Source organism: Agrobacterium tumefaciens str. B6 (assembly GCF_001541315.1).
GTDB classification, from domain to species: domain Bacteria; phylum Pseudomonadota; class Alphaproteobacteria; order Rhizobiales; family Rhizobiaceae; genus Agrobacterium; species Agrobacterium radiobacter.
Window position 1 is genome coordinate 112,383 of record NZ_LMVK01000045.1, and the last position, 57,671, is coordinate 170,053.

Here is a 57,671-nt window from a genome sequence, read left to right on the forward strand (position 1 = left end):
ACATGGCCGCATCAGATCGTTCGTATCCTGATTGCCGAGCAGCTCTATCGGGCTGTCACGATCCTCTCCGGCCATCCCTATCACCGCGCCTGAACGGGTTTCCTTTCGGGGAATTGTCTCAATTTCAACATGAAGCTCCGCGACACCGCTGACTGCGGACGACTTTGGCGGCGGCCTTTCTCAGGCCTCTTGGAAGATCGCGGCAAAATCCCTAATATCGGCGCTCCTGCTTCGGCATCAAAGAAAGCTCAAATGGACACCACGCCTCAACGAAAACGGCACGCTGCCCTTGCGGGCGCGGTTATTGCTGCTTTCGTCATGGGGGGCGGTCCGACCCATTCGCGTGACGATGCGGGCGCTGCCCCGGCGGCAAGCGATGCTTCCTCGCCGGATGCGCTGCAGACGCTGGAGAAGCGCCGCGACCAGAACCGGCAGGATCTGGAGGAGCTGGTCGACAGCATCGGCCTTTCGGAAGACAAGACAAGGACGCTCGAAGAAAGCATCGCCTCCCTCAATCAGGACAGCGCGCGCATTCGCGAGGAACTGATCGCATCGGCTGCCCGACGCAAGGCGCTGGAAGCCAAGATCAGCGACGGCGAGGATCGCCTGGCCAAGCTTTCGGTCCGTGAGGATGGCGTCAAGGCATCATTGCGGGAAAGACGCGGCGTGCTGGCGGAGGTTCTGGCCGCATTGCAGCGCATGGGCAGAAACCCGCCACCGGCTCTCCTCGTTTCACCTGAAGATGCACTGGCTTCCGTGCGCAGTGCCATTCTTCTCGGCGCCGTCGTGCCCGGCATTCGTGGTGAAACCGACAAGCTCGTCGCCGCTCTCAAAGAATTGACCGACGTCAGACAGGCAATCGCTCGCGAAAAGGGTGATCTTACGGGTATGATGACGGCAAGTCTGGAAGAGGAAAAACGCCTCGACCTCCTGATTGCCGAAAATGACCGCAAGAATTCCCAGACGGCGGCCGAACTGGAGGCGGAACGCAAGCGATCTGAAGAGCTTGCGAGCAAGGCGACGAGCCTTGAGGGGCTGGTCAGTTCGCTCGAAGGCGAGATTACCTCGGTGCGTGAGGCGATGGAAAAGGCGCGGGCGGAAGAGCAGCGTCTGGCCCGTCTTTCGGAGGCGGAACGCGAGAAGGAACGCGCTGCGGCCGAGGCTGGAATGCCCGATAAAAACCGCATTGCGCCCGCATATCCCTTCGCGAGTTTGAAGGGAAAGCTGGAGCTGCCGGTGACCGGCGAGGTGCTGCGGCGCTTCGGCGACGCGGACGGAACGGGCCACTTTTCCAAGGGAATTGTTGTCGCGAGCGGACCGGAAGCCATCGTGACGGCACCTGCAGACGGCTTCGTGGTGTTTGCCGGAGATTTTCGCAGTTACGGCCGGATGATCATCCTCAATACGGGTAACGGATATCATGTGGTGATGACGGGCATGGACAATGTGAGGACGCGGCAGGGCATGTTCGTGTTCTCCGGAGAGCCCATCGCCTCCATGGGTGCAAAAAGAGTAGCGAGTGCAGCAGCATTGGCGCTGGAAACCGACAGGCCAACGCTCTACATTGAGTTCAGGAAAGATGGTGTACCGGTTGATTCCCAACCGTGGTGGACCGCAAAAAATACCGGAAGGGCGCACAATGATTCGTAAGGTTTCGCTTCTCCTTATCGGTGGGCTTATGGGCGCCACGGCGATGAGTGTGATTTATTCGGCGAGCATGCCGGCACAGGCGGCCGGGCCTTCGACCTATAAGGAACTGTCGATCTTTGGCGACGTGTTCGAGCGCGTGCGCGCACAATATGTGACGCCGCCGGATGACGAGAAGCTGGTGGAAAATGCCATTAACGGCATGCTCAGCTCGCTCGATCCGCATTCGAGCTTCATGAATGCCAAGGATGCCAACGACATGCGCACCCAGACCAAGGGTGAATTCGGCGGTCTCGGCATCGAAGTGACCATGGAGAACGAGCTGGTCAAGGTCATCACGCCGATCGACGACACGCCGGCTTCCCGTGCAGGCATTCTCGCCGGCGACTTCATTTCAGAAATTGACGGTACGCCGGTTCGTGGCCTGAAGCTGGAGCAGGCGGTTGAAAAGATGCGCGGCGCGGTCAAGACGCCGATCAAGCTGACGATCATCCGCCAGGGCGCAGACAAGCCGCTCGAATTCACCGTCATGCGCGACGTCATTGCCGTGCGGGCCGTCAAGTCCCGCGTCGAGGGTGACAATGTCGGTTATCTGCGCGTCATCTCCTTTACCGAGAAGACCTATGATGATCTCGAAAAGGCGATCAAGAAGATCAAGGCTGATGTGCCTGCCGACAAGCTGAAGGGTTATGTGCTCGATCTGCGCCTCAACCCGGGTGGTCTGCTTGATCAGGCGATCAATGTTTCCGACGCCTTCCTCGAGCGCGGTGAGGTCGTTTCGACCCGTGGCCGCAATCCCGACGAGACCCGCCGCTTCAACGCGACGGCCGGTGATCTGACCGATGGCAAGCCGGTAATCGTGCTCGTCAACGGCGGTTCGGCTTCGGCTTCGGAAATCGTTGCCGGTGCCCTGCAGGATCTGCGTCGTGCGACCGTCGTCGGCACGCGCTCCTTCGGCAAGGGCTCGGTCCAGACGATCATTCCGCTCGGCGAGGCCGGTGCGTTGCGTCTGACCACGGCGCTTTATTACACGCCGTCGGGCAAATCGATCCAGGGCACGGGCATTACGCCTGACATCAAAGTTGAACAGCCTTTGCCGCCGGAATTGCAGGGTCGCGTCACGACCGAAGGCGAATCCAGTCTGACCGGCCATATCAAGGGCCAGAGTGAAACGGACGAAGGTTCTGGTTCCTCCGCCTACGTGCCGCCGGAAGCAAAGGACGACATCCAGCTCACCTACGCGCGGGACCTGTTGCGCGGCGCCAAGACGGATCCGTCTTTCCCGCCGAACCCGGACAAGGCTGTGGTCAACAAGCAATAAGATAGTGCGCCGGTCAGCCGGCGCATTGTCTCTATTGCCCAACCGTTGGACGGATCGTTCATTGCCTTCGGACCTGCGAAAACCGCTTCTAGGTCGTCAGAAAAAAAGCGCCGGTATTAACCGGCGCTTTTCCGTCATTATGGCTCTGTCGGTGCTTGCGGTTTTTTCGATTGGCGGCCTCTCCGTCTATACGGCGCTTTCGCCCGGCAACTTGCAGAAGACGGCGAGCGGGCCGGATGCACAGCCTCAGCTTGCCGACAAGACACCTGAAACCGCACTGGCCGAGGTAACGGCTCCCGGTGATGCTGCCGTTCTGCAGCCGCAAAGCGGGCGCTCCGGCGCCAATATCAATCGCGAGACAATGCCTGATGGCAATGTCGTATCGGTGTACTCCCCCCGCCCGCGCGAGGGTGACGGGCCGGTGCTGATGAGCGGCCAGACCTATGGTCAGGATCCGCGCATGGCGACGCGGCCCAATGAGGAGCTGCTGGAAGAAACCGCATTCGGCAGATTGCCGGTCGTTGGCGCGGACGGTTTGCGGCCGATGGAGCAATATGCACGGCCCTGGTCGGGCGCACGGGGCACACGGGTGGCGATCGTGGTCGGCGGGCTGGGTCTCAGCCAGACGGGGTCGCAAAAAGCGATCCGAGACCTGCCGCCGGAGGTCACGCTTGGTTTTGCCGCCAGCGGCAACAGCCTGCAACGCTGGATGCAGGAAGCGCGCCGGCAAGGACATGAAATTCTTCTTCAGATACCGCTGGAGCCCTTCGGTTATCCGGGTACTAATCCCGGTCCGGACACGCTGCTGGCGGGTGACCCTGCCAAGGTCAATATCGACCGGCTGCATCGCTCCATGACAAAAATCACCAATTACACCGGCATCATGAATTATCTCGGCGGGCGCTTTCTTGCCGAGCAGGCGGCCTTGGAGCCTGTCATGCGCGACATCGGCAAGCGTGGCCTGCTGTTTCTGGATGATGGCTCCTCGGCGCAGTCGTTGAGCGGGGGCATCGCGAAGGCTATTTCCGCGCCGCAGGGCTTTGCCGATATTTTGCTCGACGGTGACGTCACCGAAGCTTCCATTCTGCGCAAGCTGGACGAGCTGGAGCGGATTGCGCGGCGTAATGGCCAGGCGATCGGCGTTGCGTCGGCCTTCGATGAAAGCGTTGCGGCGATCTCGAAATGGTCGCGTGAGGCCGGCGGGCGCGGTATTGAGATCGTCGGTGTTTCCGCGCTTGTTTCCGGGCAGGCGGGGCAGTAAACCTTGCCTGCGACCATTTCCGGCGTTGAGACAGTGCGGGTTTCCCATGACAATCAAAGCAGAAGATTTGCCTTACCGTCCCTGTGCGGGAATAATGGTTCTGAACGCTCGAGGCCTCGTCTGGGCCGGTCGGCGTATCAAGGAAGGCAATTCCGAATATGACGGTTCACCGCAATTGTGGCAGATGCCGCAGGGCGGCATCGATGACGGCGAAAGGCCTTTGACGGCCGCCATTCGCGAACTCTACGAAGAGACGGGCATGAAAACGGTGAGCCTGCTTGCGGAAGCGAGCGACTGGATTCACTATGATCTGCCGCCCGAACTGATCGGTATCGGCCTCAGGGGCAAATATCGCGGGCAGGCGCAGCGCTGGTTTGCGTTCCGCTTCGAGGGCGATGAAAGCGAAATCCAGATCGATCCGCCGCCAACCGGGCACACGGCCGAATTCGACGCATGGGACTGGAAGCCGATGGAAATCCTGCCGGAGCTCATCGTGCCTTTCAAGCGGGCGGTATACGAAAAGGTTGTGGCGGAGTTCCAGCACCTTTCCGGCAAATAAAAAAGGCGGCCTGGGCCGCCTTTTCTGTCCTGTCGCCAGTGCTTATTCCGCTTCGTTGGCGGAATCGGCATTGAGCTGGCCGTATTTCTCTTCGCCGATCTTGCCGAGCAGTTCGAGCTGGGTTTCGAGAAAGTCGATATGGCCTTCCTCGTCGATCAGCAGTTCTTCGAAAAGCTTCATGGAGACATAGTCTCCGGCCTCATAACAGATATCGCGCGATTTCTTGTAGGAGGTGCGGGCGTCATATTCGCCGGCAAGGTCAGCTTCCAGAACTTCCTTGACGTTCTGGCCGATGCGCAGGGGCGAAACCGTCTGAAGGTTGGGATGGCCTTCAAGGAAGATGATGCGTGCGACCAGCTTGTCGGCGTGCTGCATTTCCTCGATGGATTCAGCACGTTCCTTTTTGGCGAGCTTCGTGTAGCCCCAGTCTTCCAGCAAACGATAGTGAAGCCAGTACTGGTTTACCGCACCGAGTTCGAGAAAAAGGGCCTCGTTAAGCCGCTCGATGACTTTTTTGTCGCCTTTCAATGTCCGCTCTCCTGTTCTCTTCATGGAATTGCTTCAGGCGGGACATAAAATCAAAAACATCGGCCTCAGTCGAGTGGCGACGGGCATGATATTCTTCAGTCGTTTTGATGATCAGGTCGACAACGGTCGGGAAACAGCCGCAGCAGCGGCCGCGTTTTTCCATGGCGTGATACACTTTTGCAGGGACGATGAGCTGCCAACAGTCCTCGTCGAGGAGCTCGTTAATGACGTCCCGGATATCGTGATCAGTGATGTAATTGCAGCTGCAAACCAGCATGATGGACTGCCTGTATGACGCAACACGTTGTTTTCATTCTTAAACCAAAACAGGACAGCCAATGTCAAGAAAAACCTATTAATGAGTCGCCAAGGGTTTTCTAGACTCATTCTAAACTATACAAAAACTATCGTATTTTCATTGGTTTAGGCGGCCTTTCTTTCCTGTCTTTCATCTTCAAGTTTTTGTGCGGCGCAAATTTATCGAAGCCGAGATCACGGAAAGTTTACTGAGTTCAGGCGGCCGGCAGGGCGGCGATGGATGGCCTCAGGCGAAATATTGTCCGCCATTGGCCGTCATGGTCGAGCCGGTGATGAAGCCGGCCTCGTCGGAAACCAGAAACAGAACGCAGCGCGCGATTTCTTCTGGTTCACCCAACCGTCCTACGGGAATTTGCGGCACGATCCGTTCGGCCAGAACCTTTTCCGGGATCGCTCTTACCATCTCCGTGCCGATATAGCCGGGGCAGATGGCGTTGACAGTGATGTTGCGGCTGGCGCCCTCCTGGGCGAGCGCCTTGGTGAAGCCGATATCGCCTGCCTTCGAGGCGGAGTAGTTGGCCTGCCCTGCCTGTCCCTTCTGGCCATTGATGGAGGAAATATTGACGATGCGACCGAAGCCGCGGTCGCGCATGCCCGGCCAGACGGGGTGCGTCATGTTGAACACGCCGGTGAGGTTGGTGTCGATTACCTCGCGCCATTGCTGCGGTGTCATCTTGTGGAACATCGCATCGCGGGTGATGCCGGCATTGTTGACGAGGACTTCGACAGGCCCCAAAGTCTCTTCCACCTTCGCAATGCCACTGACGCAGGCGTCATAGTCGCGCACATCCCACTGGAATGCAGGGATGCCGGTTTCTTTCTGGAATGCTTCCGCCCTGTCCGTCGTGAAAGCGTAATTGACGGCCACGCGGTAGCCGGCCGCCTGCAGGGCGCGGGCGATTGCGGCGCCTATGCCGCTCGTCCCGCCGGAAATCAAAGCAACCCGGCTCATATCGGCCTCCATGACCTGTCATTGAAGCGCCTGCATATGCGAGGATGCTTCCATATCTTGCAGAAGTTTTTCGTCGCGCTCACCGGCCACAGAAATGCGGCCAATGGGAGGCCGCTTCTAACCTATTGCACGCCGAACCGGAATTGCTTTTTGACAAGTCAGGCGGTGGTTTCAGAGTGCTTCGATGCACATGGCGACACCCATGCCGCCGCCGATGCAGAGCGTTGCGAGGCCCTTCGACACGTTGCGGCGGCGCATTTCGAAAATCAGGGTGTTAAGGACGCGTGCACCGGAGGCACCGATCGGATGGCCGATGGCAATCGCTCCGCCATTGACGTTGACGATATCAGGATCAAGGCCAAGTTCGCGCACCACCGCGCATGACTGGGCTGCGAAGGCTTCGTTGGCTTCCACAAGGCCAATATCGCTGATCGACCAGCCGGCCTTGGCCAGCGCCTTGCGAGAGGCGGGAATGGGGCCGGTGCCCATGATCTGCGGATCGACACCTGCCGTCGCCCAGGACGCGATACGGGCCAGCGGCTTGATACCGCGTTTTCCCGCCTCCTGTTCCGACATCAAAAGCGTGGCGGCGGCACCATCATTCAGACCGGAGGCGTTGCCCGCCGTCACGGTGCCTTCCTTGTCAAAGGCGGGGCGCAGCTTGGCCATCGTTTCCAGTGAAGCGCCAGCGCGGATATGTTCATCCGCATCGATGACGATATCGGCCTTGCGGCCTTTGACCGTGAAGGCAACGATCTCGTCAGTGAAACGACCGGCATTCTGCGCGGCTTCGGCCTTATTTTGCGATGCGACCGCAAATTGGTCCTGTTCATCGCGGGAAAGCTGCCATTGGCGTGCGATGTTTTCAGCAGTGATGCCCATGTGATAGCCGTAAAAGGCGTCAGTCAGGCCGTCTTTCAGCATGGTGTCGATCATCTTGAAATCGCCCATCTTCACGCCGCCGCGCAAATGGGCGCAGTGGGGCGCCATGGACATGGATTCCTGGCCGCCGGCAATAACGATGGCCGCATCGCCGGTAACGATCTGCTGCATGCCAAGGGCCACGGCGCGCAGGCCGGAACCACAGAGCTGATTGAGACCGAAGGCGGTTGCTTCCTGGGGAATTCCGGCCTTCATCGCCGCCTGCCGCGCCGGGTTCTGCCCTTCGCCCGCCGTCAGGACCTGACCGAGAATGACTTCATCGATTTCGCCAGCCGCGACGCCGGCGCGTTCCAGCACGGCGCTGATGACAGTCGCCCCCAGTTCATGGGCTGGCGTATTGGCAAAGTGGCCATTGAAAGAGCCGACTGCGGTGCGCGCGGCGCTGGCAATTACGATTGAAGGCAGGGTCATTAGTTTTCTCCTCACTTGCGGGCGGAGACTGGCAAAGCTTTCAATACAAGTCAAATGGCGAAAGTTGCTTTAAAAGATGTTGCTAAATCACGCTGGAATCTTGCGGAAAATTGCTGCGCAAAAAACAAACTGTTGCGATGCACAAAACATTTGTCAGAGGGCTTGTTTTGCGCATACACTTTGCGGTGGGAAGAGCAATAACACCAAAAAACAAGAAAATACCATCATCGCGAGGAGGCGGGCATGGCGAAACACGACGGCGAAACAATCATTAAAAAATACGCCAACAGGCGGCTCTATAATACCGGCACCAGTACCTATGTGACGCTTGATGATCTGGCGCAGATGGTCAAACGCGGCGAGGACTTCAAGGTTCAGGATGCCAAATCATCAGAGGATATTACCCACGCGGTCCTGACGCAGATCATCGTCGAACAGGAGGCCAAAACCGGCAATACGCTGCTACCGACGGCGTTTCTGCGGCAATTGATCTCCTATTACGGCGACCAGATGCAGATGGTGGTGCCGACATTTCTCGAACATTCGATGAAGACCTTCTCCGATCAGCAGAGCCAGATGCAGGAGCACATGGCCAAGGCCTTCGGCGACGGTTCGCTGGCGCGCAATTTCCAGGCGCCGCTGCAGATGATGGAAGAGCAGATCCGCCGTAACACCGAACTCTTCCGCCAGGCGATGCAGGGCTTCACGCCTTTTGCGATGCCGCAGGCGCCGAAAGAAACCCGCAAACCGAATGCATCCGAAATCGATGAGCTGAAGGCGCAGTTGCGCGCATTGCAGCAAAAACTCGACCAGCTGTGATTCTACCGCATTCTGGCCGATGCTGGATTTGATCACCGCATCGGCTGCTGCTTGGGACTTTCAGCCCGCCGCTCTTTCCGGAACGCGCAACAGCAGCAGGAAACCTGCCCCCAGAAATACGATGAGCGTCGCCATGCCGATATGGGCGGAGCCGCTTATATAGGTGGCTATGGAAAATGATAGCGTCGCCATGAAACTCGTGGCGCGCCCGGAAAGCGCATAGATGCCGAAATAGCGGCCCGCCTCGGCCACGGTGATGTTGCGTGCGAGATAAGAGCGCGACGAGGCCTGAACCGGGCCAAAGGCAAGGCCGATCAAAACGCCGTAAAAGAGATACGCCTTTTCCGCACCGGTGGCGAAGATGCCGCCATTGTCAGCGGTTGATAATTGTATCCAGCCGAACAGGGTAGAGCCCTTTTCCGTGGAGACGATGCCCAGCGTGGCCAGCAGCAAAAGCACCAGGCTGATGAGGATGGTGACGCGTGACCCCAGTCTCTGGTCGACGCGCCCGGCGGCAAAGCAGCCCGCGATGGCGACGACATTGAGCAGAATGCCAAAAAGGCCGATTTCCATCGTCGCCCAGCCGAACATGCCGGCAGCGAAAGCCCCGCCCAGAATGAGAACACCATTGACGCCATCCTGATAGAGCATGCGTGCGATCAGAAACCGTAACAGCGTGGGGCGGTAGCGAAGCTCACGGAGCGTGATCTTCAGTTCCCCTAATCCCGAGCGGATCGCGGCTGCGAAGGGCAGCCCCTTTTCAGCATCAGGAGTGAGAAGAAACATCGGCAGAATGAAGATGAGATACCAGAGCGCGGCGAGCGGACCGGTTATTCTGGCATCTTCGCCGGTTGCAGGATCGAGGCCGAAAAGCGGCTTGATACCGGCAATGGTCACCCCGGTCTGTGGGTTGGCGGCCAGGAGTGTCACCACGGCAATCAATACCACCATGCCGCCGAGATAACCGAGCCCCCAGGCGAGATTGGAAATGCGCCCGACATTTTGCGGATTGGTCAGCCGCGGCATCATGGAATCGTTAAAAACGATGGAAAATTCCGCCGCGATGGAGGCGAGGATCATGCAGACGATGGGCAGGATGAGCGGCGAACCCGGAGCGGCAAACCAGAGGAAAAAGAGGCTGGTAATCTTGATGACGGCGAAAAAGGCTATCCAGGGTTTGCGTGCGCCCGACTGGTCGGCGATGGAACCGAGAATGGGTGAGAAGAGAGCGATGATGATCGACGACACCGTCGCCATGTTGCTCCATGTCGCCTGCGCCGAAATCGGATCATCGGTGAGCCGGGCGACGAAATAAGGCCCGAAAACGAAGGTTGTGACAACAGTGAAAAACGGCTGTGCCGCCCAGTCGAACATCACCCAGCCCCAGATGCCGCGTTTGGCAACCACTGTTTCCGCATTGGGGGAAGGGACAGTCATTCATCGTCCTATCGGAAAATCGGGAAATAAAAGGCGCGATGCCGGTGCATCCGTCTTGCCTGCGCCATCCGGGCCGGTGACCCGGATGGCGTTTTTTAAGGTTGCCGCTCAGCGTGCCTGAACGATATCGCCAAGCAGCCCCGCCGCGACCGTCAGACGGGCAAGGTTGGTATCGCCGCTGTCGCTGAGTGCGCCGAGTTCAGAGACGATGCGGTTGACCCGCACGCGGTCTGCCGCATACCAAGCCTGAACCGGGTCCTTTTCCTTGGCATATTCCGTCAGCGCGGAGATGACGATCCGTCGTCTCGACGAGGAAATCTGGTCCTGGCTGCGCAGGAGAGCCAGACTCTCGTAATGATCCGCCGGTGTGATGCGCTGGCTGGCATCCAGCAGACGCGCGACACGGAAGGTCGAGGAGACGGTGGCGTAGCTTTCGGCGGCGCGGGCGAGCGTCGTGCCGGCACTTTCGGCGATGCGCATGATTTCAGGCACATAAACCAGCAGCGAAAGCGTATCCAGTTCCTCCAGAAGAGCTGAGGGAACGCCGTCGATTTCCGTGACGCCAAGCTCTCGGCGATATTTCGCCGCCGCTGGCGACAGCGTCTTGATCGCGGTTTTCAGACGCTCGATCTCGGTCGCCATGTCGCCCGTCGCCGCGCCCGCGCTCCCGGTTTGCAGGTAGAGCCGGCTCGCATCCGAGAAGATGCGGGTGATGGTGGCATAAAGCCCGTTCTGGACTTCACCACCCACCTTGCCGTCCAGCGCGTCGACCTCTCCCCAAAGATGTTTGAGACCGAAACCATCCTCGACGATCACCGCCGCCTTGACGACATCGGCCGCAAGCAGACCGCTTGCGTCAGCAAGTTTCTGCACGAAACCAGGGCCGCCGCGATTGACCACCGCATTGGCGAGTGCGGTCGCGACGATTTCGCGGTGCAGACGATGCGCCTTGATATCGTTGGCATAGTTCTTCTGCATCTTGGCCGGGAAATAATCGACCAGCAGATGCTGGAGATAGGGTTCGTCCGGAAGCGGGCTTGCCACCAATGCGTCGAACAGGGTTAGCTTGGCATAAGACAGAAGCACGCCGATTTCCGGGCGGGTGAGCGGTTTGCCCGAGGCATATCTTTCGCTGAGTTCGGCATTGTTCGGCAGGGTTTCCACCTTGCGGTTCAGCTGTCCGGTTGCCTCCAATGCGCTCATCAGGCGGCCGAGCTCTTCCCGGTTGGCGAGCCCCAGCCGCTCCGTCAACGAGATCGCCAGGGATTGCAGGTAGTTGTTGCGCAGCACGAGCTGCGCCACTTCCGGCGTCATGGAAGCGAGAAGCTGGTTGCGTTTCGGCATCGTCAGGCGACCACTATTAACGGCGGAGGCCAGTGCGATCTTGATGTTGACCTCGACGTCGGAGGAATTCACGCCCGCCGAATTGTCGATCGCGTCGGAATTGCAACGCCCGCCCGCGAGCGAATAGGCGATGCGGCCCTTCTGGGTGATGCCCAGATTGGCGCCTTCGCCGATGACTTTCGCGCGCAGCTCTGTTGCATTGACGCGGATGGGGTCATTCGCCCTGTCGCCCACTTCGGCATTGGTTTCCACCGCCGCCTTGATGTAGGTGCCGATGCCACCGAACCAGAGAAGATCGGTTGGCGCTTTCAGGATGGCGGTCATGATCTCGAAAGGCGTGGCGACCGATTTGTCGATGCCGATGGCAGCCACGGCTTCCGGCGTCAGCGTCACCGATTTTTCGGAGCGCGAAATGATCATCGCGCCGCCGGAGAGGGCCGAACGATCATAATCCTGCCAGCTGGAACGCGGCAGTTCGAAAAGCCGCTTGCGCTCGGCAAAGGACTTGTCGGTATCCGGATCCGGGTCGATGAAGATGTCGCGGTGATCGAAGGCCGCAATCAGCCTGATCTTTTCCGACAGCAGCATGCCGTTGCCGAAAACGTCGCCGGACATATCACCCACGCCCGCCACGGTGAATGGCGTGGTCTGGATGTCGGTGCCCATTTCACGGAAATGTCGTTTTACAGTTTCCCATGCGCCGCGCGCGGTGATGCCCATCTTCTTGTGGTCGTAACCGGCCGAGCCACCCGATGCGAAGGCATCGTCCAGCCAGAAGCCGGCGTCGTGGGCAAGACCGTTCGCCGTATCGGAGAAGGTTGCTGTTCCCTTGTCGGCGGCGACAACGAAATAGGGGTCGTCGCCATCGAGCCGCAGCGTATCGGCCGGTGGCACAATGGCATCATCAACGATATTGTCGGTGATGGACAGCAGGGTGCGGATATAGGTCTTGTAGGCCTCGCGGCCGGCATTAAAGACCTCGTCGCGGGAGCCGCCGGCGGGCAGGCTCTTCGGGAAGAAGCCGCCCTTGGCGCCAACAGGAACGATCACCGCATTCTTGACCTGCTGCGCCTTGACGAGACCGAGCACTTCCGTGCGGTAATCCTGGCCGCGATCCGACCAGCGCAGACCACCACGTGCGACCTTGCCGAAGCGCAGATGCACACCTTCGACCTCGGTTCCATAAACGAAGATTTCGCGGAAGGGGCGCGGGTCGGGCAGGCCATCAAGATGTTTGGGATCGAACTTGAACGCCAGAATGTCACGCGGCGTGCCATCGGCGTTTTTCTGGAAGTAGTTGGTGCGCAGCGTCGCGTCGATGGCGTTGACGTAACGTCGGAGGGTGCGGTCCTCATCGAGATTGGGAACGCCGCTCAGTGCCGCTTCGATTGCCTTGTGTATCTCGGCGAGTTTCTTCACCCGCTTCTTTTCCTCAACAGACGGATCGAAGCCGGCCTTGAACAGCGCGAAAATATTCCGCGAAATATCAGGATATTTATAGAGCGTTTCGGAAATATGCTCCTGTGAATAAACGATGCCGGTCTGGCGCAGATAACGGGCATAGGCGCGCAGGACGGAAACTTCGCGAACTGTCAAACCGCTGGTGAGGATCAGGCGGTTGAAGTTGTCGTTATCGACCTTGCCGGAGAAGGCGGCAAGGAAGGCTTCTTCGAGCTTCGGTCCGTAATGCGGCAGATCGAGCGTCGTGCCGGCTGCGACGGAGAGTTCCATATCGTGCAGAACGATATCGCGCTTCTCGCCATCTGAAACCACGCCGATGTCGAAGGTGCGCTCACTGATGACGTTGAAGCCGAGATTCTCGAGCAGCGGTACGCGGCGCGAAAGCGGCAGGTGACCGTCGCGGTGGAAGATTTTCAAGGACAGCGTGTCGGCCGACTGGCCTTCCTGCTGGTAAAATTCGATGCGGACCGGCTCACCCTTCGCGGCACCCAGAATATCGGGCATGTCGCCGATCGCCTCTTCCGGCGTGAAGGCCTCCTGATAGGCCTGATCCACCTCCAGCACCGGCGCACCGGGCTCCGACAGGGCAATGAAGTGGTCTATCCAGCGCGCTGCAATATCGCTGACGGCGTCTTCGAGCTTGTCCTGGGCAATGCGTGGGGTTTTACCTTCCGTGCGGCCGACGATGAAGTGCACGCGGGCGACGGCGCCTTCGGGGAAGGCGGGGTAATAGGCGGAAATATGCCCGTCATAGACCCTGCTCAGATAATCGCCGATCTTCTCACGCACATAGGAATTATATTCCTCACGCGGAACGAAGATGATGGCCGAAACGAAGCGGTCGAAACGGTCGATACGCGCAAGCACGCGCACGCGCGGCCGGTCGCTCAGTTCCATGATCTGCTCAACGAAGCGGATCAGAAGATCCGTTTCGATCTGGAAGAGATCGTCGCGCGGGTAGGCTTCCAGCGTGTTCTGCAGGATGCGGCCGGAGTGGCTGTTCGGATCAAAGCCGAAATGCCGTTCGACTTCCGCGACCTTGGCGCGCAGCAAGGGTATCTGCTTGACCGAGCGCGTGTAGGCGGTGGCGGGGAAGAGGCCGACGATGCGCAATTCGCCGATGACATTGCCGTCCTCGTCGAAGCGTTTGATGCCGATATAATCCATATAGGCGCGGCGGTGCACGATGGATTTCACGTTGGCCTTGGTGACGATGAGGAAATCCGGGCCGTCGAGGAAGGCAAGGATTTCCGGGGTCGTCGTCACGGCATTCTTGCCGAGACGCAGCACGCGCACATCCGGATCGCTGAGACTGCCGAGGCCAACGCCGTCGCCGCGTTCGATCTTCGCGTTCTTTCCCTTGCCGGAATAGGTATAGTCACGCATGCCGAGGAAGGTGAAATTGTCATTGCGAAGCCAGTTGAGGAATTCAACCGCTTCTGTCCGTTCCGTTTTGCGCCGCGACGAGCCGCGCTTGGACAATTCGTCCAGCGCCTCGTCGAGTTTCGCCAGCATGGGCCGCCAGTCGCGATAGGCTGACTGGACCTGCGTCAGTACGAAGCGCAGCTTCTCTTCCAGCGCTGCGGCGGCCTGCTGCGTGAGCGGCGCGATATGCAGCTGGATGAGGCTGATATTTTCAGCGGGATCATCCTCCGGTTCCGCAAGACGATAGCCTGCCTGCGCGCTTTCGTCGCGCACCAGTATCGGGTGCACGGCGAGATAAAGGCCGCGATAGCTGCTGGTGACCTCGCCCATGACGGAATCATAAAGGAAAGGCATATTGCGGCCGATAATGGTCAGAACCGTTACCGGAATGTCCCGCGGTGAAACGCCCTCCACCTGGGAGATGCCGATGTACGGAACCTCTCCCGTCCAGTGCGAAAGTGCCTGGAAACTGTGGGCCGCGCTCGCCGCCAGCATCTCTGCGGAATAATATTCTATATCGTCCGCACTTGCCCTTCCATAAAGAATACCTGGATCAAGAAATTGGACATTTTCGGCAATTGCCTGCTGGCGCGCTTTTTCGATCTGTTTTTCGCGTTTTGGATTGTTTCTATAGCCCATTTGACGTGGATTCCTCCAAAAATCACACTTTAATATAAAAAAGCATCGCCAATTTGCGGATTTTGCCTTTTCAGTCGAATCGGATATTGGCGTGGAATTACGAAGAGTTTAAGAGGCTTTCGTGTTTCTGCAGTTTGGAAACGAAATTTTTTTGCTCCTTTTGCCATGAGGCCTGTCACGAAGCATTTTGACAGTATTTCTGCGGCTAATTTTTAGGCGGTTCTTTGGCCGCCATGTGATGTTGCGGCCACGGTCGAAGCAAATTATTGATTTGCGCCTATTTTTGTGGTACACCAACGACACTGATCCACAGCGTGGCATTTGTGTGCCCAAAAACACCACGAAAGCAACACCTCTTTTGCACGCGGTTTCCGTGACATATCGAGCGTTTACGTTATCGAACCCCGCAAGACGGGAAGGTGTGTTTTTGCGTGCACGGCTGGACCAGTGCGGAGTCACCTGACGGTTCCCCCGTCTCATCAGGGCCTGACCGACCCAACCCCGGCATCCCCGGGTATGTAACAGGGAGTTTTTAGAACGAATGACGACCCAGCAGAAGAAATCTCCAGCACATCACGGTTTCAAGACCGGTGAAGCGATTGTGTATCCCGCTCATGGTGTCGGTACCATTTCTGCAATCGAGGAACAAGAAGTTGCCGGCATGAAGCTTGAGCTTTTTGTCATCGATTTCGAGAAAGACAAGATGCGTCTTAAAGTTCCCGTCGCAAAAGCCGTCAGCATCGGCATGCGCAAGCTTTCCGAAGGCGATTTTGTCGAGCGGGCGCTGAAAGTGGTGCAGGGCAAGGCGCGTGTGAAGCGTACCATGTGGTCGCGCCGCGCGCAGGAATATGATGCGAAGATCAATTCCGGCGATCTCATCGCAATTGCGGAAGTTGTGCGCGATCTCTACCGTGCGGAAAACCAGCCGGAGCAGTCCTATTCCGAGCGTCAGCTTTATGAGGCTGCGCTCGATCGCATGGCGCGCGAAATCGCCGCCGTCAACAAGATGTCGGAAACCGAGGCTGTTCGCCTGGTGGAAGTCAACCTTGCCAAGGGCCCCAAGCGTGGCAAGACCGTTGAAGAGGACGATTCTCAGGACGAAGCCGCTTAATATCAGGCTTTTTCCTTCTAAAAAAACCCGCCTTAATGGCGGGTTTTTTGTTGGCTGCTTGCAGGCTCAACGTCACAGGATGCGGATCTTTGTGTCCTTGCGCAGATACGGTAGAATGCGGCGCATGTCTCGGGGGTGCAGGGCGACGCAGCCTGCGGTCGGCTCATATCCCGGTCGGATCAGATGCATGAAGATAGCCGAGCCGCGGTTGCGGCTTCTCGCGGTGATGTTCCAGTCAAGCACCAGGCAGACGTCGTAGAGGCCGTCCTTGCGCATCATTTCTTCATGGCTCAGGGCGAAGGGCGCCTTGACCAGCCTGTTATAATTGGCGTTGCGTGGCTCGTCGCACCATAACATGGACTTCCGTGTTCGCTGCATCGGCAACGCCGTGGCGATGCCGGGAAGGCGGTCGCCGCGATAGAACCCGTGCAGGAGGCGCGTGGTGGAAATGGGGGATTTTCCGTCTCCCTCGCGTTTCAGTGCGGTGCGGCCATTACGACCGATCGCGGCTGGAAAAGTGAGGTGTCCGAGCTGGACGATGGCGCGGCTGATTTTCGAAGGGGCTGGCCGAACCATGAGCGTCGATGCGCGTTTACGTTGTCTTGCGGGCTGTATGCTCATGTTTTTCACGAGATTTTGCTTTGCAGGTTATTTAACGTGAAGTCATAGCACTTCGTTATATCAAGGCAATGGGTTGACCTTTTATCGGCAAACCGCTGAATTGGCTGATAATTGGAGCGCCAGGCGTCTTTTCGGACGCCCCAGGGACGCTCTAACTCTTTTAAACTACGCATCGTGCTTCTCGAAAATCGAACCTGATTTTTGGGCTGGTGCGCTAAAGTAAGAAAGGCTGAGAATCCGAATGACGGCTCGCACTATCCTTCTGGTGGACGATGACGACGATCTTCGGGAGACGCTGACCGAGCAATTGTCTCCCTATGAGGAATTCTCGCTTTTGAGCGGCGCAAACGCCGCACAGGCGATGCAGACCGCCAAGACCGCTCAGGTCGATCTTTTGATCATGGATGTCGGCCTTCCGGACATGGACGGCCGTGAGGCGGTGAAGCTGTTGCGCAAGGGCGGCTTCAAGGCGCCGATCATCATGCTGACTGGGCACGACACTGATTCCGATACTATCCTTGGGTTGGAAGCTGGTGCCAACGACTATGTGACGAAACCTTTCCGTTTCGCCGTGCTTCTGGCGCGTATCCGGGCGCAGCTGCGCCAATACGAGCAGAGTGAAGATGCGGTTTTCACTGTCGGCCCCTATCAGTTCAAACCCAGCCAGAAGCTGTTGACGACGGAGGATGGCAAGAAAATCCGGCTGACGGAAAAGGAAGCGGCGATCATCCGTTATCTCTACCGCGCCGGCAGCACCGTCGTGACACGCGACGTCCTGCTGGAGGAGGTCTGGGGTTACAATTCCGGGGTGACGACACACACGCTCGAAACGCATGTCTATCGTCTGCGCCAGAAGATTGAACGCGACCCGTCCAACGCTGAAATTCTGGTCACCGAGAACGGCGGATACAAGATCGTTCCCTGAGCAGGGACCTTGTTGCGCCTTTCATATGTCGTCGTTGAAGCTCACGCCGCGCGTCCGAAAAGGCGCGCGGCGTTCTAACACCTTGTATTTTGAGGACCGATATTGGAAAACCGCTATAGTGATGCAGGCGTTTTCCGGAGTAACGATCGACATGGCCTTGACGGACGATATCATGCTGCTGGGGCAAGTGCCGTTGTTTGCAGGGTTCAGCGATGACCAGCTGCGGCTCATCGCCTTCGGTGCGGAACGCCGCCGTGTATCTGCCGGGCAGACATTGTTCCGGGAGCACTCACCGGCCGAATGCGCCTTTGCGGTGACATCGGGCCATTTCGAGCTTTTCACGGCCGGGAGGGATGGCAAGCCCGTACTGCAGGCGACGCCCGGCAAAGGGGCGCTGCTTTCGGAGCTGGCGCTTTTCACGCTTTGCGAAAGAAAGTTCACTGCCGTCGCGGCTGAGGACTCCGAAGTCATCCGCATAACGCGCATCCTCTTTCACCGGCTGGTGGAGGAGTTTCCGGAAGTGGCCGATATCGTATCGGCGCGTATTCGCGACAATATCGCGTCTTTGGCGGCGGGTGCGGCCAGGTTGCAGAACCGCTTCGTCTGACGCCAAGTCAAACGCGCCGGCTCAAAACCGGAACTGGGCGGTGACCGGAACGTGGTCCGATGGCCGGTTCCAGCCACGGGCCTCGCGCAATATGTCGATTTTTTCAAGCGAGGGGCCGAGATCCTGCGAAGACCAGATATGGTCAAGACGGCGGCCGCGATCAGCCGCCTCCCAATCCTTGGCGCGGTAGCTCCACCAGGTGTAGATCTTTTCAGTCTCAGGCACGTTCAGACGCATCAGATCAAGCCAGTTGCCCTGCTTCATGATGTCAAGCATCCCCTCGGTTTCGACAGGCGTGTGGCTGATGATCTTCAGAAGCTGCTTGTGGGACCAGACGTCATTTTCGAGCGGTGCGATGTTGAGATCGCCGACGAGAATGGACGAGGTGCCGGGCACGCCATCGGCACGCAGCGCCTTCATTTCCTCGATGAAATCGAGCTTGTGGCCGAATTTCGGATTGATTGAGCGATCCGGCTCGTCACCGCCCGCCGGCACATAAAAATTATGCAGCCGCACACGGCGCGATCCAACCTGGAAAATCGCGGAAATGTGCCGCGCGTCACCGATTCCGCAATAGTCCTGTCGATGATCTTCGGTCAGCGGAATCTTCGAGGCGATGGCGACGCCGTGATAGCCCTTCTGGCCATGGATGATGACGTGCTCATAACCCAGCGCCTTCAGCGGTTTCATCGGAAACTCGCCATTCGGGCATTTCGTTTCCTGCAGGCAGAGAATGTCGGGCTTGTAACGCACCAGAAACTGCTCAACGATCGGCATTCTGAGCCTGACCGAGTTGATGTTCCAGGTGGTTATCGAAAACGACATGCATGTGCTCCGCTTTTATTGCCGCGAACCGCATGGCCCGTGACATGTTTCCGGGGCGCAGGCTTATAACATCGCGATGAAAACGGGAATTTATTTTAGCGCTAAAATGAAAAAGGCGACCGCTGGGCCGCCTTTCGAAAAGTTTCCGTGGGCCTGATGCCTCAGCCGCCTTTACGGACTTCCTCATAATTGATGCTGAAGACGCGTTCATCAAGGTTTACGCCGGTCTGGACGTTGAAGATCATGACCGTCGTGTCCTTGTTCTGGGCGTCGGTCGTCGTCCATTGCCTCAGGTCGAAGGTCTTCGGATCGAACATCAGGGTAATGGTGGAATCGCCGAAGACGCTCTTGTCGCCCAACACGATTGTGGTCAGGTCCGATTCTTCCTTCACGTTCCGGACCTTCTGGTTGCCGAGATCGATCTTGTCGGACAGAAGCAGGCTGAGCGGCGTCTTGGAGAGCGGATAAAGATCCCATGTCTTCAGCTTCATATTGCCGATGACGACGTTCCTGCCGTCGGCAATGACGCGCATGGGCGAAGGGTCCTCATAATTGAAACGAAGCTTGCCGGGCCGTTCGATGTAAAACTTGCCGCCGGTCTGCTCACCACGCGGGCCGAACTGGACGAATTCCCCCATCATGGTTTTGACCGACGAGAAGTGATTGGCGATTTTCTGTGCGGTCGCGCTATTGCCGGCCGCCTGGGCAAAGGCGTCAAGCGGCGACAGGCCGGCGATCACCGCGGCCATGGAAAATGCCGTCAGCACGCCACGTCGCGTCACGCCGTTTTGCGTTGCGTTTGCGTTGGCCGTTTCGCCGGTGGTGAGGTCGTTCATTCTATTCTCCTTCATCGCAGCGATTGTCCGCATAAAAGGCGGCGGCTTCATGACGTTGAAAGCGTGGAATAACGCTTCTCCGCCCCGCTTGGTTGCGGACGTTACCGCTCGATGATGTCTGCTTCCGTTGGCACGAGGATTTCGCGTTTTCCGGCGTGATTGGCGGGACCGATGATGCCTTCCTGCTCCATGCGTTCGATCAGCGAGGCGGCGCGGTTGTAACCGATGCCGAGACGCCGTTGCACATAGGAGGTGGAGGCTTTGCCATCGCGAAGCACGACGGCCACGGCCTGATCGTAGGGGTCTTCGGAATCGGAGAAGTTGCCTGCGCCGGCCGGGCCGCCGGCATTGCCTTCCTCGTCGTCTTCCTCGGTAATCGCTTCCAGATATTCCGGCGACCCTTGTGTCTTCAGATAGGCGACGATTTCTTCGACTTCATTGTCGGAAACGAAGGGGCCGTGTACGCGCTGGATGCGCCCGCCGCCCGCCATATAGAGCATGTCACCCATGCCGAGCAGCTGTTCGGCGCCCTGTTCGCCAAGGATGGTACGGCTGTCGATCTTCGAGGTCACCTGGAAGGAGATGCGGGTTGGGAAGTTTGCCTTGATCGTGCCGGTGATGACATCGACGGACGGACGCTGGGTGGCCATGATTACGTGGATGCCGGCGGCACGCGCCATCTGCGCCAGGCGCTGCACCGCGCCTTCGATGTCCTTGCCGGCAACCATCATCAGGTCTGCCATCTCGTCGATGATGACGACGATATAAGGTAGTGGCTTCAGGTCGAATTCTTCCGTTTCGTAGATCGCCTCACCAGTCTGGCGGTCGAAGCCTGTCTGGACCGTGCGGGTGAGGATTTCACCCTTGTCGAGCGCCTGCTGCACGCGGCTGTTGAAGCCGTCAATGTTGCGCACGCCGATCTTCGACATTTTCTTGTAGCGCTCTTCCATCTCGCGCACCGTCCACTTCAAAGCCACCACGGCCTTTTTGGGATCGGTAACGACCGGAGAAAGCAGATGCGGAATGCCGTCATAGATCGACAGTTCGAGCATTTTCGGATCGATCATGATCAGGCGGCACTGCTCCGGTGACATGCGGTAGAGCAGTGACAGGATCATGGTGTTGATGGCAACCGACTTGCCCGAGCCGGTGGTGCCGGCGACCAGCAGATGAGGCATCTTGGCAAGATCGGCGATGACGGGTTCACCGCCGATGGTCTTGCCGAGCGCCATGGCGAGCTTCGCCTTGCTGTTTTCGAAATCGCGGCTGCCGATCAGTTCGCGCAGGAACACGGTTTCGCGCGTCTGGTTCGGCAGTTCTATGCCGATGGCGTTGCGACCGGGAACGACGGCGACACGGGCGGCAATCGCGCTCATGGAGCGGGCGATGTCATCAGCAAGACCGATGACGCGCGAGGATTTGATGCCGGGCGCCGGTTCCAGTTCGTAAAGCGTGACGACCGGGCCGGGGCGGACATGGATGATTTCGCCCTTGACCCCGAAATCCTCGAGAACGCCTTCCAGAAGGCGGGCGTTCTGTTCCAGCACTTCCTCGCTCAGCATATTGTCGCGAACGACATTCTTCGGTTCTGCCAGAAGATGGACGGTTGGCAGCTGGAAACCGTCTGCGGCGATGAAGGAGGCCTGCGCCTCCCTTGCCACGCGCTCGCTGGGCTTCGGTCGTGCGGAAGGTGCTGTTATTCTGGGCTGTCCGCGTCCCGGCACCTGTCTGGCGGTGAATTTCTGGTCGGCCTCGTCGTCGGAGAGAATGCCGTCCGGCAGCCGGCGTTCGTCCGCGTCGAAGGGCGGTTCGTTATCCATGTCCTCGTCATGACCGAGCGCGATGGATGGAGGTGACATCTGGCGACGCGATGCGGCGCGTTCTTCGAAAGACGGCTCTGCGCGCTGGTCGAGGCGGTTGATTGCGGTCTTGAGGCGAGAAGGTTCGTTCAGCGTGCCGAATTCATATTCGTTGAAGTCATAGGGATGTTCGAACTCATCGTGCAGGGACTTCGACTTCAGGCCGAACAGGCGGCGCAAGCGCGCCTGGGTGATGTACCAATAATGCGTAAGCGCGCCGAAGGCGAGCATATTGGTGAAGAAGCCTTCGCCGTCGTCTTCGTCATCCTCTTCGACTTCACGGGCTGCGCGGGCCTTGCTGGTGGTGACCGGAGCGGCTTCTTCCCGCTCCAGTTCATCGTCCAGGCCGCCCACAATACCGGCGGCAAACAGCATCAGCCAGGCAGCCGGTGCCGCGAATATGACACCCAGTACCGTGGCGATCGTGCCGGTGGGGTAAGCGCCGATAAAAAGGGCGGGAAAACGCAGGATCATGTCACCGATGACACCGCCGATGCCGTTCGGAAGCGGCCATGTGACGGGGGCAGGAAAACAGCCGAGCGAGGCGGCGCAGACAATGGCGCCAGCGATCCAGGCCACGAGGCGGACGGGTATGCGGTGGAATTTACGATTGGCGATCAGCGCGATCGCCCAGGCGATGACCGGGAGAAGCGAGATGATTGCGGAAAGCCCGAGGAACTGCATCACGATATCGGCGAAAATCGCACCACCGTAACCCAGAAGATTGGTAGGCTGGTTTCCTGTCGCATAGGAGAGGCTCGGATCCGCCACATTCCATGTGGCGAGTGCGGCAATGCCCAGCGCGATCGTGGCCAGCATAGCGAAACCGGCCAGAGCCATGATCTGACGCACGAAAAACGCCGTCAGCACGAAGCGTGTGTGACGACCATCGAATGTCGGAGAATGCATTCTGCCCATGTCCCTGAACCCGTCGCTTTTCTTGGTTTCGGCAAGATTCGGCTGGTGACCAAATCCCGGATTGACAGGGAAAACTAACCGCTTGCTGGTTAATGTCGTATTAACCATGCGGTTTTTTGAGCGTTCACGGGTTTGCGTCAAAGAAAAAGGCCCGCCGAAGCGGGCCTTCTTTTGGGAGAGGGGATGGAGAACCCCTCTTCCGTGATATCAGGAGTGGTAGGCGGCTTCGCCGTGGGTCGCGAGGTCGAGACCTTCGCGTTCGGCTTCGACCGGAACCCTAAGACCAACGATCACGTCGACGATCTTGTAGAGGATCGCCGAGACGATGGCGCACCAGACGATGGTGATGGCGACGGCGACGAACTGCGTCCAGACCTGCGAGGCGATGGAGAAATCGGCCTTGCCCGTGCCGCCAAGCAGCGGAGACGTGAAGATGCCGGTGCCGAGGGCGCCGATGATGCCGCCGATGCCGTGGACACCGAAGACGTCAGCTGTGTCGTCGTAGCCGAACTTGTTCTTCACAACCGAGACGAAGAAGTAGCAGATCGGCGAGACGATGAGGCCGAGAACGATAGCGCCCATGGGTCCGACGGAACCGGCCGCAGGCGTTACGGCGACGAGGCCGGCGATCATGCCCGAAGCTGCGCCCAGCATGGAAGCCTTGCCGCGGGTGAAGCTTTCAACCAGCGACCAGGAAACGATGGCTGCTGCAGTGGCGAGGAAGGTGTTCATGGTTGCAAGAACCGCACCGCCAGATGCTTCGAGGTTGGAGCCGGCGTTGAAGCCGAACCAGCCGAACCACAGCATGGCTGCGCCAACCAGCGTCAGCGTCATGGAGTGCGGGGCCATCATGTCCTTGCCGAAGCCGGTACGCTTGCCAACCATGATCGCGCCGATCAGGCCCGCTACACCGGCATTGATGTGAACGACCGTGCCGCCGGCGAAGTCGAGAGCGCCCATGCCGAAGATCAGGCCGTTCGCATCCCAGACCATGTGAGCGATCGGGAAGTAAACGAAGGTGGCCCACAGGATGGTGAAGAGAATGACGGCGGAGAACTTCACGCGTTCTGCGAAGGCACCGATGATCAGCGCCGGGGTGATGGCCGCAAAGGTCATCTGGAAGGCGATGAAGGTGTATTCGTAGATCACGACGCCCTGGGAGAAGGTTGCCGAGGTGCTGTCAAGCGAAACGCCCGACAGGAACAGCTTGCCGAAACCGCCGAAATAGGGGCCGGTGCCGCCGCCAAAGGCAAAAGAATAGCCGTAGATGACCCAGATGAGCATCATGACCGCGGTGATGACGGTGCACTGCATGAGAACGGAGAGCATGTTCTTCGTGCGGACGAGGCCGCCGTAAAACAGCGCCAGACCCGGAAGGATCATGAACAGCACGAGGATCGTCGCGACATACATGAATGCGGTGTCGGCTTTTTCAGGAACGGGCGCTGCGGCTGCTGCCGGCGCGGCATCCTGGGCAAAGGCGATGGCCGGCGCCATCAGGGCCGCCGCTGCGGCGCCCAGCTTGCCGAGCGTGGAAAATTTGTTGAGTTGCATAGTTAGAAAACTCCCCTGTCAGCCGTGCTTCAAAGCGCTTCTGTGTTGGTTTCGCCGGTACGGATGCGCACGGCCTGTTCGATAGAGTAGACGAAGATCTTGCCGTCACCGATCTGCCCGGTCTTTGCCGCAGACGCGATCGCCTCGACGGCCTTGTCGACGACGTCGGATGGAACTGCGATCTCGATCTTCAGCTTGGGAAGGAAGCTCACCGCATATTCCGTGCCGCGATAAATCTCGGTATGCCCCTTCTGGCGTCCGTAACCCTTTACCTCGGTCACGGTCAGGCCCTGGATGCCGACGCCGGTGAGCGCTTCGCGCACTTCATCCAGCTTGAACGGCTTGATAATGGCCATCACAATTTTCATCTGGTTTCCCATCCTTTGTTTTGTCCTCGGCACGGAGCCGACTCTCCTGCCGCTGGCAGATCAGTAACAGCGACTGAGGACATACATTCAAAGGGCGTGCCAGTTTTGAGTGTGTATCTAACGTATTGAAATATAAAACTTATATGAAAGGCGTCTGAAAAAGGGGCATTTGTCGCCAAAATTTGCGTCTATTAAATGTGCGATTTTCAGAAAAAGCACATTATTTAATCATTTGCCCTTTTGCGGATCAAACCCTCCTGCGCCACGGAAGCGACCAGTTCACCCTGTCTGGTGAAAATATTGCCACGGGTCAAACCACGAGCGCCGGAAGCACTGGGGCTATCCTGTGTGTAAAGCAGCCAGTCGTCCAGAGGGCAGGAGCGGTGGAACCACATGGCGTGATCGAGGCTCGCCACCTGAATGGAGGGATCGAAGATCGTTGTTCCATGGGCGTAGAGCGAGGTGTCGAGCAGGGTCATATCTGAGAGATAAGCGAGAATGGCCGACTGCAGACGCGGATCATCCGGCACGTCGCCGACGGCGCGGACCCAGATATCCTGCTGCGGTTCCAGCTTTTCTTTTGAGATATAGTGGGTCAGCGAAACCGGCCTTATCTCGATCGGCCGCTTGTTGCTCCAGTATTTGCGAATTGAAGCGGGCGCCTTGGCGAGGAAGGCCGCCTGCATCTGCTCTTCGCTCATCAGCTTTTCGGGCGGCGTCACATCAGGCATCTTGATCTGATGGTCGAAACCATCCTCGAAAATCTGAAACGAAGCCGACATGGAAAAAATCGCTTTGCCATGCTGAATGGCGACGACACGGCGGGTGCAGAAACTCGCGCCGTCGCGGATGCGCTCTACCTGGTATACGATGGGCACCAGCGGATCGCCCGGGCGCATGAAATAGGCATGCAGCGAGTGCACGAGACGGTCGTCATCCACCGTTCTTTGGGCGGCAATCAGGGCCTGCGCGATGACCTGACCGCCGAAAACCCGCTGCCAGCCGATTTGCGGGCTTTCGCCCCGGAACAGGTTCTCCTCCAGCTTCTCGAGATCGAGCGTGGCGATGAGATTGGCCATCGGGTCTGACGTTTGCGAGGGATGCGACATTTTTTCGGCCTGCTCCGGCTGTAGGAAGACGTCACATGGTCTATAGTGCGCCGATGATGCGTGCACAAGATTTGAGGAGAAGCGTGATGCTGGACGTAGTGGTGGCAGGCGGCGGATATGTCGGTCTTTCCGTTGCTGTTGCAATCAAGCAGGCGGCCCGGCATCTGAATGTGCAGGTGGTCGAGGCCGCTCCCGAGGATGTCTGGGTAAAGGACGTCCGTGCGTCCGCCATCATCGCGGCGGCCACCCGGATGCTCGATGTTTTCGGCATCTGGAGCGAGATTGAGCCGGAAGCCCAGCCGATCCACAAGATGATCGTCACCGATTCGAAGACCGCCGATCCGGTGCGTCCCGTGTTCCTGACGTTCGACGGTGCCGTAGAAGAGGGCAGGCCGTTTGCCCATATGGTTCCGAACGTCGCTCTGGTGGGGGCGTTGCGGGGCCTGTGCGAACGCCTTGGCATAGAAATCCGCCACGGTCTCAGTGTTTCCGATTTCGCCGCGGGGCCGCAGTCGACGGCCATCAGCCTTTCCGACGGGTCAATGCTCGAATCGCGATTGCTGATTGCCTGTGACGGGGTTCGCTCGGCACTCAGGGACATGGCTGGCATCAAGACCGTGCACTGGGCTTATGATCAGTCCGGTATCGTGACGACCGTTGAGCATGAGCGGCCGCATGAGGGCTGTGCCGAGGAGCATTTCCTGCCATCGGGCCCCTTTGCTATCCTGCCCTTGAAGGGAAACCGGTCTTCGCTCGTCTGGACCGAACGCACGGCCGATGCCGACAGGCTGGTGGCTTCCGATGATCTGGTGTTTGAAGAAGAGCTGGAGCGCCGGTTCGGTCACAAGCTTGGTCCTCTGCGTCCCGTCGGTCCCCGCCGCGCCTTCCCGCTGGGGCTGACGCTGGCGCGCTCCTTCGTCGCGCCACGGTTTGCGCTTGCGGGTGACGCGGCGCACGGCATTCACCCGATTTCCGGGCAGGGCCTCAATCTTGGCTTCAAGGATGTGGCGGCGCTCGCGGAAACGGTGGTCGAGGCCGACCGTCTGGGCCTCGATATCGGCTCTCTCAATGTTCTGGAGCGTTACCAGTCCTGGCGGCGTTTCGATACGTTGCGGATGGGCGTGACGACCGATGTGCTGAACCGGCTTTTCTCCAATGATATTGGTCCTATCCGTGTCATGCGTGATTTCGGTCTCGGCGTAGTGGATCGTTTGCCGGGTCTGAAATCCTATTTCATCGGTCAGGCCGCCGGCACGACGGATGCGAATGCGCCGCGTCTGCTTGCCGGCGAGGCGCTTTGATCCAGCCCTTCGCATATGCGTCGGATCGGCTTTTCCGGGATTGCCGCTTGACAGCCTATCCCGGTATTTTCTGCCCCGACGCCCTTCCGTAAAGATGAATCCGGCCAAGGACTTATCCGGATTCATAATCTGGTATGGTCTGCGCGCTCGCCAACCAGATATTGCGGAGAACAAAAGCTGAATCATGCGGAGTCAGCGATTCGTATTCGATTCGTTCGCAGACTGTTCCGTAGCCGAATCGATTCGATTTTCGCCGGATTCTTTTTGTTTCTTCAACTTGCTGAATCTGCACGGAAAATTCCGTGGATCGGTCGCCTTGCGCCACTTTGCGGGCAAGGCCTATTGCCTTTGTCAGCGGGCATTGCCATGTGTGGTGCGTGCGGCCCGCATCAGCAATGGTGAGCGGCACGGCAAGCAGATGAAGTCGATTCACGGATAGTACGTTGAATTTTCGCCCCATGATCCTGAGCGGCCGCGGTGTCACGGCCGTTCTCGGCCCCACCAATACCGGCAAGACCCATTACGCGATCGAGCGGATGGTCGCGCATGGCAGCGGTGTCATCGGCCTACCGCTGCGTCTTCTGGCGCGGGAGGTCTATACCCGCCTCGTTGAAAAGGTTGGGGCGCCGAATGTGGCGCTGATTACCGGCGAAGAAAAAATAGCGCCTCCCAAAGCCAAATATTCCGTCTGCACGGTTGAAGCCATGCCGCGCGAGACGAGTGCCGCCTTCGTCGCGATCGATGAGGTGCAGCTGGCGGGCGATCTCGAGCGCGGGCATATCTTCACCGACCGGGTGCTGCATCTGCGCGGGCGGGAGGAAACGCTGCTGCTCGGCGCGGGCACGATGCGCCCGATCCTCGAAAAGCTGCTGCCGGGAATTACCGTGGTGGAACGTCCGCGCCTGTCGCAGCTTTTTTATGCGGGTCAGAAGAAGATAACCCGTCTGCCACAGCGCACGGCGATCGTCGCTTTTTCCGCCGATGAGGTCTATGCCATTGCCGAACTGGTGCGCCGCCAGCGCGGTGGCGCAGCCGTGGTGCTGGGTGCGCTTTCGCCACGCACGCGCAATGCGCAGGTGGGTCTCTACCAGTCCGGCGATGTCGAATATCTCGTCGCGACGGACGCCATCGGCATGGGTCTCAACCTCGATGTCGATCATGTCGCCTTCGCACAGGACCGCAAATTCGACGGTTATCAGTTCCGCAATCTCAATCCCGGCGAGATCGGCCAGATTGCCGGCCGCGCCGGTCGCCACCTTCGCGACGGCACATTCGGTGTGACGGGGCGTGTCGATCCGTTCGATGACGAATTGGTGGAGCGGATCCAAACCCATCAGTTCGACGCGGTGAAGGTGCTGCAATGGCGGACGAAAAATTTCGATTTTTCCTCCATCGCCAATCTGCGCCTGAGCCTCGACGCCGCACCGGCGATCCAGGGACTTTCGCGCGCGCTGCCGGCAATTGACCAGCAGGCGCTGGAATATCTGTCGCGTTATCCTGAGATCATTGATGTGACGACCACCGATTCGCGGGTGGAAAAGCTCTGGGAGGCCTGCGCGCTGCCCGATTATCGCCGCATCGCCCCCGCACAGCATGCCGACCTGATCTCCACGCTCTATTTCGACCTCGTCAAACGGGGGGCGGTGAACGAGGATTTCATGGCCGAGCAGGTGCGCCGCGCCGACCGGACGGATGGAGAGATCGATACCTTGTCTGCAAGGATTGCGCAGATCAGAACATGGACTTATGTATCGAACCGCCCAGGATGGCTTGCCGATCCGACACACTGGCAAGAAAAGACTCGGGAAATCGAGGATCGATTGTCCGATGCGCTACATGAAAGGTTGACGAAACGCTTTGTTGATCGCAGGACATCTGTGCTCATGAGGCGCCTGAGAGAGAATGCGATGCTTGAAGCTGAAATCAGTGTAAATGGTGATGTCTTTGTAGAAGGACATCACGTCGGCCAGTTGGCCGGGTTCCGGTTCACGCCGGTGCCGGGAATGGAAGGGCCGGATCAGAAGGCCGTGCAGGCTGCGGCGCAGAAGGCGCTCGCGCTCGAATACGAGGCGCGTGCTGCGCGTCTGCACGCCAGTGGAAACGGCGATCTCGCTTTGAGCTCCGATGGTCTGGTTCGCTGGTTGGGCGAGCCGGTAGCCCGCCTTTCGGCCGGCGACAACATCATGAAGCCGCGGGTGATCCTGCTTGCCGACGAGCAGTTGAGCGGCAATGCCCGTGATCACGCGCTGGCGCGCGTCGAGCGTTTCGTCAATCATCAGATTGCGACCGTGCTGAAGCCGCTGGACGATATTTCCCGCGCCGAAGACCTTCAGGGTCTGGCGAAGGGGCTGGCGTTCCAGCTGGTCGAAAATCTTGGCGTGCTGTTCCGCCGCGACGTTGCCGAAGACGTGAAGTCGCTGGATCAGGACGCGCGCGCCTCCATGCGCCGTTACGGCGTGCGTTTCGGCGCCTACCATGTTTTCCTGCCCGCGCTGCTCAAGCCCGCTCCGGCGGAGCTCGTCACGCTGCTCTGGGCTTTGAAGAATGATGGCCTCGGCAAGCCGGGTTACGGCGATCTCATTCCGGTGCTTGCCGCCGGCCGTACATCGGTCGTCACCGATGCCAGCTTCGAGCGCATGTTCTATAAGCTCGCCGGTTTCCGTTTCCTCGGAAAGCGCGCCGTGCGTATCGACATTCTCGAGCGTCTGGCTGATCTCATCCGTCCGCTCCTGCAGTGGAAGCCCGGCCAGCAGCCGCGTCCGGAAGGCGCCTATGACGGTCGCCGTTTCACGACCACGACGGCCATGCTTTCCATTCTCGGCGCGACGCTCGACGACATGGAAGAAATTCTGAAGGGCCTTGGTTACCGAGCCGACCAGGTGACGGCGGAAGAGGCGCAGGCCTTCCTCGCCAGCCACGCCGGTGCCTCTGCCCCGGTTGCTGCAGAAGCGGCGACGGCAGAAGAGGAAAACATCGAGACCGAGGAGCACGAGCCGGCTTCCGAAGAGCAGGTGTCCGAAACGGCGACTGTTGCGGAAGGCGAAGCTGCCGAGGCGCCGGTTGCGGAAGTTGCCAGCGAAGAGGCTGCTGCAGCCGAGGCTGCACCGGAAAGCGCCGAGGCCACCGAGCCCAAGCCTGTCCTTCTGTGGCGTCCGGGTGGTCGCAACGAAAATCAGCGTGGCGAAAGCCGCCGTCCCGGCAATCGCGGTCAAGGCCGTGGTGAGGGAGCCCGCGAACAGGGCGAGCGTCGCGGTGAAGGCCGTCGCGACAATCGTGACGGTGCAAACCGCGAAGCTGCAAATCGCAGTGGCGACGGCGAGCGCAAGCGTGATGGCGGACGTCCCGACCGTGGCAACAACCGCAACAATGATCGTCATGATCGCGGGGAGCGCAAGGACCGGCCGGAACGCAATGACCGTGGCGGAAAGCCGCAGGGGCAGCAGCGCTTCGAAGCCAAGCCGCCGCGCAAGGAGAAGCCGCTCGATCCGGATTCACCTTTCGCAAAGCTCGCTGCTCTCAAGGAGCAGCTGAAGAAGTAAGCCTATGGGAAGCAGCGAACAGCCACTGGAAGGCACGCGTCAGCGTCTGGACAAGTGGCTGTTCTTTGCCCGTATGGCCAAGTCCCGTTCGCTTGCCCAAGGCTACATTCAGTCGGGCCACGTCAAGGTCAACGGGGTTACCATCCGCCAACCCAGCCATGCGGTGAAGGCGGGTGACAGGCTCGATATCGGTTTCGAGCGCATGGACAAGGTGCTTGTCGTCAAGTCCGGCGGAACACGGCGTGGGCCCTATGAGGAAGCCAGACTTCTCTATGACGACCAGACACCGCCACGGGAACCTTCCGACAGGCTGACGCCTCTCGAGCAGGCGTTGCGCCAGCCGGGCAGCGGGCGTCCGACTAAAAAAGAGCGCAGGGCGCTCGACAGGTTTCTGTCTGATAGCGACGGAAGCAAAGATTAGAATAAACCTCCAAGTCGCACCCGTTTTTCAGAATTGTTTATCCTTGCTATCTGTAGTCAAAGGCATTACGTCACTTGCGAAATTGCCCTGTCTGAATTCCGGGCGACGGCTTGTGTTCCGAAGCCCAAAGACCCGGCCTGCATATTCTGGAGTTCATCATGACATATGTCGTGACCGACAATTGCATCCGCTGCAAATATACCGATTGCGTTGAGGTCTGCCCCGTCGACTGCTTTTACGAGGGTGAAAATTTCCTCGCGATCAATCCCGATGAATGCATCGATTGTGGTGTGTGCGAGCCGGAATGTCCCGCCGAGGCTATCAAGCCCGATACGGAGCCGGGTCTCGACAAGTGGCTGAAGCTCAATGCCGAATATGCGGCAATCTGGCCGAACATCACAATCAAGCGTGACCCGATGGCGGAAGCCAAGGAAATGGACGGCGTTGAAGGCAAGCTGGAGCTTTATTTCTCTGCCGAGCCCGGCAAGGGCGACTGACCTCGGATTTACGAAGGTCCTGTACAAATATTTGAAAAGCCCTCGTTGCACCCAGCACGAGGGCTTTTTGTTTATCCGCCGCGGCCGGATTGGAGCGTGGTGGAGAGCAATGTCAGAAGGGCCACGCTTTCCTCCAGACTTTGCCGCTGGCGGCTTTGCAGGATGGCGGCCTGCAGACGGTTCATCTCGCGGGCAATCGCCGCTGGCTGCCACGTTCGCAGCGCTCTTTCGATGACGGGTTTTCTGCGGAAGTGGATGTGGCGTCCAAGCGTCTGCATGACCTGGCCGGCCTGCAGTTTTTTCTCATCCATTTCGGCCCGCATCTGGTCGAGCAGCTGGAATTGCTTGAGGCATCCTTGGAGCACAAGGAAGATCGGCGTCTTCGAAGAGACGATCTTCTGTGTCGCATGGAAAAAGGCGTTTCTGTCGCCTTTCAGGATGGCGTCGACGGCATCGTCGGCGGAGACCGTGCTGGCATCGCCGATAATGGAGAGAACGTCGTCTTCTTCGATCACGTCCGCGCCACGGCAATAGAGCGCGAGCTTACGGATTTCATTGCGCGAAGCGATACGGTCGCCGCCGAGCGATTCTATCAGCCTCTGCCGCGCAGCAGGCGCGATGCGCAGATTGTCTGCGGATAGTTCCTGATCGATCAGTGCATTCAGCGAGCGGGCATCGTCGGCATAACAGGGGATCGCGGCGATGGAGCGCGCAGGCTCCGCGATCTTGCGCAGTCCGGTACCTTTTTTGACATCGCCCGCTTCGATGATCAGGAAGCTCGCTTCCGGCGGCGTTTCCGCCAGAATCTGGAGGGCATCCACCAGCGCCTTTTCGGCTGAGGCACCTTTGACCCAGACAAGTTTTTCACCGCCGAAAAGACCGATGGCGTTCACTTCGTCGAGCAGACGGCCCGGGTCGCCCTGCAGATCGGATGCGGTCAGCTTCAGCGATGCGAAAGCGTCGTCGGGATCGATACCGGTCTTTTTGGCGATGAGGGTCGCCCGTTCCGACACGAGGCCGCGATCCGGGCCGTAGAGCACGAAAATGCGAAAGCGCTCCGCCGGATTTTCGGCGAAGCGCTCGAATTCATGGGACTTTATCTCCGTCACGGCCGCCGCTCTCAGCGGCCGAGTGTGGCGGCGATATCGGTGCGGATGATTTCAGCCAGTTCCCGGGCGGCACGATTCTCGGCGTCGCGAGTTGCACGGATCTTGGCGAATTCCTGCTGCGGCAAGTCCACCTGCGCCGTCACGCTGCGGCGTGCAGAGCGCAGAATCTGACCGTCGGAAACGCGCGTCAGCACATATTGACCGCTCATCACGACACGGCCGGGATAGGGGCCGTCGTAATTGTTGTTCGCCCGGGTCGTTAGGTCATAGTTCTGCACTTCCGTTGACGTGGCGCTCGAGCTTACAAAAACTTTGACGTTATATTGCGCCGTGGCCGGTTGGCCCGCGCCGCCGGCCATCAGAAAGATCAGCTGATTGCGGACTTCCTGCCCGACCCTGCCACCGGTCTCGGAGACGCTGACGGCCGCCAGCCTCTCCTTGGTTCCGGAAGCCTCACCATAAAGCGGGCGCACCTGGCAGCCTGCCAGAAGACCAGCCATCGTCACGACGGAAATCGCTGCCGCGACGCGGCTCCATCTTGAAAAAACGTCAGACAACAATGTTCACAATCCTCTGCGGAACCACGATGACTTTTTTGGGCTCGCCACCGGCAAGAATCGATTTGACGGCATCCAGCGCAAGGGCGGCCGTTCGAACCGCATCTTGATCCGCATCGCGCGCGATTGTCAATTCGCCACGCTTCTTGCCATTGACCTGCACGGGCATGACCACGTCGTTTTCCTCGACCAGCGAAGCGACGAAGCTTGGCCATGGTGTCTGGGCCACGAGGCCCGTATTGCCCAGCGCCGACCAGCATTCTTCCGCCAGATGCGGTGTCATCGGGGCAATGATGCGGATGAGGATTTCGACGGCGTCGCGCGCCGCTGCCTTGACGTCGTCAGGCTTTCCGCCAGAAGCAACATCGGCGAGCGGACCGGCCAGCGCATTGACCAGTTCGTAGATGCGGGCGATGGCCTTGTTGAAGGCGAGCTTGTCCAGATCTTCCTGAACAGCCTTCAGCGTCTTGTGAGCCGCCTTGGAGGCTGCCAGCCCTTCGCCTTCGGTTGCCGGTTTCGGCTTCACGTCCTTCAACTGTTCGGCTGCTTCGCCAATGATCCGCCAGACGCGCTGAACGAATCGGTTTGCACCTTCCACACCGGCTTCAGACCAGATGACGTCGCGATCAGGTGGCGAATCGGAGAGAACGAAGAAGCGCGCGGTATCCGCCCCGTAGGATGCGATGATATCGTCAGGGTCGACCACGTTCTTCTTAGACTTCGACATCTTCTCGATGGAGCCGATCTTCACCTCTTCGCCGGAAGAGAGCAGGAAGGCGCGGCGCGCGCCGTCGTTTTCCTCGATCCGCAGTTCGGCAGGCGGCACCCATTCACGCGTTGTGCCTTCACCGCGGCTGTAAGTCTCGTGGACCACCATGCCCTGGGTGAACAAGCCCTTGAAGGGTTCCTTGACATCCACATGCCCTGTTTCGCGCATCGCACGGGTGAAGAAGCGCGAATAGAGCAGGTGCAGGATGGCATGCTCTATACCGCCGATATATTGATCCACCGGCAGCCAGTGATTGGCGACCTTCGGGTCGGTCGGTGCGTCTTCCCACGGCGCGGTGAAGCGCGTGTAATACCAGCTGGAATCGACGAATGTATCCATCGTATCCGTTTCGCGGCGTGCGTCATGGCCGCATTGCGGGCAGGAGACATGGCGCCATGTGGGATGCCGGTCCAGCGGGTTGCCGGGCACATCGAAAGTCACGTCGTCGGGCAGTTTGACCGGCAGATCCTTTTTCGGAACCGGCACCACGCCGCAGACTTCGCAATGGATGACCGGGATAGGGCAACCCCAGTAACGCTGGCGGGAAATGCCCCAGTCGCGCAGGCGGAAATTGACCTTGCGCTCGGCCTGCGGCGTGTTGCCCAGCATCTCAGCAGAGAGCTTCTGCACGACCGCCTCAAAAGCGTCCGTCGTATTCATGCCGTTCAGGAAGCCGGAATTGATCATCACGCCATCATCGGTGAAGGCGGTGTCTTCGATGGTGAAGCTTGCGGCATCCGGACCTTCCGGTGCGACGACGGCGACGACCGGCAGGCCGTATTTGCGGGCGAAATCCAGATCGCGCTGGTCGCCGGAGGGGCAGCCGAAGATCGCGCCGGTGCCATAGTCCATCAATACGAAGTTGGCGACATAGACCGGCAGTTCCCATGTCGGGTCCAGCGGGTGCACGACCTTGACGCCGGTATCGATACCCTTCTTTTCCGCCGTTTCCAGCGCTGCCAAGGAGGTGCCATGGCGGCGGCATTCGTCGCAGAACTCGGCAATCGCAGGATTCTGCGCAGACAGTTCCCGCGCCAGCGGATGGTCGGCGGCGATCGCCAGGAAGGATGCGCCGAACAGCGTGTCCGGGCGCGTCGTATAGACGGTGATGTCGGAGAAACCTTCCGGCGCCGTGTCAGTGACGGTTTGCCAGCGCAGCGACAGGCCTTCAGAGCGGCCGATCCAGTTTTTCTGCATCAGGCGCACTTTTTCCGGCCATTGATCCAGCGTATCCAGCTCGTCCAGCAGGTCCTGGCTGAAATCGGTGATGCGGAAGAACCATTGCGTCAGTTCGCGCTGTTCCACCAGCGCGCCGGAACGCCAGCCGCGGCCGTCGATCACCTGCTCATTGGCGAGAACAGTGTGGTCGACCGGGTCCCAGTTGACCTTGGACTGCTTGCGATAGACCAGACCCTTTTCCATGAAATCGACGAACAGCGCCTGCTGGCGATGGTAATATTCCACGTCACAGGTGGCGAATTCGCGGGTCCAGTCCAGCGACAGGCCCATGGATTTCAGCTGGCCGCGCATGGTGGCGATGTTCTGGTAGGTCCAGTCCTTCGGATGAACCTTGTTCTGCATGGCGGCATTTTCGGCAGGCATGCCGAAGGCGTCCCAGCCCATCGGATGCAGGACGTTGAAACCACGGGCACGCTTGTAGCGGGCGACGACGTCGCCCATGGCGTAGTTGCGGACATGGCCCATATGGATGCGTCCCGATGGATAAGGAAACATCTCTAGAACGTAATACTTCTCACGCGGATCGCTGTTGTCGGTGACGAAAACCTTGTCTTCGTTCCATTTCTGCTGCCAGCGCGGCTCGGCGTCGCGAGGATTGTAACGTTCGATGGCCATTGTTTAGAATTCCGGGTATCGAGGGGAAAAATTTGCGCTGACCTTCACCATGAAACGACCGGGGCGTCAAGTTTGGCGGGGCATTCGGGCGTTCAATCTTGACCAGCTTGCCTCAAATGGTGCTAAACCCGCTTGGCATCAAGGCAATCGGCGTCTAGTTAGCGTTGCGAATGGTTCAAATGAAGGTCTTGTGATGGAAATCGAAGCACGTCTTGAGGATGTCAGGCAGCGCATTGGTGATGTCGCGGAAAAATCCGGCCGCAAGCCTGCGGATGTTGCCCTCGTCGCGGTCTCGAAGACCTTCGATGCGGAGGCGACCCAGCCGGTCATCGATGCTGGCCAGCGTGTGTTCGGCGAAAACCGTGTGCAGGAAGCGCAGGGCAAGTGGCCGGCGCTGAAAGAGAAGACTGACGGCATAGAGTTGCGTCTGATCGGCCCGTTGCAATCCAACAAGGCGGCGGATGCCGTGGCGCTGTTTGATGTCGTCGAGAGCGTCGACCGCGAAAAGATCGCCCGCGCGCTTGCCGAGGAATGCGGCAAGCAGGGCCGCAGCCTTCGGTTTTATGTTCAGGTCAATACGGGGCTTGAGCCGCAAAAGGCGGGCATCGATCCGCGTGAGACCGTTGCTTTCGTGGCCTTTTGCCGGGATGAGCTGAAATTGCAGATCGAGGGATTGATGTGCATTCCGCCGGCCGATGAAAATCCCGGCCCGCATTTTGCGCTGCTGGCGAAGCTTGCCAGGGAGTGCGGCCTTGAGAAGCTTTCCATGGGCATGTCGGGCGATTTCGAAACCGCCGTCGAATTCGGCGCGACCAGTGTGCGTGTGGGTTCGGCCATCTTCGGTACGCGATAAGGCCATAAACAAAAAACCCGGCGCTGAGGCCGGGTTTCAAGCATTCGAAAACGTCGATCAGTACTGATCGTCTTCGTCTTCGTCCTTCTGCGTGGATTTCAGCGAGGAGAGCTTCTTGAAGACCGCATCGGCGTCGATCTGTTCGTCTTCTTCGCGCTGGAGGTTGTAATCCAGACCTTCCGTCACGGTTGCCGGCTGCAGCGTGTTGTCCAGCTCTTCGGCTGTCGGCAGCGGGCGGCCGCGCGAGGCGCGTTCGACTTCAAGGTCGAGGTCGATCTGGCTGCAGAGGCCGAGCGTTACCGGATCCATCGGCGTCAGGTTTGCCGAGTTCCAGTGGGTACGGTCGCGAATCTGCTCGATCGTCGATTTCGTGGTGCCGACGAGACGCGAAATCTGCGCATCCTTCAGTTCCGGGTGGTTGCGAACGAGCCAGAGAATGGCGTTCGGACGGTCCTGACGCTTGGAAACCGGCGTGTAGCGCGGGCCACGGCGCTTGGATTCCGGCACGCGGACCTTCGGCTCGGAAAGCTTCAGCTTATGGTTCGGATTGGCTTCGGCGCGGGCGATTTCGTCGCGGGAAAGCTGTCCGGTTGCGATCGGATCGAGGCCCTTGATGCCCTGCGCGGCTTCACCGTCGGCAATTGCCTTGACTTCAAGCGGATGCAGTTTGCAGAACGTGGCGATCTGATCGAACGACAGCGCGGTGTTGTCAACCAGCCATACAGCCGTAGCTTTTGGCATGAGCAATTGTTGAGCCATAGATACAGTCCTTCTGTCCGTCCGCGCCGGTGTCGCGGGCGTGGTATCAACCACTGATTTCCGGGATATTGGCGCTCTATAACCGGATTGCATCATAATTGCAATTCTTTGCGAAACAAATGACCTTTGTCTAATTGCCGTGCGCATTTGAACTGCTATGAATTCAACACATGCCTGAGGTGGGAGTCTCAAGGTCACGCATATCTAGCCATATCTGGTTCCAGGAGGAGTTCATGTCTGCCAAAATCTACCCGGTGCTCAAATCGGCGAAGGCCCGCACGCTCATCGACAATGAGCGTTACCAGAAATGGTATCAGGAGAGCGTCGAGGATCCGGAAAAGTTCTGGGACAAGCACGGCCGGCGGATCGACTGGTTCAAGCCCTATACCAAGGTCAAGAATACGTCCTTCAAGGGTAGGGTGCCGATCAAGTGGTTCGAGGACGGCCTCACCAACGTCTCCTACAACTGTATCGACCGTCACCTGAAGACGCATGGCGAGCGCACGGCGATCATCTGGGAAGGCGACAATCCCTATATCGACAAGAAGATCACCTACAACCAGCTCTATGATTATGTCTGCCGTCTTGCGAATGTGCTGAAGAAGCACGGCGTCAAGAAGGGTGACCGCGTCACCATCTATATGCCGATGATACCCGAAGCGGCTTATGCGATGCTCGCCTGCGCCCGCATCGGCGCCATCCATTCGGTCGTCTTTGGCGGCTTTTCGCCCGAAGCGCTGGCGGGCCGCATCGTTGACTGCCAGTCCACCTTCGTCATCACCTGCGATGAGGGCGTGCGCGGCGGCAAGCCTATCCCGCTCAAGGAAAATACCGACAAGGCGATCGATATCGCCGCCAAGCAATATGTCATCGTCAACAAGGTTCTGGTGGTGCGCCGCACCGGCGGCAAGACCGGCTGGGCGCCGGGCCGCGACATCTGGTACCATCAGGAAATCGCCACCGTGAAACCGGATTGCCCGCCCGTGAAGATGCGCGCGGAAGATCCGCTGTTCATCCTTTATACGTCGGGCTCCACCGGCAAGCCGAAGGGCGTGCTGCACACGACTGGCGGTTATCTCGTCTATACGTCGATGACGCACGAATATGTCTTCGACTACAAGGATGGAGAGGTCTACTGGTGTACCGCCGATGTCGGCTGGGTCACCGGCCATTCCTACATAGTCTATGGGCCGCTTGCGAACTGTGCAACGACGCTGATGTTCGAGGGCGTGCCCAACTTCCCGGATCAGGGTCGCTTCTGGGAAGTCATCGACAAGCACAAGGTCAATATCTTCTACACGGCGCCGACGGCGCTCAGATCGCTGATGGGGGCGGGCGACCAGTTCGTTCAGCGCTCGTCGCGCTCCAGCATCCGTCTTCTCGGCACGGTGGGTGAGCCGATCAACCCGGAAGCATGGGAGTGGTATTACCATGTGGTCGGCGAAGACAAGAGCCCGATCGTCGACACCTGGTGGCAGACGGAGACCGGCGGCATTCTCATCTCGCCGCTGCCGGGTGCGACCGATCTGAAACCTGGCTCGGCGACGAGGCCGTTCTTCGGCGTGCAGCCGCAACTTGTCGATGCCGAAGGCAATGTGCTGGAAGGGCCGGCTGACGGCAATCTCTGCATCATCGACAGCTGGCCGGGCCAATCGCGCTCCGTCTATGGCGATCATCAGCGCTTCATCGATACGTATTTCTCGACCTACAAGGGCAAATACTTCACCGGTGACGGCTGCCGTCGTGATGAGGACGGTTATTACTGGATCACCGGCCGCGTCGATGACGTGCTGAACGTTTCCGGTCATCGCCTTGGCACGGCCGAAGTGGAATCGGCGCTGGTGTCGCACCATCAGGTTTCGGAAGCGGCCGTGGTCGGTTATCCGCATCCCATCAAGGGACAGGGCATTTATTGTTATGTCACGTTGATGGCGGGCCAGAATGGCGACTATGCGCTGCGCGAGGAGCTGGTGAAACACGTGCGCAACGAGATCGGGCCGGTTGCGACACCTGACAAGATCCAGTTCGCGCCGGGCCTGCCCAAGACCCGTTCCGGCAAGATCATGCGGCGTATCCTGCGCAAGATCGCCGAGGACGACTTTGGTGCGCTGGGGGATACATCGACGCTCGCCGATCCGGCGGTGGTCGAAGACCTCATCGCCAACCGGCAGAACCGCACGGCGTGATCTTTTGAAGAGGCTGCTTCGGCAGCCTTTTTTCTGTTGGCCATTTTCACAAACAAAAACACCCGGAGGTGGAACCTCCGGGTGTTTTCAATTTTATCCAGACAGGATTACTGGCCGCGGATCTTCTTCAGGTCCGCCAGAACGGCGTCAACGACGTCGGCACCGATTTCAGCCTTGTGCTTTTCGTAGACGACCATCGACTTTTCGCGGATACGTGCCTGCTCTTCCGCAGACAGCGAGTTCACTTCAAGTCCTGCAGCCTTGATCTTTTCCAGCGACTTCTGGTTCAGTTCGCGGATGACCTTGCGCTCTTCGTCACGGCCGACGACTGCGCATTCGCGCAGGGCCGTCTGTTCTTCGGGCGTGTAGCTGTCGAAGATCGGCTTGGAGAAGAGGAAGAGGAACGGCGTGTAGGCGTGGTTCGTCTCGGTGATGTACTTCTGCACCTCGTAGAACTTGGAGGTGTCGATCGTCACATAGGGGTTTTCCTGTGCGTCGATCGCGTTGGTTTCAAGTGCCGAGAACACTTCACCGAAAGCCATCGGCGTTGCATTGGCGCCGAGGTTCTGGAAGGTGTCGAGGAAGATGTTGTTCTGCATCACTCGAACCTTCAGGCCGGAAAAGTCTTCCCACTTGTTCACGGCGTGCTTGGAGTTCGAGAGGTTGCGGAAACCGTTTTCCCAGTAGGCCAGGTTTACGAGGCCCTGGTCTTCCAGCTTCTTGTTCATCATGTCGCCGAAGGCGCCGTCCATCACGGCATCGGCTTCCTTGGCATTGGAAAACAGGAACGGCAGGTCGAAGACGCCGAGCGACGGGATCAGGCCGACGAGCGGTGACGAGGACGTAACAACCGCTTCCTGAACGCCGGAGCGAAGAGCCTGCGTCGCCTGAAGGTCACCGCCGAGAGCGCCGCCCCAGAATGCCGTCAGCTTCAGCTTGCCGCCCGACTTGTCGTCGAGGCAGGCCTGCATGGCCTTGATGCCGTTGCCGACCGGGTGGTCCTGGTTGATGCCGTTCGAAACGCGGATGTTGCGGCTGTTGAATTCAGCCATTGCCGGGGCTGCGGCGCCCACCGCGAAAGCGATGGCCGTGGTGGTCAGAAGAAGCTTTCTCATAATATCCTCCCTTGGATTTTGGTTGAGAAGTGGCGATTAACGAAGGTACTGCAGCGGAACCATCACGATGTCCGGGAAAACCACGAGCAACGCCAGAACGATGGTTTCTGCAACGAGGAAAGGCCAGACACCGATCGTGACCTTGCCGAGCGGGATGCGTCCGACGCCTGAGACGACGTTCAGCACGACACCGACCGGCGGGGTAATCAGGCCGATGGCATTGTTGATGATGAAGAGGACGCCGAAATAGACCGGGTCGATGCCTGCCTGCTTGACGATGGGCATCAGAACGGGCGTCAGGATCAGGATGGTCGGTGTAAGGTCGAGCGCGGTTCCCACGATGAAGACCAGCACCATCATGGCAACCATCAGAAGCATCGGACGATCGATCAGCGGTTCGATATAACCGGCGACCTCGTTTGGAATGTTCGCAGCCGTGATGAGCCATGCGGAGACGAGGGCTGCGCAGACAAGGAACATGATGATCGAGGTGCTCTTGGCGGCGCGCAGAAGAACGTGGAACAGATCCGCCGGCTTCAGTTCGCGGTAGATCACCATGCCGACGAAAAGAGCGTAGCCGGCAGCGACAACGGCGGCTTCCGTCGGCGTCATGATGCCTGCCTTGATGCCGCCCAGAATGATGACCGGCATGCCAAGCGCCCAGCCGGCGCGGACCGTGGCAACCAGACGTTCCTTGCCCGAGGTCTTGGGCAGCGGCTTGATGTTATCCTTTCGGACCACGATCAGCCAGGCAATGATCAGCGAAATGCCCATCAGAATGCCGGGTACGATACCGGCAAGGAAAAGCTGGGTGATCGAAACGTTGGCGGCGACGCCGAAGACGATGAAGGCCATGGAAGGCGGAATGACCGGGGCAATGATGCCGCCTGCAGCGATGAGGCCGCCGGAGCGCGGAATGTTGTAACCGGCTTTCGCCATCATCGGGATGAGGATTGCGGCAAGGGCTGCGGTGTCGGCAGCGGCCGAACCGGAGATGCTGGCCATAATGATGGCCGCGACAATCGCCACGATGCCGAGACCGCCCCTGATATGGCCCACAAGCGCAATCGCAAAGTCGATGATGCGGCGGGAAAGACCACCGGAGTTCATCAGTTCGCCAGCCAGAATGAAGAAGGGAATGGCGAGCAGCGTGAAGGTGTCCGCGCCCGAGATCATGTTCTGGGCGATGATCGCGGTGTTGAACATGCCCATGTACCACATGAGCACGACGCCACAGAACATCAGCGAGAAAGCGACGGGAACGCCAATCGCCATGGCTCCGAGAAGAGAGCCGACAAAAACGAAAAGTGTCATGGTATCAGCGCTCCGAAAGCTGTTCGATCGTGAGGTTCTCGCCGGCGAACTGGGCGATTTCATCCTCTGTCACGCGGCCCGTCACATAACGGTAGAGGCGTTCCAGAGCGATGATGAACATCAGGCCGCCGGTGAACATGCCGATGCCGTAGACCCAGATCATCGACAGCTTGGTGACTGGCGCATGCATGCTGGCGTTGATGGCAGACTGCTTCCATGTTCCCCAGAAGAAGATGGCGGAACAGCCCAGAATAATGATGTTCGACAAGACCATGCACACGACACGGGCGCGGCGCGACAGGAACATCACGAGAGTTTCGATGCCCATATGGCTGTTTTCACGGAAGGTCAGTACGGCGCCGATGAAGGTCAGCCATACGAAGAAGTATCGCGACAATTCTTCCGAGATATTTATGCCGGAATTCATCGTGTAACGCATGACAACGTTGACGAAGACCATGATCGACATGCCGGCGAGCAGCAGGACGAGAATGATTTCGAGAATCCGGTAAAAGAGATTGATGGTCTTTTGCATTTTCCCCTCCCGAAGAAATATCTGGAGCATTTTCGACGAAGGATCGCCCTCAATGCTCCACCTATGGGTTTTCGCAATTCTGGGCGCAAAACCGCGATGCAGTTTTGCTGGATTGCCTAGAGCAGCCCGCGTTTCGCCAGGTTGCGCATGAGGGCCGCGGTGCCGAATGTCCATTCCGGGCATTCGTCTGTCGTCGTGACCCAGTTGATCAGCTTGCCGAGCTTGGGCGTGGAGATTTCGACACGGTCGCCCTTGGAGTGGGTGAAGCCGAGACCCGGGCCATGGCGGTCCTTTACCGGCGCGAACATCGTACCAAGGAAAAAGACGGCGCCGTCAGGATACTGATGGTTGCGGTTCAAGAGCTGGGAAGCGAGGTTTTCCGGCGTGCGGCTGATCGCCTGCATTGCGCTTGCACCCGTCATGGTGAAGCCGTCCTCACCTTCGACCAGAAGCGATATCTGCGCCTTCTTCACGTCTTCGATGGTAAAGCGTCCATCAAACAGGCGGATGAAGGGACCGATTGCGCAGGATGCGTTGTTGTCTTTTGCCTTGCTGAGCAGGAGGGCGGAGCGGCCCTCGAAGTCACGCAGGTTGACGTCGTTGCCGAGCGTCGCGCCAACGATACGGCCGTCGGAGGCAATGGCCAGCACCACTTCCGGCTCCGGGTTGTTCCACTGCGACTTCGGGTGAACGCCGATCAGCGCGCCGCAGCCGACGGAGGCCATGGCCTGCGCCTTGGAGAATATCTCCGCATCCGGACCGATGCCAACTTCCAGATATTGCGACCACAGGCCCATTTCCTGCAGCAGTTTCTTCACTTCGGCTGCTTTTTCCGAACCGGCCTCAAGTCCCTTGAGATTGTCGCCGAGAACCGGCGCCAGCCGTCCGCGTATTTCCTGCGCGCGAAGTGGATCGCCCTTGGCCTGCTCCTCGATCACGCGTTCCAGCATGCTGTCGGCGAAGGTCACGCCTGCAGCCTTGACGGCCTGAATATCGTTGGGGGCGAGAAGTTCACCAGCGGAGCCATCCAGAAAGGCCTCGAGCGCGCCAAGCGCCACGAATGTGCCGGTGTCTGCAAGCAGCTCCACCAGATCCGTCTTTTCCAGAAGTTCAGACATGGTCGGCGAAAGAGAGGTGAGGTCGTATAGCACGCCGCCCTTTAGCAGAACGGGGCAGGGGCCGCCTTCGCTTTTCGACCATACGCGGCCGACGAGCAGGGCGTTTTCAAAGTCTTCAGGCAAAATAGCGGTATCGTCGATGGACCTTGAGCCGGTCATATATATCCTCCCCTTCAGCCCTCCGACAGCCGCCTCCTGCGGTCATATTGTCTGGATGTCTGACAACCTAATCTCATTCTTCTTAGTATGACTTTTACAGCGAGTCTAGCGGCACCGCAGACAAAATTATCGTCTTTCGCCTCTGGATTGCCGGAAAGCAGCGAAACCTGTCCTATAGCTTTGCCGTTTAAGCTTCTGTTTGTGGCTCAGAAGATATCCAGTTCCAGATTGACCCGGCTTGCTGCCCCGAGCAGATGTTTGCGCATCGCATCCTTGGCCGCAGTCGCATCGGCGCGTTCGACGGCTTCGAAGATTGCCACATGTTCGGCGATCGTCACCTCGAGGATTTCCCCGAAAATAGCACGGGAGAAGGCGATGTTGATAGCCGAGCTGATGCGTTCTGCGATAAAGCCGAGAAACATCAGGAAATATTCGTTCTGCGTCGCTTCCGCCAGAATACGGTGAAAGTCGAGATCGGCCGCAACGCCCTCCGTCGACCAGTCGTCGGTCGTTCGCATCTTTTCCAGTGCCGCCGCCAGCCGCGCCAGCTGCTGCGGGTTGCGGTGGAGTGCTGCCAGACCCGCCGCCTCGATTTCCATCGGCATGCGAAGCTGGAAGAGGTCGCGGAAATTTTCCGGATCGTTCAGACGGGACCGCTCGATGCGAATGGACAGTCTCTGCCGGGGATCGGTGACGAAAGCGCCCACGCCTTGCCGTGTTTCGACAAAACCTTCGTTGCGCAATTGCGCGATCGCTTCACGGATGACCGAGCGGCTGACGCCGAAGGTTTTCGCTAGAACATGTTCCGTCGGCAGCCTGTCGCCCGGCCCGAGTTTCGAATCATTGATTTCGCGGGCGATCTCCGCGGCGATCCGGCCGGGCAGATGATCGTTGCGATGTATCTGACTGAACTCCAGCGTCATGATTGCTCCCGTTCCACAGAAACGATTGGTCCGTTTTTTCCCGCGGCAGGCGACTTCCTCCTTCGCCGTCAGCGGGGTTTTCAGAGGCGACGTATTCCGCCGCCTTTGCTGTTTCTCGATTAGCTATCCGGTTGCAGGGTTATCTGGCAACCGGGATTCATCCGCAAATCGGGGTCAAAGGCATTTTTCAAACCCTTGATCATCCGGCGCTGCACATCAGATAGCCGGCTTTCGAAATCGGAGCGTTTCAGGCGGCCGATGCCGTGCTCGGCGCTGATGCTGCCGACGTAACGGTCAAGGACTTCGTTGACGAGGGTTTTCGATTTGTAGATGAAGGCTTCGCGCTCCTGCGGCGTTGCTCCGTTTGGCGGCAGCACGTTGAGATGGACGTTGCCGTCTCCGACATGGCCATAGGAAACCGCCAGGCATTCCGGCAGTTTTTCCGCCAGTTCAGCCTCTGCTTCGGCCACGAACGCCGCAAGTTTTGACAGCGGCACGGAAATATCGGTGCGCATATGGCTGCCGCGCAGCGCCTGACCCTCGTTCATGCCCTCGCGGAAAAGCCACAGCGATTGCGCCTGTGCTCGCGAGGAGGCGATGACGCCGTCCAGTACCAGACCGTCTTCCATGACGCCCTCGAGGAACCGTCCCATCAGGTCGGCAGTGTCTACTAGCCCCGAGCCGGAAATTTCCATCAGCACATAGGCCGGATAATCTCCGGCGATCGGCATTTTAAGGTCAGGGATTGCTTCGATTGCGAGCGTGAAGGCGACGGGCGGCATGAATTCGAAGGCGGACATCAGGTCGCAGCATTCGCGGCGGGCGCGGCGATAAAGCTTGATGGCGTCATCCAGCGAATTGAGGCCGAGCAGTGCCGTCTCGACATGTTCTGGATTGGGGTAGAGCTTTACGGACACGGCCGTGATGATGCCGAGTGTTCCTTCCGCGCCAATGAAAAGCTGCTTCAGGTCAATGCCACGATTGTCCTTACGCAGCGTCGACAGGCCATTCCAGATGGTGCCATCAGGCAATACCACTTCGAGACCGAGCACCAGTTCGCGGGTCATGCCGTAACGCAGAACGTTGATGCCGCCAGCATTGGTGGAGACGTTGCCGCCGATGCGGCAGCTGCCCTGCGCGCCGAGCGACAGCGGAAAGAACATTCCCTTGTCCTGAACCGCATCCTTGAATTCCGACAGAATGGAGCCGGCTTCAACGACAGCCGAAAAATCGTCGCTGTCTATGGTGCGGATGGCGTTCATGCGCTCGAGGCTCAGCACGATCTGACGCTTTGGCTCATCGGGAATGCCGCCGAGCACCAGCCCGGTATTGCCGCCCTGAGGGATGATGGCGAGACCGAGTTCGGCGCAGGCGCGAACCGTATCGGAGACTTCCTTGGTCGAACGGGGGCGGATGACGGCTACCGCCGAACTGGTGACGTCGCCATGCCAGTCGCGGCAATAGCGCAGCATGTCTTCCTGCGATGTCAGCAGCAACGCCTCGCCCAGCCTGTTCTTCAGCGAGAACCGCAATTCCTCGATATCGTGTTCGCTCACGATCGTCATTCCACCCTCTCTGTCCAATCCGCCCTAAAATATCCGGGCAAAGGTCTTTCGCCCTTGCTTTTGCCGGTTTGTGAAAAAATACTATTTTCAATCAAACCATATAAGGTTATCAGACAACCTTACAAGCTAATTTATCGGTTCACGAGCCGATGATGTTTTTTCGGTCTCGGGAGAATGACCGGGCCAAAGAGGAGGAAGATATGCATATCGCAATCATCGGTGCTGCAGGCATGGTTGGCCGTAAGCTGACGCAGCGTCTCGTCAAGGATGGATCGCTTGGCGGCAAGTCGATTGACAGATTCACGCTTATCGACGTGTTTCAGCCTGAAGCGCCCGCCGGCTTCTCCGGTGCGGTTGATGCGCGCGCAGCCGATCTGTCCGCGCCGGGCGAAGCCGAAAAGCTGGTCGAAGCCCGCCCCGATGTGATCTTTCATCTTGCTGCCATCGTATCCGGTGAAGCCGAACTTGATTTCGACAAGGGCTACCGTATCAATCTCGATGGCACGCGTTATCTCTTCGACGCCATCCGCATTGCCAACGGCAAGGACGGTTACAAGCCGCGCGTGGTCTTCACCTCGTCGATCGCCGTATTCGGTGCGCCGCTCCCCTATCCGATTCCGGATGAGTTCCACACCACGCCGCTGACCAGCTACGGCACGCAGAAAGCGATCTGCGAGCTGCTGCTCTCCGACTATAGTCGTCGCGGTTTCTTCGACGGTATCGGCATTCGCCTGCCGACGATCTGCATTCGCCCCGGCAAGCCGAATGCGGCCGCTTCCGGCTTCTTCTCCAACATCCTGCGCGAGCCGCTGGTCGGCCAGGAAGCGGTTCTGCCGGTGCCGGAAAGCATTCGCCATTGGCACGCTTCGCCGCGTTCCGCTGTTGGTTTCCTTCTTCATGGCGCAACGATCGACGTGGAAAAGGTCGGTCCGCGCCGCAACCTGTCCATGCCCGGCCTCAGCGCCACCGTTGGCGAACAGATCGAAGCGCTGCGCAAGGTTGCGGGCGAAAAGGCCGTTGCCCTCATTCGCCGCGAGCCGAATGAGATGATCATGCGCATGTGCGAAGGCTGGGCGCCCGGTTTCGAAGCAAAGCGCGCCCGTGAACTTGGCTTTACGGCTGAAAGCTCCTTCGAAGAGATCATTCAGGTTCATATCGAGGACGAACTGGGAGGTTCACTGAAATGAGTGTCGGCGGGGAGGAGAAGAAGCGGTCGGTTGCCTTTATCGGCACAGGCCTGATGGGCGGGCCGATGGCCCGGCGTCTGCTGGGCGCGGGCTTTTCGGTTGCGGTGTGGAACCGCAGCGTCGAAAAGGCTGAGGCGCTGGTTGCCGATGGCGCGGTTCTCGCGGCATCGCCGGCCGAAGCCGCCAGAGGTGCCGATATCGTCATCACCATGCTGAGCGACGGCAAAGCCGTGGGCGAGGTGCTGTTCGAGGCGGGTGTGGCCGAATCGCTGGAAAAAGGCGCTGTTGTCATCGACAGCAGCTCCATTGCGCCGCCTATTGCGCGCGAACACTCCTCCCGGCTACGGGAAATGGGTATTCATCATGTCGATGCGCCGGTCTCCGGCGGTGTGCCGGGCGCAACGGCGGGTACGCTCGCGATCATGGCCGGTGGCGATGAGGCGCTGATCTCTGGTCTTTCGGATTTCTTCGCGCCGATGGGCAGGCTCACCTATGTCGGCCCCTCCGGTGCGGGCCAGCTTTGCAAACTCGCAAACCAGCAGATCGTCGCCATCACCATCGGCGCGGTTGCCGAGGCGATGATGCTTGTGGAAGCGGGCGGGGCATCCCGCGAAGGGTTCCGTAACGCCATACGTGGCGGTTTTGCCGAAAGCCGGATATTGGAATTGCACGGCGAACGCATGGTGAAGCGCAATTTCGCGCCAGGCGGACCCTCCAAGTTCCAGCTCAAGGATCTGAACGGGGTGCTGGCGACGGCAAAGGATTTGTCCCTGACGTTGCCTTTGACCCAGCAGGTAACGCGGGAGTTCGATGATTTCGTCAGCGATGGTGGAGCCGATATCGACCATAGCGGTATCCTGCTTTACCTCGAAAAACTCAACAACCGGGAACAGGGCTGAGGCGGTCTCATGAGCGACGACAAGACACCCGTGCGGCGGCTGCGATCCCAGGACTGGTTCGACAACCCTGACCATCTCGACATGACGGCGCTCTATCTGGAGCGCTTCATGAATTATGGCGTGACGCCGGAAGAGCTGCGTTCCGGCAAGCCGGTCATCGGCATCGCGCAGAGCGGCAGCGACCTGACGCCCTGCAACCGCGTCCATGTCGAACTGGTCAAGCGGGTGCGCGATGGTATCCGTGATGCGGGCGGTATCCCCATCGAGTTTCCGACCCATCCGATGTTCGAAAACTGCAAGCGACCGACAGCGGCGCTTGACCGCAATCTTGCCTATCTCAGCCTGGTGGAAGTGCTTTACGGTTATCCGCTCGATGGCGTCGTGTTGACCACGGGCTGCGACAAGACCACGCCTTCGGCGCTGATGGCGGCAAGCACGGTTGATATTCCGGCTATCGTCTTATCCGGCGGGCCGATGCTCGACGGGTACCATGACGGCGATCTGGTTGGTTCCGGCACGGTCATCTGGCGCATGCGCCGCAAATATGGCGCCGGCGAAATCACCCGCGAGGAATTCCTGCAGGCGGCGTTGGAATCCGCTCCGTCGGTTGGCCACTGCAACACCATGGGCACGGCCTCTACCATGAATGCCATTGCCGAAGCACTCGGCATGTCGCTGACCGGCTGCGGCGCAATCCCGGCCGCTTACCGCGAACGCGGCCAGATGGCCTATCGCACCGGCCGCCGCGCCGTCGAACTGGTTGTCGAGAATATCAAGCCCTCCGACATCATGACGCGCGAGGCGTTCCTGAACGCGATCCGCGTCAATTCGGCAATTGGCGGTTCCACCAATGCTCAGCCACACCTGGCGGCCATGGCCAAACATGCGGGCGTTGAACTCCGTGAAGAGGACTGGCAGGTCCACGGCTACGACATTCCGCTGCTTGCCAATGTCCAGCCCGCCGGAAAATGGCTGGGTGAGAAATACCACCGCGCCGGCGGTACGCCCGCCATCATGTGGGAGCTTCTGCAAGCGGGCAAGCTCGAGGGAAGCTGTCCGACCGTGACCGGCAAAACGGTGGCGGAAAATCTGGACGGGCGGGAATCGACCGACCGCGACGTGATCCTGCCTTACGATAAGCCGCTGAAGGAACGGGCCGGGTTCCTCGTCCTCAAGGGCAATCTGTTTGATTTCGCCATCATGAAGACGAGCGTTATCTCGGCGGAATTCCGGCAGCGTTATCTGAGCGAGCCGGGCCGCGAGGGCATTTTCGAGGGCAAATGTGTGGTGTTCGATGGTTCGGAAGACTATCACGCCCGCATCAATGATCCGTCCCTGGATATCGATGAGCGCACCATCCTCGTTATTCGCGGAGCGGGACCGCTCGGCGGGCCGGGTTCGGCCGAGGTCGTCAACATGCAGCCGCCGGATGCGCTGCTGAAAAGGGGCATTACCAGCCTGCCGACGATCGGCGACGGCCGGCAATCGGGAACGGCGGACAGCCCGTCGATCCTCAACGCCTCGCCGGAAAGTGCCGCAGGCGGCGGGCTGGCATGGCTCCGCACGGGCGATGTGATCCGCATCGACTTCAACAAAGGCGAGTGCAATGCGCTGGTGCCGGATGAGGAGCTTGCGGCCCGCAAGGCTGACGGCATTCCCGCTGTTCCCGCGGATGCGACGCCCTGGCAGCGCATTTATCGTCAGTCGGTGACCCAGCTTTCGGACGGCGCGGTTCTGGAAGGAGCTGCGGATTTCCGCCGGATCGCCGAGAAGATGCCCCGGCACAATCATTGATCGCACCTGACAAAAATCCCCGGCCACGTCCGGGGATTTTTCCTTTCGGACTGTTTCGCATTTGATTGCGACCTCCTAATGTATCCGCGAATCCGCGTTACATCCGCATTATCGAGGGCAGGACATGACAGATATTTCGATGATAGAGGCCGCGCGCGAGCGTATCGGCAACCATGCGGTGCGGACGCCATTGCTGTCGTCACCTTTTCTGGATGAGATTGCTGGGCGAAAGCTGTTCGTGAAGGCCGAATGCCTGCAGAGGACGGGTTCCTTCAAGTTTCGCGGCGGCTGGTCGGCCGTCTCCGGCCTGCCGGCGCAGGTGCGCGCCAAGGGCGTGATCGCCTTTTCCTCTGGCAACCATGCGCAGGGCGTGGCCCTTGCAGCCCGCCTGCACGACGTTCCCGCCGTCATCATCATGCCGTCGGATGCACCGAAGATCAAAATCGACAATACCCGCGCCTATGGCGCGGAGGTGGTGCTCTACGACCGGGCGAACGAAGATCGCGATGCCATCGGAGATCGCATTTCGCGCGAGCGTGGGCTGACACTGATCAGGCCCTATGACGAACCGCTGGTTATTGCCGGGCAGGGGACGGTGGGGCTGGAGATTGCCGAACAGGGCGCGGAGCTGAGTATCTATGCAGCCGAGGTTCTGGTGCCTTGCGGTGGCGGTGGCCTCACATCCGGCATCTCCCTTGCACTTGCGGCGAAAGCTCAGAACTACAAGGTCAGGACTTCAGAACCGGAGCGGTTCGACGATGTGGCCCGTTCCCTTGCCTCGGGCAAGATCGAGCGTAACGCCACGACCTCGGGTTCGATCTGCGACGCGATCGTCACGCCACAGCCCGGAAACATTACTTTCCCGATCATGGCGGAGCTTTGCGGAAAGGGCATTGCCGTGACCGAGGAGGAAGCGCTGCGGGCGATGGTTCTCGCCTTCAACCGGCTGAAGATCGTCGTCGAGCCCGGTGGTGCGGTGGCGCTGGCGGCGGCCCTCTTCCACGGCGATGAACTGGAGAGCGAAACGGCGATTGCAGTGGCTTCCGGCGGCAATGTCGATCCTGACATCATGGCGGGCGCGCTGTCCCGTTTCGGCTGAATGAGGTTGAGATCAAGCCTCGAGTCGTGCCGCGACCTCGTTGGCAATCGCCAGCGAGGCGGTCAGGCCGGGGCTTTCTATGCCGAAGAGATTGACGAGGCCGGCAACGCCGTGGGTTTCCGGCCCGTCAATGCGGAAATCCATGGCCGGTTCGTCCGGACCGGAAATCTTCGGCCGGATTCCGGAATAGGCCGGAATCAGCGCATGGTCGGGAAGGCCCGGCCAATAACGCCGTATCGCGTCGCCAAAACCCTCCATGCGGCGGGGATCAACGGCGTAATCGATGGTGTCCACCCATTCCACATCCGGCCCGAAACGGGCCTGGCCGGCAAGATCGAGAGTGAGATGCACGCCAAGGCCATGGGTGTGAGGTGCGGGGTAGATCAGCCGTGAAAAGGGCGACTTGCCGGCCAGCGAAAAATAGCTGCCTTTGGCAAAACGCGCTTGCGGGACCAAATCCTCCGACAATCCTTCGATCTTTCTTGCCACCATCGGCGCAACAAGTCCGGCGGAATTGACGAGCAGCCGGCATGTCAGGCTTGTGGGCTCCGCGCCGCCGACGTGAACCCGGAAACCATCGCCGATCACTTCTGCCTTTTCGAAGGGTGCGTTCAGGGCAAGGGCTGCGCCATGATCCTGCGCGTCTCCAAGGAGCGCCAGCATATAACCATGGCTGTCGATGATACCGGTCGAGGGCGATGTCAGGGCTGCGACGCAGGTGAGCGCGGGTTCGAGCGAGACTGCCTGTCGCTCATCGATCAGCTCAAGGTCGTCGCAACCGTTGGCTTTGCCTTTTTCGCGGAGGGCGGTGAGCATGGCCGTCTCTTCATCGCTCGCGGCGACGATGAGTTTGCCGCAGCGGCGATATGAGACGCCGTGGCTTTGACAGAAAGCATAGAGTCGCGCCTTGCCTTCCACGCAAAGCCGGGCCTTGAGGCTTCCGGCCGGATAATAGAGCCCGGCGTGAATGACTTCGCTGTTGCGGGAGGAAGTGGCCGAGCCGAATTCCTTTTCGCTTTCGAGGATGATGACGGAGAGGCCGCGCATCGCCAGCTCGCGTGCTGTCGCCAGTCCGATCACCCCGGCTCCGATGATGATGGCGTCGATATCCGTCATGGTCTTTTCCGTGCCCGCCGCTGGTTTTGAACGGAAATGCCCTCCAGCGCGTTGATCCCGGGCAATGGGTAGATTGATGCTTGCCGGTGGGCAAGTCGCAATCCGTATTTTTCCCGATGCGCCAATCTTATGGAATTTTATCTCTACTGAAACAGTGGGGAATAAAGCTATTCTCTACGTGAAATAAGCAATGCCCGCTTTGAAGGGCCGAGCAGGAAGGGAGTGCACAATGTCTTATTCCAAGGCAGGAAAAGTGAAAGACTTTGTCTCGCAGCCCCAGTCGCCGCGTAACTGGAAAGATTCGGTTCATGCGGCTCTTGTCGGCGTCTGCGTGGCGTTTGTCGCTGCCGTCATATTCGGTCTCGTTCCCTGATCCTCCCGACTTTCTCATCAGGGTATTTGAGAACAAAAGGCCGGTCGCTCCTCCGACCGGCCTTTTTCATGTCCATTCATGCCTTCAGGTAATCCTCGGCCAGATCAACCCAGAAAGCGGTTCCGATCGGCAGGATATCGTCGTTGAAATCGAATTTCGGATGGTGCAGCGGCGGGTCGTTGTCGGTGCGCGCGGTGCCGAGGAAAAAATAACAGCCGGGCCGCTTCTCCAGCATATAGGCGAAGTCTTCCGCGCCCATCGACGGGCGCTGCATCTCAGCCACCCTTTCAGTTCCGGCAAAGCGGCGGGCGAGATCGGCGACATAATCCGTTTCCGCCTTGTGGTTGACCGTTGCGTTATACCCGCGCTCGTAATCGATGGTGACGCTCATGCCATAGCTGGCCGCCTGGCCTTCGGCTATCGCCCGGATGCGCTTTTCCAGCTCATCGCGCACGCCCGGATCGAAGGAGCGGATGGTCAGCAGCATTTCCGCCGTCTCGGGAATCACATTGCTGGCAGCACCCGCATGGAACGCGCCAACGGTGACGACCGCCGACAATTGCGGATGGATATTGCGGGATACCACCGTCTGCAAGGCCATGATGATGCTCGCGCCGGCAACGATGGGGTCGGCCGCGTCCTGCGGCTCGGCGCCGTGGCCGCCGTAACCGTTGACGGTGATCTTGCACTCGTCGACAGCGGCGAGAATCGGCCCCTCGCGCAGCACGAATTGCCCGAAGGGCAGGCCGGGATCGTTATGCAGGGCAAAAACCGCATCGCAGGGAAAACGTTCGAATAGCCCGTCCTCGATCATGATTCTGGCGCCGCCGAAATTTTCTTCCGCCGGCTGGAAGATCAGATGCAGGGTTCCATCGAAATTCTTGCGCTCAGCGATGATCTTTGCCGCGCCGAGCAGCATGGCGGTGTGGCCATCGTGGCCGCAGGCATGCATCACGCCCTGATTGGCGCTTGCATAATCCGCCCCCGTCTCTTCGTGGATCGGCAGGGCGTCGATATCGGCGCGGATGCCGAGCGTGCGTGTGCTGTCGCCATTGCGCAGAGTGGCGACGATACCGGTGCCGGCGAGCCCGCGCGTCACCTCATAACCCATTTCCACCAATTGCCCGGCAATGAAGTCCGAGGTTTTGAACTCCAAAAGACCGATTTCCGGATTGCGGTGCAGGTGGCGGCGTATGGCCACCACATCTGGCATATGGTTGGCAAAGGATGCGATATTCGCGGTCTGTTTCGTCATTTTCAGAATCCCGGGTTTGGCCGTTTTTTCCGGCGTCTTTCCCAAGGGACATATCAGCATATTTATGTATTCTAAAGTGTCGTTATCGGCGCGGAAATGGCCTGAAATTCAGCGCTTGCATCGTGCCGCGACAGGTGGCATGGAACTATTGACGTCCTGGGGCATTAGCTTCTTTCGGATGTAGCGCGGGCAGTCTCGGTTCCGCGTTGCCCTTCAGGTTGTCAACGGGGGATTATCGACGTTGCGCGAACAATTTTCGCCGTCGGGGAGGGTGCGAAATTCGGTCGGAACGGCATTGCCGGGCCGCAGGATGCCATTTTCTTCCTGTTATCGAAAATCTCCTGTCCGCACCGATCTGCGGTTTTCCGATCGTATCGGAATAATTTCACTGCAACATGCTGCACCTGCGGATACCACCCGCCTGACGATTCGTTCCGCACGGCGTCCGGTCCGGTTCACCGAAGGTTCAGGATAAGTCATAAATATAGCGTGGCCTGATTTTCGTATGTGTTCCCGCCATGGACGAAATGCCGGTCAAGTCGAACAAGTTTCCCTAAAGTTCAGAATACGAGCCCGATGTCATTTCATATTACCCCGACCGCCGCCGCCCGTGATTCCGAGACGAAGCAGATCGATCATAACGATTCGATCCGCGCGTCCTATATGACGGTCGAGGAACTGCATGATGCGGGCGCCGCGCTTTCGCGCGATGGCGCCGACAGCCTTCCCGGCTTCATGGAGTTCGATTTCTTCGAACGTCATCGTGAGAACGAGAAGGAAATTCTGCGGGTCTACCGCACAACGGCGGTCGACGCGGAAAATGGCGCGACGATAACGCCGGCGGCGGAATGGCTGCTCGACAATCACTACGTCATCGAAGAGGCGATCCAGGAAGTCCGCCGCGATTTTCCGCGCAAGTTCTATCGCCAGCTGCCGACGATGACGGTGGGCGGGGTGACGATCCCGCGGGTCATGGCGCTCGGCTGGCTTTATGTCGCCCATACCCACAGCACGGTTTCGCGCGAGAACATGACGGCGCTGGTGGATGGCTACCAGACCTCAAAGACGCTGCAGATCGGTGAATTGTGGGCGCTGCCGTTGATCATTCGTTTTGTCCTCATCGAAAATCTTCGCCGCATCTCCATCCGTGTGGAGCGTTCGCGCCGCATGCGCCAGAAGGCGAACGAGGTCGTTGACGAGATCATTCGTCTCAACGATGCGGAAGCCTCCGCGGCCCTTTTGAAGCAGGTCGATACGCTGGTCGACGACCCAACGTTCGCAACGCAATTCCTTTATCGTCTCCGCAACGGCTCCCAGACATCGGGTTTTGCGGTGGCATGGCTCGAAGAGCGCCTGCATGCTGCCGGCACGGACGCCGAAAACGTCATGATGTCGGAACATAACCGTCTTGCATCCGGCAACGTGACGATGGGCAACATCGTCAAGAGCCTGCGCGAAATCGACGATACCGAATGGTCGGTGTGGTTCGAGGAAGTCAGCCACATCGACAAGGTTCTGCGCGAAGAGACCGATTACGAAACGCTCGATTTCGGTTCGCGAAACACCTACCGCAATACTATCGAACTTCTGGCGCGCCGTTCTCCCAAGACTGAAGTTGAGGTTGCGCGTGCCGCTGTCGAAATGGCGCGCGCCGATACGCCTGTGGAGGCGGACGAGACACATCCCGTCAATGTCGGCTCCGTGCTCGTGGGCCAGCGTCGTTTCGAACTTGAGAAGGCGCTGGGTTACCGGCCTTTGGTGTCGCAGCGTATCGTCCGGGCGATGCGCAAGTTCAACTGGCTTGCGATTGCGGCGCCGGTGTTTCTAATCACCGCGCTCGCCATGCTCGCCGTTGGCTGGTTCCTGGCGCAGGCGGGCATGCCCTGGTATGTGGTGACCGCCTTCCTGCTGATGTTCGCATTGCCGGCATCCGAGGGCGCGACCGGCCTCTTCAACACGCTCGTCACCTTCTTTGTGAAGCCGTTCCGGCTGGTCGGATACGAGTTCAAGAACGGCATTCCGCAGGACGCCCGCACGCTGGTTGCCGTGCCCTGCATGCTGACCAGCCGCGACAGTGTCGATGAGATGATGCGCAATATCGAGGTGCATTATCTCGCCAATCCGCATGGCGAGATCTATTTCTCGCTGGTGAGCGACTGGCGCGATGCGCAGTATGAACAGTCCGACGATGACCTCGAAATTCTCGACTATGCCAAGCGTGAGCTTGCGGCGCTGAACAGCCGTTATGCCTTTGACGGCAAGACGCGCTTTTACCTGTTGCACCGCCGCCGCATCTACAATTCGGCTGAAGGCTGCTGGATGGGCTGGGAGCGCAAGCGCGGCAAGCTGCATGAGCTGAACATGCTGCTGCGCGGCGACAAGGATACGACGTTCCTCGGCGGCGCCAACGTCGTGCCGGAGGGCGTGAAATACGTCATGACGCTGGATGCCGATACGCGCCTGATGCGCGATGCGGTGACCAAGCTCGTCGGCAAGATGCACCACCCGATCAATCGTCCGGTGATCGACCCGGTGTCCGGACGGGTTGTCGAAGGCTACGGGCTGCTGCAGCCGCGCGTAACGCCCTCGCTCACCACCGGCAAGGACGCATCCGTTTTCCAGCGGGTCTTCTCGATCAACCGCGGTATCGATCCTTACGTCTTCACCGTTTCCGACGTCTATCAGGACCTGACGTCCGAGGGCACCTTCACCGGCAAGGGCCTTTACGATGTGGATGCCTTTGAGGCGGCGCTGAAGGGCCGGATCGAGGAAAACTCCATTCTCAGCCACGATCTGCTCGAAGGCTCCTTCGCGCGCTGCGCGCTGGTGACCGACGTGGAACTGGTCGAGGATTTCCCGACCCGCTATGAGGTTGAAGTCTCGCGCCAGCATCGCTGGGCGCGTGGCGACTGGCAGCTTCTGCCCTTTATCCTCGATCGTGCCCGTGGCGTTACCGCGATCGGCCGCTGGAAGATGGTCGATAACCTGCGTCGCTCGCTGACGCCGATCGCCTGGTTCTTTGCCTCGATCCTCGGCTGGTATTTCATGGATCCGCTCGGTGCGCTGATCTGGCAGATCCTGCTGATCTTCTCGCTGTTCGTAGCCCCCACGCTTTCCCTGCTCTCCGGTCTCGTGCCGCGCTCCACCGATATCGTGCCGCAGGCGCATTTCCACACCATCTGGTCGGAAATCCGCGCGACCAACGCACAGGTGGCGCTGCGCATCGTCTTCATCGCCGATGCCGCCTGCATGATGACCGACGCGATTGCCCGCTCGCTTTACCGCCTGCTCGTCAGCCACAAGCTGATGCTGGAATGGCGTACCGCCGCCAGCATGCAGTCGAGCGCGCAGGGCAGCATCATCGATTATTATCGACAGATGTGGCATGCGCCCGTAGTGGCGATGCTCGGCCTGCTGTTCGCGGCGCTGCCGGGTGACAATGCCTTCCTGATCGGCATTCCCTTCACGCTTCTCTGGGTTCTGTCGCCTGCCGTTGCCTGGTATGTCAGCCAGTCGGCTGAAACCGAAGACCGGCTGTTCGTTTCGGAACACGTCTCCTTCGAGCTTCGCAAGATCG

47 protein-coding genes (2 of these 47 cut by a window edge) are annotated in these 57,671 nt (G+C 59.2%); 21 read left to right on the top strand and 26 right to left on the bottom strand.

Annotation, left to right across the window (positions count from 1 at the left end):
* The 5 genes from rlmH to ASB65_RS21635 all read left to right on the top strand — a co-directional run.
* On the top strand, positions 1 to 93 hold the 3' end of the coding sequence (gene rlmH / locus ASB65_RS21615; protein ID WP_003505246.1) for a 23S rRNA (pseudouridine(1915)-N(3))-methyltransferase RlmH. The gene continues 390 nt to the left of window position 1, outside the view; only the last 93 of its 483 coding nucleotides appear in the window; the start codon falls outside the window, past its left edge; it ends in the stop codon at positions 91 to 93.
* A gap of 159 nt (positions 94 to 252) precedes the next feature.
* Positions 253 to 1,650: a murein hydrolase activator EnvC family protein gene (locus ASB65_RS21620; RefSeq protein WP_003505244.1), complete on the top strand. Its 1,398-nt coding sequence runs from the start codon at positions 253 to 255 to the stop codon at positions 1,648 to 1,650.
* The gene (locus tag ASB65_RS21625; RefSeq protein ID WP_060725333.1) at positions 1,640 to 2,968 is read left to right on the top strand and encodes a S41 family peptidase; all 1,329 of its coding nucleotides are present in this window, start codon (positions 1,640 to 1,642) and stop codon (positions 2,966 to 2,968) included. The genes ASB65_RS21620 and ASB65_RS21625 overlap by 11 nt, the downstream gene beginning before the upstream one ends.
* A 61-nt stretch (positions 2,969 to 3,029) precedes the next feature.
* Complete coding sequence (locus ASB65_RS21630; protein ID WP_060725334.1) at positions 3,030 to 4,229, top strand: divergent polysaccharide deacetylase family protein; 1,200 nt, start codon at positions 3,030 to 3,032, stop codon at positions 4,227 to 4,229.
* 46 nt (positions 4,230 to 4,275) lie between these two features.
* Positions 4,276 to 4,788, top strand: a complete 513-nt coding sequence (locus tag ASB65_RS21635; RefSeq protein WP_080570260.1) for an RNA pyrophosphohydrolase — start codon at positions 4,276 to 4,278, stop codon at positions 4,786 to 4,788.
* A gap of 42 nt (positions 4,789 to 4,830) precedes the next feature.
* On the opposite strand, the gene bfr is transcribed toward ASB65_RS21635, so the two are convergent.
* The 4 genes from bfr to ASB65_RS21655 all read right to left on the bottom strand — a co-directional run bounded on the left by bfr (position 4,831) and on the right by ASB65_RS21655 (position 7,939).
* Positions 4,831 to 5,316: a bacterioferritin gene (gene bfr, locus ASB65_RS21640; protein WP_003505236.1), complete on the bottom strand. Its 486-nt coding sequence runs from the start codon at positions 5,314 to 5,316 to the stop codon at positions 4,831 to 4,833.
* A complete protein-coding gene (locus ASB65_RS27690) occupies positions 5,282 to 5,593 on the bottom strand; it encodes a (2Fe-2S)-binding protein (protein ID WP_003505234.1) in 312 nt (103 codons plus the stop codon). Before ASB65_RS27690 ends, bfr begins: the two co-directional genes overlap by 35 nt.
* A gap of 267 nt (positions 5,594 to 5,860) precedes the next feature.
* A complete protein-coding gene (gene phbB, locus ASB65_RS21650) occupies positions 5,861 to 6,586 on the bottom strand; it encodes an acetoacetyl-CoA reductase (RefSeq protein WP_060725465.1) in 726 nt (241 codons plus the stop codon).
* Between the two features lie 171 nt (positions 6,587 to 6,757).
* The gene (locus ASB65_RS21655) at positions 6,758 to 7,939 is read right to left on the bottom strand and encodes an acetyl-CoA C-acetyltransferase (RefSeq protein ID WP_003505229.1); all 1,182 of its coding nucleotides are present in this window, start codon (positions 7,937 to 7,939) and stop codon (positions 6,758 to 6,760) included.
* A gap of 243 nt (positions 7,940 to 8,182) precedes the next feature.
* Here ASB65_RS21655 and phaR point away from each other — a divergent pair, with 243 nt between their 5' ends.
* The gene (gene phaR, locus ASB65_RS21660; protein WP_003520279.1) at positions 8,183 to 8,758 is read left to right on the top strand and encodes a polyhydroxyalkanoate synthesis repressor PhaR; all 576 of its coding nucleotides are present in this window, start codon (positions 8,183 to 8,185) and stop codon (positions 8,756 to 8,758) included.
* 60 nt (positions 8,759 to 8,818) lie between these two features.
* Here the strand turns inward: phaR and ASB65_RS21665 are convergent, their stop codons facing one another.
* Entirely contained in the window at positions 8,819 to 10,195 is a 1,377-nt protein-coding gene (locus tag ASB65_RS21665) for an MFS transporter (protein WP_060725336.1), read from the bottom strand.
* A gap of 108 nt (positions 10,196 to 10,303) precedes the next feature.
* Positions 10,304 to 15,064, bottom strand: coding sequence for an NAD-glutamate dehydrogenase (locus ASB65_RS21670; protein ID WP_060725337.1), 4,761 nt, complete (start codon positions 15,062 to 15,064; stop codon positions 10,304 to 10,306).
* A 541-nt stretch (positions 15,065 to 15,605) separates the two neighbouring features.
* Between ASB65_RS21670 and ASB65_RS21675 the strand changes: the two genes are divergently transcribed.
* Positions 15,606 to 16,175 (top strand): CarD family transcriptional regulator, encoded by a 570-nt coding sequence (locus ASB65_RS21675; protein ID WP_003505223.1) that lies wholly within the window; start codon positions 15,606 to 15,608, stop codon positions 16,173 to 16,175.
* Positions 16,176 to 16,247: 72 nt separating this feature from the next.
* On the opposite strand, the gene ASB65_RS21680 is transcribed toward ASB65_RS21675, so the two are convergent.
* A complete protein-coding gene (locus ASB65_RS21680; RefSeq protein ID WP_031233964.1) occupies positions 16,248 to 16,751 on the bottom strand; it encodes a L,D-transpeptidase family protein in 504 nt (167 codons plus the stop codon).
* A gap of 286 nt (positions 16,752 to 17,037) precedes the next feature.
* On the opposite strand from ASB65_RS21680, the gene ASB65_RS21685 reads away from it, so the two are divergent.
* Positions 17,038 to 17,721 carry a response regulator transcription factor gene (locus ASB65_RS21685; protein ID WP_003505216.1) on the top strand — a complete coding sequence of 228 codons (684 nt, stop codon included), beginning with the start codon at positions 17,038 to 17,040 and terminating at the stop codon, positions 17,719 to 17,721.
* 151 nt (positions 17,722 to 17,872) lie between these two features.
* Positions 17,873 to 18,328, top strand: coding sequence for a cyclic nucleotide-binding domain-containing protein (locus ASB65_RS21690; RefSeq protein ID WP_031233965.1), 456 nt, complete (start codon positions 17,873 to 17,875; stop codon positions 18,326 to 18,328).
* 21 nt (positions 18,329 to 18,349) lie between these two features.
* On the opposite strand, the gene ASB65_RS21695 is transcribed toward ASB65_RS21690, so the two are convergent.
* The 6 genes from ASB65_RS21695 to tesB form a co-directional block, all read right to left on the bottom strand.
* Positions 18,350 to 19,153, bottom strand: coding sequence for an exodeoxyribonuclease III (locus tag ASB65_RS21695; protein ID WP_060725338.1), 804 nt, complete (start codon positions 19,151 to 19,153; stop codon positions 18,350 to 18,352).
* Between the two features lie 161 nt (positions 19,154 to 19,314).
* Complete coding sequence (locus ASB65_RS21700) at positions 19,315 to 20,040, bottom strand: outer membrane lipoprotein carrier protein LolA (protein ID WP_050816428.1); 726 nt, start codon at positions 20,038 to 20,040, stop codon at positions 19,315 to 19,317.
* Between the two features lie 50 nt (positions 20,041 to 20,090).
* Positions 20,091 to 22,757, bottom strand: a complete 2,667-nt coding sequence (locus tag ASB65_RS21705; protein ID WP_020810585.1) for an FtsK/SpoIIIE family DNA translocase — start codon at positions 22,755 to 22,757, stop codon at positions 20,091 to 20,093.
* Between the two features lie 216 nt (positions 22,758 to 22,973).
* Positions 22,974 to 24,320, bottom strand: a complete 1,347-nt coding sequence (locus ASB65_RS21710; RefSeq protein WP_020810586.1) for an ammonium transporter — start codon at positions 24,318 to 24,320, stop codon at positions 22,974 to 22,976.
* 29 nt (positions 24,321 to 24,349) lie between these two features.
* A complete protein-coding gene (locus ASB65_RS21715; RefSeq protein WP_004444057.1) occupies positions 24,350 to 24,700 on the bottom strand; it encodes a P-II family nitrogen regulator in 351 nt (116 codons plus the stop codon).
* A 212-nt stretch (positions 24,701 to 24,912) separates the two neighbouring features.
* Positions 24,913 to 25,797 carry an acyl-CoA thioesterase II gene (gene tesB, locus ASB65_RS21720; RefSeq protein ID WP_060725339.1) on the bottom strand — a complete coding sequence of 295 codons (885 nt, stop codon included), beginning with the start codon at positions 25,795 to 25,797 and terminating at the stop codon, positions 24,913 to 24,915.
* Here tesB and ASB65_RS21725 point away from each other — a divergent pair.
* Complete coding sequence (locus ASB65_RS21725) at positions 25,773 to 27,098, top strand: ubiquinone biosynthesis hydroxylase (RefSeq protein WP_371412724.1); 1,326 nt, start codon at positions 25,773 to 25,775, stop codon at positions 27,096 to 27,098. The two genes, tesB and ASB65_RS21725, sit on opposite strands and share 25 nt — an antisense overlap.
* A 112-nt stretch (positions 27,099 to 27,210) precedes the next feature.
* On the opposite strand, the gene ASB65_RS21730 is transcribed toward ASB65_RS21725, so the two are convergent.
* The gene (locus tag ASB65_RS21730) at positions 27,211 to 27,531 is read right to left on the bottom strand and encodes a hypothetical protein (protein ID WP_233282979.1); all 321 of its coding nucleotides are present in this window, start codon (positions 27,529 to 27,531) and stop codon (positions 27,211 to 27,213) included.
* 25 nt (positions 27,532 to 27,556) lie between these two features.
* Here ASB65_RS21730 and ASB65_RS21735 point away from each other — a divergent pair, with 25 nt between their 5' ends.
* The 3 genes from ASB65_RS21735 (at position 27,557) to fdxA (ending at position 31,555) form a co-directional block, all read left to right on the top strand.
* Positions 27,557 to 30,637 (top strand): helicase-related protein, encoded by a 3,081-nt coding sequence (locus tag ASB65_RS21735; RefSeq protein ID WP_060725342.1) that lies wholly within the window; start codon positions 27,557 to 27,559, stop codon positions 30,635 to 30,637.
* 4 nt (positions 30,638 to 30,641) lie between these two features.
* Complete coding sequence (locus ASB65_RS21740) at positions 30,642 to 31,058, top strand: RNA-binding S4 domain-containing protein (RefSeq protein ID WP_060725343.1); 417 nt, start codon at positions 30,642 to 30,644, stop codon at positions 31,056 to 31,058.
* A gap of 158 nt (positions 31,059 to 31,216) precedes the next feature.
* Complete coding sequence (fdxA, locus tag ASB65_RS21745; RefSeq protein ID WP_003505193.1) at positions 31,217 to 31,555, top strand: ferredoxin FdxA; 339 nt, start codon at positions 31,217 to 31,219, stop codon at positions 31,553 to 31,555.
* Positions 31,556 to 31,626: 71 nt separating this feature from the next.
* On the opposite strand, the gene holA is transcribed toward fdxA, so the two are convergent.
* Genes holA through leuS form a run of 3 tightly spaced genes read right to left on the bottom strand, consistent with a single transcriptional unit; the run spans position 31,627 to position 35,844 of the window.
* A complete protein-coding gene (gene holA / locus ASB65_RS21750; RefSeq protein ID WP_060725344.1) occupies positions 31,627 to 32,664 on the bottom strand; it encodes a DNA polymerase III subunit delta in 1,038 nt (345 codons plus the stop codon).
* An 11-nt stretch (positions 32,665 to 32,675) separates the two neighbouring features.
* Positions 32,676 to 33,221, bottom strand: a complete 546-nt coding sequence (lptE, locus tag ASB65_RS21755; RefSeq protein WP_003505190.1) for an LPS assembly lipoprotein LptE — start codon at positions 33,219 to 33,221, stop codon at positions 32,676 to 32,678.
* Positions 33,214 to 35,844 carry a leucine--tRNA ligase gene (leuS, locus tag ASB65_RS21760; protein WP_060725345.1) on the bottom strand — a complete coding sequence of 877 codons (2,631 nt, stop codon included), beginning with the start codon at positions 35,842 to 35,844 and terminating at the stop codon, positions 33,214 to 33,216. Before leuS ends, lptE begins: the two co-directional genes overlap by 8 nt.
* A 193-nt stretch (positions 35,845 to 36,037) precedes the next feature.
* Here leuS and ASB65_RS21765 point away from each other — a divergent pair, with 193 nt between their 5' ends.
* Positions 36,038 to 36,697: a YggS family pyridoxal phosphate-dependent enzyme gene (locus ASB65_RS21765; protein ID WP_060725346.1), complete on the top strand. Its 660-nt coding sequence runs from the start codon at positions 36,038 to 36,040 to the stop codon at positions 36,695 to 36,697.
* Between the two features lie 57 nt (positions 36,698 to 36,754).
* Here ASB65_RS21765 and ASB65_RS21770 read toward each other — a convergent pair whose 3' ends face one another.
* Positions 36,755 to 37,456: a DUF1013 domain-containing protein gene (locus tag ASB65_RS21770; RefSeq protein ID WP_003505184.1), complete on the bottom strand. Its 702-nt coding sequence runs from the start codon at positions 37,454 to 37,456 to the stop codon at positions 36,755 to 36,757.
* A gap of 233 nt (positions 37,457 to 37,689) precedes the next feature.
* Here ASB65_RS21770 and acs point away from each other — a divergent pair, with 233 nt between their 5' ends.
* Positions 37,690 to 39,642, top strand: coding sequence for an acetate--CoA ligase (gene acs / locus ASB65_RS21775; protein ID WP_004444026.1), 1,953 nt, complete (start codon positions 37,690 to 37,692; stop codon positions 39,640 to 39,642).
* Positions 39,643 to 39,749: 107 nt separating this feature from the next.
* On the opposite strand, the gene ASB65_RS21780 is transcribed toward acs, so the two are convergent.
* The 6 genes from ASB65_RS21780 to ASB65_RS21805 form a co-directional block, all read right to left on the bottom strand.
* Positions 39,750 to 40,757 (bottom strand): TRAP transporter substrate-binding protein, encoded by a 1,008-nt coding sequence (locus ASB65_RS21780; RefSeq protein ID WP_060725347.1) that lies wholly within the window; start codon positions 40,755 to 40,757, stop codon positions 39,750 to 39,752.
* Positions 40,758 to 40,793: 36 nt separating this feature from the next.
* On the bottom strand, positions 40,794 to 42,071 hold the full coding sequence (locus ASB65_RS21785; protein ID WP_019566002.1) for a TRAP transporter large permease: 1,278 nt from the start codon (positions 42,069 to 42,071) through the stop codon (positions 40,794 to 40,796).
* Between the two features lie 4 nt (positions 42,072 to 42,075).
* Positions 42,076 to 42,606, bottom strand: a complete 531-nt coding sequence (locus ASB65_RS21790) for a TRAP transporter small permease (protein WP_003516529.1) — start codon at positions 42,604 to 42,606, stop codon at positions 42,076 to 42,078.
* Positions 42,607 to 42,722: 116 nt separating this feature from the next.
* Entirely contained in the window at positions 42,723 to 43,883 is a 1,161-nt protein-coding gene (locus tag ASB65_RS21795) for a fumarylacetoacetate hydrolase family protein (RefSeq protein ID WP_060725348.1), read from the bottom strand.
* Between the two features lie 206 nt (positions 43,884 to 44,089).
* Positions 44,090 to 44,806: a FadR/GntR family transcriptional regulator gene (locus ASB65_RS21800; protein WP_003516533.1), complete on the bottom strand. Its 717-nt coding sequence runs from the start codon at positions 44,804 to 44,806 to the stop codon at positions 44,090 to 44,092.
* A 119-nt stretch (positions 44,807 to 44,925) separates the two neighbouring features.
* The gene (locus ASB65_RS21805) at positions 44,926 to 46,371 is read right to left on the bottom strand and encodes an FAD-binding oxidoreductase (RefSeq protein WP_060725349.1); all 1,446 of its coding nucleotides are present in this window, start codon (positions 46,369 to 46,371) and stop codon (positions 44,926 to 44,928) included.
* 200 nt (positions 46,372 to 46,571) lie between these two features.
* On the opposite strand from ASB65_RS21805, the gene denD reads away from it, so the two are divergent.
* From denD to ASB65_RS21825, 4 genes are all read left to right on the top strand, one after another.
* Complete coding sequence (denD, locus tag ASB65_RS21810) at positions 46,572 to 47,558, top strand: D-erythronate dehydrogenase (RefSeq protein WP_003516536.1); 987 nt, start codon at positions 46,572 to 46,574, stop codon at positions 47,556 to 47,558.
* A complete protein-coding gene (locus ASB65_RS21815; RefSeq protein WP_060725350.1) occupies positions 47,555 to 48,457 on the top strand; it encodes an NAD(P)-dependent oxidoreductase in 903 nt (300 codons plus the stop codon). The genes denD and ASB65_RS21815 overlap by 4 nt, the downstream gene beginning before the upstream one ends.
* Positions 48,458 to 48,466: 9 nt before the next feature.
* The gene (locus ASB65_RS21820; protein ID WP_060725351.1) at positions 48,467 to 50,251 is read left to right on the top strand and encodes an IlvD/Edd family dehydratase; all 1,785 of its coding nucleotides are present in this window, start codon (positions 48,467 to 48,469) and stop codon (positions 50,249 to 50,251) included.
* Positions 50,252 to 50,375: 124 nt separating this feature from the next.
* Positions 50,376 to 51,350 carry a threonine ammonia-lyase gene (locus ASB65_RS21825; RefSeq protein ID WP_003505156.1) on the top strand — a complete coding sequence of 325 codons (975 nt, stop codon included), beginning with the start codon at positions 50,376 to 50,378 and terminating at the stop codon, positions 51,348 to 51,350.
* Positions 51,351 to 51,362: 12 nt separating this feature from the next.
* Here ASB65_RS21825 and ASB65_RS21830 read toward each other — a convergent pair whose 3' ends face one another.
* Complete coding sequence (locus ASB65_RS21830) at positions 51,363 to 52,466, bottom strand: NAD(P)/FAD-dependent oxidoreductase (RefSeq protein WP_060725352.1); 1,104 nt, start codon at positions 52,464 to 52,466, stop codon at positions 51,363 to 51,365.
* A gap of 229 nt (positions 52,467 to 52,695) precedes the next feature.
* On the opposite strand from ASB65_RS21830, the gene ASB65_RS28770 reads away from it, so the two are divergent.
* Entirely contained in the window at positions 52,696 to 52,839 is a 144-nt protein-coding gene (locus ASB65_RS28770; protein WP_003505150.1) for a hypothetical protein, read from the top strand.
* 76 nt (positions 52,840 to 52,915) lie between these two features.
* Here ASB65_RS28770 and ASB65_RS21835 read toward each other — a convergent pair whose 3' ends face one another.
* The gene (locus ASB65_RS21835) at positions 52,916 to 54,094 is read right to left on the bottom strand and encodes a M20 aminoacylase family protein (RefSeq protein ID WP_060725353.1); all 1,179 of its coding nucleotides are present in this window, start codon (positions 54,092 to 54,094) and stop codon (positions 52,916 to 52,918) included.
* Positions 54,095 to 54,670: 576 nt separating this feature from the next.
* Here ASB65_RS21835 and ASB65_RS21840 point away from each other — a divergent pair.
* A protein-coding gene (locus ASB65_RS21840; RefSeq protein ID WP_060725354.1) for a GH36-type glycosyl hydrolase domain-containing protein crosses the window boundary here: on the top strand, positions 54,671 to 57,671 show its start. It continues 5,495 nt past the right edge of the window; only the first 3,001 of its 8,496 coding nucleotides appear in the window; it begins with the start codon at positions 54,671 to 54,673; the stop codon falls past the right edge of the window.

What these genes read in the sequence shown, in the direction of transcription:
- ASB65_RS21620 (WP_003505244.1), top strand. Translation starts at nt 253, where the DNA reads ATGGACACCACGCCTCAACGAAAACGGCACGCTGCCCTTGCGGGCGCG.
- ASB65_RS21625 (WP_060725333.1), top strand. Translation starts at nt 1,640, where the DNA reads ATGATTCGTAAGGTTTCGCTTCTCCTTATCGGTGGGCTTATGGGCGCC.
- ASB65_RS21635 (WP_080570260.1), top strand. Translation starts at nt 4,276, where the DNA reads ATGACAATCAAAGCAGAAGATTTGCCTTACCGTCCCTGTGCGGGAATA.
- ASB65_RS27690 (WP_003505234.1), bottom strand. Translation starts at nt 5,593, where the DNA reads ATGCTGGTTTGCAGCTGCAATTACATCACTGATCACGATATCCGGGAC.
- phbB (WP_060725465.1), bottom strand. Translation starts at nt 6,586, where the DNA reads ATGAGCCGGGTTGCTTTGATTTCCGGCGGGACGAGCGGCATAGGCGCC.
- ASB65_RS21655 (WP_003505229.1), bottom strand. Translation starts at nt 7,939, where the DNA reads ATGACCCTGCCTTCAATCGTAATTGCCAGCGCCGCGCGCACCGCAGTC.
- phaR (WP_003520279.1), top strand. Translation starts at nt 8,183, where the DNA reads ATGGCGAAACACGACGGCGAAACAATCATTAAAAAATACGCCAACAGG.
- ASB65_RS21665 (WP_060725336.1), bottom strand. Translation starts at nt 10,195, where the DNA reads ATGACTGTCCCTTCCCCCAATGCGGAAACAGTGGTTGCCAAACGCGGC.
- ASB65_RS21670 (WP_060725337.1), bottom strand. Translation starts at nt 15,064, where the DNA reads ATGGGCTATAGAAACAATCCAAAACGCGAAAAACAGATCGAAAAAGCG.
- ASB65_RS21675 (WP_003505223.1), top strand. Translation starts at nt 15,606, where the DNA reads ATGACGACCCAGCAGAAGAAATCTCCAGCACATCACGGTTTCAAGACC.
- ASB65_RS21680 (WP_031233964.1), bottom strand. Translation starts at nt 16,751, where the DNA reads ATGGTTCGGCCAGCCCCTTCGAAAATCAGCCGCGCCATCGTCCAGCTC.
- ASB65_RS21685 (WP_003505216.1), top strand. Translation starts at nt 17,038, where the DNA reads ATGACGGCTCGCACTATCCTTCTGGTGGACGATGACGACGATCTTCGG.
- ASB65_RS21690 (WP_031233965.1), top strand. Translation starts at nt 17,873, where the DNA reads ATGGCCTTGACGGACGATATCATGCTGCTGGGGCAAGTGCCGTTGTTT.
- ASB65_RS21695 (WP_060725338.1), bottom strand. Translation starts at nt 19,153, where the DNA reads ATGTCGTTTTCGATAACCACCTGGAACATCAACTCGGTCAGGCTCAGA.
- ASB65_RS21700 (WP_050816428.1), bottom strand. Translation starts at nt 20,040, where the DNA reads ATGAAGCCGCCGCCTTTTATGCGGACAATCGCTGCGATGAAGGAGAAT.
- ASB65_RS21705 (WP_020810585.1), bottom strand. Translation starts at nt 22,757, where the DNA reads ATGCATTCTCCGACATTCGATGGTCGTCACACACGCTTCGTGCTGACG.
- ASB65_RS21710 (WP_020810586.1), bottom strand. Translation starts at nt 24,320, where the DNA reads ATGCAACTCAACAAATTTTCCACGCTCGGCAAGCTGGGCGCCGCAGCG.
- ASB65_RS21715 (WP_004444057.1), bottom strand. Translation starts at nt 24,700, where the DNA reads ATGGGAAACCAGATGAAAATTGTGATGGCCATTATCAAGCCGTTCAAG.
- tesB (WP_060725339.1), bottom strand. Translation starts at nt 25,797, where the DNA reads ATGTCGCATCCCTCGCAAACGTCAGACCCGATGGCCAATCTCATCGCC.
- ASB65_RS21735 (WP_060725342.1), top strand. Translation starts at nt 27,557, where the DNA reads ATGATCCTGAGCGGCCGCGGTGTCACGGCCGTTCTCGGCCCCACCAAT.
- ASB65_RS21740 (WP_060725343.1), top strand. Translation starts at nt 30,642, where the DNA reads ATGGGAAGCAGCGAACAGCCACTGGAAGGCACGCGTCAGCGTCTGGAC.
- fdxA (WP_003505193.1), top strand. Translation starts at nt 31,217, where the DNA reads ATGACATATGTCGTGACCGACAATTGCATCCGCTGCAAATATACCGAT.
- leuS (WP_060725345.1), bottom strand. Translation starts at nt 35,844, where the DNA reads ATGGCCATCGAACGTTACAATCCTCGCGACGCCGAGCCGCGCTGGCAG.
- ASB65_RS21765 (WP_060725346.1), top strand. Translation starts at nt 36,038, where the DNA reads ATGGAAATCGAAGCACGTCTTGAGGATGTCAGGCAGCGCATTGGTGAT.
- ASB65_RS21770 (WP_003505184.1), bottom strand. Translation starts at nt 37,456, where the DNA reads ATGGCTCAACAATTGCTCATGCCAAAAGCTACGGCTGTATGGCTGGTT.
- acs (WP_004444026.1), top strand. Translation starts at nt 37,690, where the DNA reads ATGTCTGCCAAAATCTACCCGGTGCTCAAATCGGCGAAGGCCCGCACG.
- ASB65_RS21780 (WP_060725347.1), bottom strand. Translation starts at nt 40,757, where the DNA reads ATGAGAAAGCTTCTTCTGACCACCACGGCCATCGCTTTCGCGGTGGGC.
- ASB65_RS21785 (WP_019566002.1), bottom strand. Translation starts at nt 42,071, where the DNA reads ATGACACTTTTCGTTTTTGTCGGCTCTCTTCTCGGAGCCATGGCGATT.
- ASB65_RS21790 (WP_003516529.1), bottom strand. Translation starts at nt 42,606, where the DNA reads ATGCAAAAGACCATCAATCTCTTTTACCGGATTCTCGAAATCATTCTC.
- ASB65_RS21795 (WP_060725348.1), bottom strand. Translation starts at nt 43,883, where the DNA reads ATGACCGGCTCAAGGTCCATCGACGATACCGCTATTTTGCCTGAAGAC.
- ASB65_RS21800 (WP_003516533.1), bottom strand. Translation starts at nt 44,806, where the DNA reads ATGACGCTGGAGTTCAGTCAGATACATCGCAACGATCATCTGCCCGGC.
- ASB65_RS21805 (WP_060725349.1), bottom strand. Translation starts at nt 46,371, where the DNA reads ATGACGATCGTGAGCGAACACGATATCGAGGAATTGCGGTTCTCGCTG.
- denD (WP_003516536.1), top strand. Translation starts at nt 46,572, where the DNA reads ATGCATATCGCAATCATCGGTGCTGCAGGCATGGTTGGCCGTAAGCTG.
- ASB65_RS21815 (WP_060725350.1), top strand. Translation starts at nt 47,555, where the DNA reads ATGAGTGTCGGCGGGGAGGAGAAGAAGCGGTCGGTTGCCTTTATCGGC.
- ASB65_RS21820 (WP_060725351.1), top strand. Translation starts at nt 48,467, where the DNA reads ATGAGCGACGACAAGACACCCGTGCGGCGGCTGCGATCCCAGGACTGG.
- ASB65_RS21825 (WP_003505156.1), top strand. Translation starts at nt 50,376, where the DNA reads ATGACAGATATTTCGATGATAGAGGCCGCGCGCGAGCGTATCGGCAAC.
- ASB65_RS21830 (WP_060725352.1), bottom strand. Translation starts at nt 52,466, where the DNA reads ATGACGGATATCGACGCCATCATCATCGGAGCCGGGGTGATCGGACTG.
- ASB65_RS28770 (WP_003505150.1), top strand. Translation starts at nt 52,696, where the DNA reads ATGTCTTATTCCAAGGCAGGAAAAGTGAAAGACTTTGTCTCGCAGCCC.
- ASB65_RS21835 (WP_060725353.1), bottom strand. Translation starts at nt 54,094, where the DNA reads ATGACGAAACAGACCGCGAATATCGCATCCTTTGCCAACCATATGCCA.